Origin of the sequence: Streptomyces sp. NPDC102467, assembly GCF_044765445.1 — a bacterium.
In the GTDB taxonomy this organism is placed as follows: Bacteria; Actinomycetota; Actinomycetes; order Streptomycetales; family Streptomycetaceae; genus Streptomyces.
Genome location: NZ_JBIWKA010000008.1, coordinates 283891 through 341291, shown reverse-complemented (window position 1 = coordinate 341291; position 57401 = coordinate 283891). Strand labels below are relative to the sequence as shown.

The 57401-nt window shown below is 69.2% G+C and carries 50 protein-coding genes, 3 tRNA genes and 1 pseudogene; 21 read left to right on the top strand and 33 right to left on the bottom strand.

The window, feature by feature from the left end; all coding sequences use genetic code 11:
- Window positions 1-253: 253 nt before the first annotated feature.
- The 4 genes and pseudogenes from ACIREE_RS19235 to pdhA all read right to left on the bottom strand — a co-directional run.
- Window positions 254-1189, bottom strand: a pseudogene (locus ACIREE_RS19235) (DUF6457 domain-containing protein); the annotation flags it as partial.
- 83 nt (window positions 1190-1272) lie between these two features.
- On the bottom strand, window positions 1273-2922 hold the full coding sequence (locus ACIREE_RS19230; RefSeq protein WP_404153061.1) for a dihydrolipoamide acetyltransferase family protein: 1650 nt from the start codon (window positions 2920-2922) through the stop codon (window positions 1273-1275).
- Between the two features lie 13 nt (window positions 2923-2935).
- Entirely contained in the window at window positions 2936-3946 is a 1011-nt protein-coding gene (locus ACIREE_RS19225; protein ID WP_404153058.1) for an alpha-ketoacid dehydrogenase subunit beta, read from the bottom strand.
- Window positions 3943-5097, bottom strand: a complete 1155-nt coding sequence (gene pdhA, locus ACIREE_RS19220; RefSeq protein WP_404153055.1) for a pyruvate dehydrogenase (acetyl-transferring) E1 component subunit alpha — start codon at window positions 5095-5097, stop codon at window positions 3943-3945. The genes ACIREE_RS19225 and pdhA overlap by 4 nt, the downstream gene beginning before the upstream one ends.
- Window positions 5098-5271: 174 nt before the next feature.
- Between pdhA and ACIREE_RS19215 the strand changes: the two genes are divergently transcribed.
- Window positions 5272-5784 (top strand): Lrp/AsnC family transcriptional regulator, encoded by a 513-nt coding sequence (locus tag ACIREE_RS19215; protein WP_404153052.1) that lies wholly within the window; start codon window positions 5272-5274, stop codon window positions 5782-5784.
- 80 nt (window positions 5785-5864) lie between these two features.
- Here ACIREE_RS19215 and ACIREE_RS19210 read toward each other — a convergent pair whose 3' ends face one another.
- The gene (locus ACIREE_RS19210) at window positions 5865-6476 is read right to left on the bottom strand and encodes a TetR/AcrR family transcriptional regulator (protein WP_404153048.1); all 612 of its coding nucleotides are present in this window, start codon (window positions 6474-6476) and stop codon (window positions 5865-5867) included.
- On the bottom strand, window positions 6473-7981 hold the full coding sequence (locus ACIREE_RS19205; RefSeq protein ID WP_404153045.1) for a 3-hydroxyacyl-CoA dehydrogenase: 1509 nt from the start codon (window positions 7979-7981) through the stop codon (window positions 6473-6475). The genes ACIREE_RS19210 and ACIREE_RS19205 overlap by 4 nt, the downstream gene beginning before the upstream one ends.
- Window positions 7982-8194: 213 nt before the next feature.
- On the opposite strand from ACIREE_RS19205, the gene paaN reads away from it, so the two are divergent.
- Window positions 8195-9907 carry a phenylacetic acid degradation protein PaaN gene (gene paaN, locus ACIREE_RS19200; protein WP_404153042.1) on the top strand — a complete coding sequence of 571 codons (1713 nt, stop codon included), beginning with the start codon at window positions 8195-8197 and terminating at the stop codon, window positions 9905-9907.
- Between the two features lie 18 nt (window positions 9908-9925).
- Here the strand turns inward: paaN and ACIREE_RS19195 are convergent, their stop codons facing one another.
- Genes ACIREE_RS19195 through ACIREE_RS19185 form a run of 3 tightly spaced genes read right to left on the bottom strand, consistent with a single transcriptional unit; the run spans window position 9926 to window position 12844 of the window.
- On the bottom strand, window positions 9926-10726 hold the full coding sequence (locus tag ACIREE_RS19195) for a TrmH family RNA methyltransferase (protein WP_404153038.1): 801 nt from the start codon (window positions 10724-10726) through the stop codon (window positions 9926-9928).
- A 10-nt stretch (window positions 10727-10736) separates the two neighbouring features.
- Window positions 10737-11990, bottom strand: coding sequence for an HTTM domain-containing protein (locus tag ACIREE_RS19190; RefSeq protein ID WP_404153035.1), 1254 nt, complete (start codon window positions 11988-11990; stop codon window positions 10737-10739).
- Window positions 11987-12844 (bottom strand): DUF5819 family protein, encoded by an 858-nt coding sequence (locus ACIREE_RS19185; protein ID WP_404153032.1) that lies wholly within the window; start codon window positions 12842-12844, stop codon window positions 11987-11989. The genes ACIREE_RS19190 and ACIREE_RS19185 overlap by 4 nt, the downstream gene beginning before the upstream one ends.
- 287 nt (window positions 12845-13131) lie before the next feature.
- On the opposite strand from ACIREE_RS19185, the gene paaA reads away from it, so the two are divergent.
- From paaA to ACIREE_RS19155, 6 genes are all read left to right on the top strand, one after another.
- Window positions 13132-14130 carry a 1,2-phenylacetyl-CoA epoxidase subunit PaaA gene (gene paaA, locus ACIREE_RS19180; protein WP_404153030.1) on the top strand — a complete coding sequence of 333 codons (999 nt, stop codon included), beginning with the start codon at window positions 13132-13134 and terminating at the stop codon, window positions 14128-14130.
- On the top strand, window positions 14127-14444 hold the full coding sequence (paaB, locus tag ACIREE_RS19175) for a 1,2-phenylacetyl-CoA epoxidase subunit PaaB (protein ID WP_404153027.1): 318 nt from the start codon (window positions 14127-14129) through the stop codon (window positions 14442-14444). Before paaA ends, paaB begins: the two co-directional genes overlap by 4 nt.
- Window positions 14441-15175, top strand: coding sequence for a 1,2-phenylacetyl-CoA epoxidase subunit PaaC (gene paaC / locus ACIREE_RS19170; RefSeq protein WP_404153024.1), 735 nt, complete (start codon window positions 14441-14443; stop codon window positions 15173-15175). Before paaB ends, paaC begins: the two co-directional genes overlap by 4 nt.
- Window positions 15169-15735, top strand: a complete 567-nt coding sequence (paaD, locus tag ACIREE_RS19165) for a 1,2-phenylacetyl-CoA epoxidase subunit PaaD (RefSeq protein ID WP_404153022.1) — start codon at window positions 15169-15171, stop codon at window positions 15733-15735. The genes paaC and paaD overlap by 7 nt, the downstream gene beginning before the upstream one ends.
- A complete protein-coding gene (gene paaE / locus ACIREE_RS19160; protein ID WP_404153019.1) occupies window positions 15735-16853 on the top strand; it encodes a 1,2-phenylacetyl-CoA epoxidase subunit PaaE in 1119 nt (372 codons plus the stop codon). Before paaD ends, paaE begins: the two co-directional genes overlap by 1 nt.
- Window positions 16854-16983: 130 nt before the next feature.
- A complete protein-coding gene (locus ACIREE_RS19155) occupies window positions 16984-18138 on the top strand; it encodes an acyl-CoA dehydrogenase family protein (RefSeq protein ID WP_404153016.1) in 1155 nt (384 codons plus the stop codon).
- 33 nt (window positions 18139-18171) lie between these two features.
- On the opposite strand, the gene ACIREE_RS19150 is transcribed toward ACIREE_RS19155, so the two are convergent.
- From ACIREE_RS19150 to ACIREE_RS19135, 4 genes are all read right to left on the bottom strand, one after another.
- Window positions 18172-18519, bottom strand: coding sequence for a rhodanese-like domain-containing protein (locus ACIREE_RS19150; protein ID WP_404153013.1), 348 nt, complete (start codon window positions 18517-18519; stop codon window positions 18172-18174).
- Window positions 18520-18622: 103 nt separating this feature from the next.
- Window positions 18623-19450, bottom strand: coding sequence for a J domain-containing protein (locus ACIREE_RS19145; RefSeq protein WP_404153010.1), 828 nt, complete (start codon window positions 19448-19450; stop codon window positions 18623-18625).
- A gap of 421 nt (window positions 19451-19871) precedes the next feature.
- Window positions 19872-21305 carry a DUF2252 domain-containing protein gene (locus tag ACIREE_RS19140; protein ID WP_404153346.1) on the bottom strand — a complete coding sequence of 478 codons (1434 nt, stop codon included), beginning with the start codon at window positions 21303-21305 and terminating at the stop codon, window positions 19872-19874.
- Window positions 21306-21607: 302 nt separating this feature from the next.
- Window positions 21608-21928, bottom strand: a complete 321-nt coding sequence (locus ACIREE_RS19135) for a winged helix-turn-helix transcriptional regulator (RefSeq protein ID WP_404153007.1) — start codon at window positions 21926-21928, stop codon at window positions 21608-21610.
- A gap of 261 nt (window positions 21929-22189) precedes the next feature.
- Here ACIREE_RS19135 and ACIREE_RS19130 point away from each other — a divergent pair, with 261 nt between their 5' ends.
- Entirely contained in the window at window positions 22190-22843 is a 654-nt protein-coding gene (locus ACIREE_RS19130; RefSeq protein ID WP_404153004.1) for an FMN-dependent NADH-azoreductase, read from the top strand.
- A 145-nt stretch (window positions 22844-22988) separates the two neighbouring features.
- Here ACIREE_RS19130 and ACIREE_RS19125 read toward each other — a convergent pair.
- Window positions 22989-23072: transfer RNA gene (locus ACIREE_RS19125), tRNA-Leu, on the bottom strand.
- 435 nt (window positions 23073-23507) lie between these two features.
- Here ACIREE_RS19125 and ACIREE_RS19120 point away from each other — a divergent pair.
- From ACIREE_RS19120 to ACIREE_RS19090, 7 genes are all read left to right on the top strand, one after another.
- On the top strand, window positions 23508-24374 hold the full coding sequence (locus tag ACIREE_RS19120) for an FhaA domain-containing protein (protein WP_404153002.1): 867 nt from the start codon (window positions 23508-23510) through the stop codon (window positions 24372-24374).
- Window positions 24375-24384: 10 nt separating this feature from the next.
- Window positions 24385-24903, top strand: coding sequence for an FHA domain-containing protein (locus ACIREE_RS19115; RefSeq protein WP_404152999.1), 519 nt, complete (start codon window positions 24385-24387; stop codon window positions 24901-24903).
- A gap of 137 nt (window positions 24904-25040) precedes the next feature.
- Window positions 25041-26651: a Stp1/IreP family PP2C-type Ser/Thr phosphatase gene (locus ACIREE_RS19110; RefSeq protein ID WP_404152996.1), complete on the top strand. Its 1611-nt coding sequence runs from the start codon at window positions 25041-25043 to the stop codon at window positions 26649-26651.
- Between the two features lie 25 nt (window positions 26652-26676).
- Window positions 26677-28107: an FtsW/RodA/SpoVE family cell cycle protein gene (locus ACIREE_RS19105; RefSeq protein ID WP_404152993.1), complete on the top strand. Its 1431-nt coding sequence runs from the start codon at window positions 26677-26679 to the stop codon at window positions 28105-28107.
- Window positions 28104-29573, top strand: a complete 1470-nt coding sequence (locus ACIREE_RS19100; protein WP_404152991.1) for a peptidoglycan D,D-transpeptidase FtsI family protein — start codon at window positions 28104-28106, stop codon at window positions 29571-29573. Before ACIREE_RS19105 ends, ACIREE_RS19100 begins: the two co-directional genes overlap by 4 nt.
- 207 nt (window positions 29574-29780) lie before the next feature.
- Window positions 29781-31784, top strand: coding sequence for a Stk1 family PASTA domain-containing Ser/Thr kinase (gene pknB, locus ACIREE_RS19095; protein ID WP_404152989.1), 2004 nt, complete (start codon window positions 29781-29783; stop codon window positions 31782-31784).
- A gap of 210 nt (window positions 31785-31994) precedes the next feature.
- Window positions 31995-33065 (top strand): restriction endonuclease, encoded by a 1071-nt coding sequence (locus ACIREE_RS19090; protein WP_404152986.1) that lies wholly within the window; start codon window positions 31995-31997, stop codon window positions 33063-33065.
- Between the two features lie 95 nt (window positions 33066-33160).
- Here ACIREE_RS19090 and ACIREE_RS19085 read toward each other — a convergent pair whose 3' ends face one another.
- The 6 genes from ACIREE_RS19085 to ACIREE_RS19060 all read right to left on the bottom strand — a co-directional run bounded on the left by ACIREE_RS19085 (window position 33161) and on the right by ACIREE_RS19060 (window position 37650).
- On the bottom strand, window positions 33161-33895 hold the full coding sequence (locus ACIREE_RS19085) for a class E sortase (protein ID WP_404152983.1): 735 nt from the start codon (window positions 33893-33895) through the stop codon (window positions 33161-33163).
- A gap of 48 nt (window positions 33896-33943) precedes the next feature.
- On the bottom strand, window positions 33944-35176 hold the full coding sequence (locus tag ACIREE_RS19080) for a class E sortase (RefSeq protein WP_404152980.1): 1233 nt from the start codon (window positions 35174-35176) through the stop codon (window positions 33944-33946).
- Window positions 35173-35799 carry an aminodeoxychorismate/anthranilate synthase component II gene (locus tag ACIREE_RS19075; RefSeq protein WP_404153344.1) on the bottom strand — a complete coding sequence of 209 codons (627 nt, stop codon included), beginning with the start codon at window positions 35797-35799 and terminating at the stop codon, window positions 35173-35175. Before ACIREE_RS19075 ends, ACIREE_RS19080 begins: the two co-directional genes overlap by 4 nt.
- 71 nt (window positions 35800-35870) lie before the next feature.
- The gene (locus tag ACIREE_RS19070) at window positions 35871-36032 is read right to left on the bottom strand and encodes a hypothetical protein (RefSeq protein WP_404152977.1); all 162 of its coding nucleotides are present in this window, start codon (window positions 36030-36032) and stop codon (window positions 35871-35873) included.
- A 73-nt stretch (window positions 36033-36105) separates the two neighbouring features.
- Window positions 36106-36807: a class E sortase gene (locus tag ACIREE_RS19065; RefSeq protein ID WP_404153341.1), complete on the bottom strand. Its 702-nt coding sequence runs from the start codon at window positions 36805-36807 to the stop codon at window positions 36106-36108.
- Window positions 36808-36870: 63 nt separating this feature from the next.
- On the bottom strand, window positions 36871-37650 hold the full coding sequence (locus ACIREE_RS19060; RefSeq protein ID WP_404152974.1) for a DUF881 domain-containing protein: 780 nt from the start codon (window positions 37648-37650) through the stop codon (window positions 36871-36873).
- A 153-nt stretch (window positions 37651-37803) separates the two neighbouring features.
- On the opposite strand from ACIREE_RS19060, the gene crgA reads away from it, so the two are divergent.
- A complete protein-coding gene (gene crgA / locus ACIREE_RS19055) occupies window positions 37804-38061 on the top strand; it encodes a cell division protein CrgA (RefSeq protein ID WP_324774600.1) in 258 nt (85 codons plus the stop codon).
- A 269-nt stretch (window positions 38062-38330) separates the two neighbouring features.
- Here the strand turns inward: crgA and ACIREE_RS19050 are convergent, their stop codons facing one another.
- Entirely contained in the window at window positions 38331-39227 is an 897-nt protein-coding gene (locus tag ACIREE_RS19050) for a rhomboid family intramembrane serine protease (RefSeq protein WP_404152971.1), read from the bottom strand.
- Window positions 39228-39383: 156 nt separating this feature from the next.
- The gene (locus ACIREE_RS19045) at window positions 39384-39911 is read right to left on the bottom strand and encodes a peptidylprolyl isomerase (protein WP_404152969.1); all 528 of its coding nucleotides are present in this window, start codon (window positions 39909-39911) and stop codon (window positions 39384-39386) included.
- Between the two features lie 264 nt (window positions 39912-40175).
- Between ACIREE_RS19045 and ACIREE_RS19040 the strand changes: the two genes are divergently transcribed.
- Complete coding sequence (locus tag ACIREE_RS19040; protein WP_404153338.1) at window positions 40176-40871, top strand: DUF5324 family protein; 696 nt, start codon at window positions 40176-40178, stop codon at window positions 40869-40871.
- Between the two features lie 79 nt (window positions 40872-40950).
- Here the strand turns inward: ACIREE_RS19040 and ACIREE_RS19035 are convergent.
- Window positions 40951-41023, bottom strand: a tRNA-Ala gene (locus ACIREE_RS19035).
- A 184-nt stretch (window positions 41024-41207) separates the two neighbouring features.
- On the opposite strand from ACIREE_RS19035, the gene ACIREE_RS19030 reads away from it, so the two are divergent.
- Window positions 41208-41756: a DNA-binding protein gene (locus ACIREE_RS19030; protein ID WP_404152966.1), complete on the top strand. Its 549-nt coding sequence runs from the start codon at window positions 41208-41210 to the stop codon at window positions 41754-41756.
- Window positions 41757-41894: 138 nt separating this feature from the next.
- Window positions 41895-43586, top strand: a complete 1692-nt coding sequence (locus tag ACIREE_RS19025; protein ID WP_404153336.1) for a protein kinase — start codon at window positions 41895-41897, stop codon at window positions 43584-43586.
- 565 nt (window positions 43587-44151) lie between these two features.
- On the opposite strand, the gene ACIREE_RS19020 is transcribed toward ACIREE_RS19025, so the two are convergent.
- Together ACIREE_RS19020 and ACIREE_RS19015 are read right to left on the bottom strand one after the other, a co-directional pair.
- Window positions 44152-45615 carry a hypothetical protein gene (locus ACIREE_RS19020; RefSeq protein WP_404152963.1) on the bottom strand — a complete coding sequence of 488 codons (1464 nt, stop codon included), beginning with the start codon at window positions 45613-45615 and terminating at the stop codon, window positions 44152-44154.
- A gap of 215 nt (window positions 45616-45830) precedes the next feature.
- On the bottom strand, window positions 45831-45959 hold the full coding sequence (locus ACIREE_RS19015) for a DLW-39 family protein (protein ID WP_003999697.1): 129 nt from the start codon (window positions 45957-45959) through the stop codon (window positions 45831-45833).
- Between the two features lie 330 nt (window positions 45960-46289).
- On the opposite strand from ACIREE_RS19015, the gene ACIREE_RS19010 reads away from it, so the two are divergent.
- Window positions 46290-46655 (top strand): DUF6344 domain-containing protein, encoded by a 366-nt coding sequence (locus ACIREE_RS19010; RefSeq protein ID WP_404152960.1) that lies wholly within the window; start codon window positions 46290-46292, stop codon window positions 46653-46655.
- A 607-nt stretch (window positions 46656-47262) separates the two neighbouring features.
- Here the strand turns inward: ACIREE_RS19010 and ACIREE_RS19005 are convergent.
- The 8 genes from ACIREE_RS19005 to dnaN form a co-directional block, all read right to left on the bottom strand.
- Window positions 47263-47336: transfer RNA gene (locus ACIREE_RS19005), tRNA-Ile, on the bottom strand.
- A gap of 145 nt (window positions 47337-47481) precedes the next feature.
- Complete coding sequence (locus ACIREE_RS19000) at window positions 47482-48153, bottom strand: DUF3566 domain-containing protein (RefSeq protein ID WP_404152957.1); 672 nt, start codon at window positions 48151-48153, stop codon at window positions 47482-47484.
- Window positions 48154-48171: 18 nt separating this feature from the next.
- Complete coding sequence (gyrA, locus tag ACIREE_RS18995; RefSeq protein ID WP_404152954.1) at window positions 48172-50784, bottom strand: DNA gyrase subunit A; 2613 nt, start codon at window positions 50782-50784, stop codon at window positions 48172-48174.
- A gap of 42 nt (window positions 50785-50826) precedes the next feature.
- Complete coding sequence (gyrB, locus tag ACIREE_RS18990; RefSeq protein ID WP_404152951.1) at window positions 50827-52899, bottom strand: DNA topoisomerase (ATP-hydrolyzing) subunit B; 2073 nt, start codon at window positions 52897-52899, stop codon at window positions 50827-50829.
- Between the two features lie 275 nt (window positions 52900-53174).
- The gene (locus ACIREE_RS18985; RefSeq protein WP_404152948.1) at window positions 53175-53762 is read right to left on the bottom strand and encodes a DUF721 domain-containing protein; all 588 of its coding nucleotides are present in this window, start codon (window positions 53760-53762) and stop codon (window positions 53175-53177) included.
- Window positions 53759-54883 carry a DNA replication/repair protein RecF gene (recF, locus tag ACIREE_RS18980; RefSeq protein WP_404152946.1) on the bottom strand — a complete coding sequence of 375 codons (1125 nt, stop codon included), beginning with the start codon at window positions 54881-54883 and terminating at the stop codon, window positions 53759-53761. The genes ACIREE_RS18985 and recF overlap by 4 nt, the downstream gene beginning before the upstream one ends.
- Before the next feature lie 96 nt (window positions 54884-54979).
- Window positions 54980-55855 (bottom strand): phosphogluconate dehydrogenase (NAD(+)-dependent, decarboxylating), encoded by an 876-nt coding sequence (gnd, locus tag ACIREE_RS18975; RefSeq protein WP_404152943.1) that lies wholly within the window; start codon window positions 55853-55855, stop codon window positions 54980-54982.
- 186 nt (window positions 55856-56041) lie between these two features.
- Entirely contained in the window at window positions 56042-57172 is a 1131-nt protein-coding gene (dnaN, locus tag ACIREE_RS18970) for a DNA polymerase III subunit beta (protein WP_404152940.1), read from the bottom strand.
- Between the last annotated feature and the right edge of the window lie 229 nt (window positions 57173-57401).

Sequence of the window (57401 nt, the reverse complement as noted above, 5' to 3'; positions counted from 1 at the left end):
GCTTGGCCTCGCCTGGCTTGGCCTCGCCCGGCTGGGCGCCAGCCGACTTGGTGTCGCCCGGCACGGCGGTTCCTGGGGTGGCGGCGCTCGGGGCGTCGCCACTTGGCTGGGCGTCACTCGGCTTGGCCTCGCCTGGCTTGGCCTCGCCCGGCTGGGCGCCAGCCGACTTGGTGTCGCCCGGCACGGCGGTTCCTGGGGTGGCGGCGCTCGGGGCGACGCCGCTCGGCTGGGCGTCGCCCGGCACGGCATCGCCCGGGGTGGCGCCGTCCGACGCGGCGCCACCCGCCTTCGACTCGGCTTCGGCCTCCTGCGCCCACCTGTTGGCGAGCGCGGCGGCCTTCGCCGCGGCGGCGGCGACCGCTTCGGGGCCGCCGCCCGCCCGCGCCGCCGCGTATCCGACGAGGAACGTCGTCAGGGGTGCCGCGGGGCGGGCGACCCCGTGCGCGGCATCGCGGGCGAGGTCGAGCAGTACGCCGGTGTCGACGTCCAGGTCGAGACCCAGTTCGTCCTTGGCTGCGGAGATCCATTCATCCAACACGTGACCATGCTCCCTGATCCGTGACCTGGCGGCGGCGATGTCGTCCCAGGTGTCGCAGTCGAAGGACGCGACGGGGTCGGTGATCCGGACGAGGTTCAGGTTCCGGACGAGCAGCCGCAGCGGCAGCCCGGTGAGCGCCCCGTGCTCGGAGCGCAGGGCGGCCAGCACCCGCCGCAGGGCGGCTCCCCGGTACACGGCGACGAGCGGCTGATCGCGTCCGTCGCCGTCGGTGAGCAACGCGCCCTCGGTGCCCGGCGCGTCGAGCGCGCCGAGCAGCAGGCGGACGGTGCACTCCCCCAGGAACGGCAGATCGGCGGAGAGCACGACAACACGCTCCGCCTCTGGGGGCCCCTCCCTCACCGCCGACGGGTCGAGAGCACTGATTCCCGCGTCCAGCGCGGCGAGCGGCCCGCCGCCCGCCGGTTCCTCGCGCGCCCAGGTGACGGGGCGCACGGTGGGCCGCGGCTCGGCGACGACGACCGTGGCCCGGGACTCGGCGCAGGCGGCGAGGACCCGGTCGAGCAGCGCGCGGCCGCCGACCCGCACGCCGGGCTTGTCCGCACCGCCGAGCCGCCGCGCGGCGCCTCCGGCGAGGACGACGGCGTCGAACGCGGGAGCGTCGTGGCGGGGCCCGGCGGCTGCGGTCGTCATGCCCCGAGTATGGGCGTACGGGCGATCATTGCCACCCCCGCGGCGCCGGGCCAGGGAGGTCGGATCCTGGGATCAGACCTGCGTCAGAGCGTGCGCAGCAGCACCGCCGGCTGCTCCACGCAGTCCGCGACATAGCGCAGGAAGCCGCCTGCCGTGCCGCCGTCGCACACCCGGTGGTCGAAGGTGAGCGAGAGCTGGACGACCTGGCGCACCGCCAGCTCCCCGTCGTGCACCCAGGGCTTGGGAGTGATCCGGCCGACGCCGAGCATGGCCGCCTCGGGGTGGTTGATGATCGGCGTGGATCCGTCGACCCCGAACACCCCGTAATTGTTCAACGTGAAGGTGCCTCCGGTGAGTTCCCCGGGTGTCAGCGTCCCGGCGCGCGCCGCCTCGGTGAGCCGCCCGAACTCGGCGCTCAGCGACTCGGCTCCCCGCGCCTGGGCATCCCTGACGACCGGCACGACGAGCCCGCGCTCGGTCTGCGCGGCGAAACCGAGGTGCACCTCGTCGAGGCGCACGATCTCGCGGCGCTCCATGTCGACCGTGGCGTTCAGCTCCGGGTAGCGGGCGAGGGCCGCCGTGCAGATACGGGCGAGCAGTGCCAGCACGGAGATCTTCGGCCCGGCGGACGGGCCCGTCGCGGAATTCATCGCCACGCGCGCGTGCATGAGTTCCGTGGCGTCGGCGTCCACCCAGCAGGTCGCGTCGGGTATCTCACGACGACTACGGGAAAGCTTGTCGGCGACGAGGCCGCGGATGCCGCGCAAGGGGGTCCGGTGACCCTGCGGGACGGATGCGGAGGCGGATGCCGGGGCGGCCGTTTCGGCGCGCACCTCCAAGGCACGCTCCACGTCCGCCCGCAGGATGAGTCCCTCGGGCCCTGACCCGATCAACTCCCGCAGGTCCAGCCCATGTTCCCGCGCCAGCTTGCGAACGAGCGGGGAGACAACGGCCACGGGCCCAAGACCGTACACGGACGCCGCACTCGCGGCCGCCGAGCCGGACACCCCACTCGCAGCCCCCGAACCGGCCACCCGCCTCGCAACCCCCGGGCTGGACCCCGGCCTCGCAACCACCGAGCCGGACACCCCACTCGCAGCCCCCGAGCCGGACCCCGCACTCGCGGCCGCCGTGCTGGACCCCGGGCCCGCAGCCACCGAGCCGGACCCCCCACTCGCAGCCCCCGAACCGGCCACCCGCCTCGCAGCCACCGAGCCGGCCCCCTGGCTCACCGCCCCCGGGCCCGTGGTCACCGCGCTCGCGGACGCCGACCTCGCGGACGCCGACCTCGCATCCGCCCCGCGCACAGCCACCTGCTCGCCCCCGTCGCCCCGCCTCCCGTCCCCCGCGGCGGTCCCGCTCCGGACACGCCTTCGGCGGGCCGGTGGCGCCGCCGTCCCGTATCCCACCAGCACATTCCCCGAGCCCTCGGACCGCTCCGGCCCGGCGGCACCCGGCGTAGACTCCGCGGTTCCCGCGCCCTCCGCGACATCGACCGCCACCGTCAACAGAGGCGACCCGACCGGAAGTTCGGTCCCTTCGTCTCCGAAGCGGGCCGTGACGACGCCGCCGTACGGGCACGGCACCTCGACCATCGCCTTGGCGGTCTCCACCTCGACGACGGGCTGGTCGACGGCGACCACGTCACCGACCGAGACCAGCCATCGCACGATCTCCGCCTCGGTGAGCCCCTCGCCGAGGTCGGGCAGCTTGAACTCCAGAACCTGCGCCATCAGCCCGATCCCCTCACTGGTCCCATTGGAGCCGCGCGACAGCGTCCAACACCCGGTCCACACCCGGCAGGTGGTGGCGCTCCAGCATCGGCGGCGGATACGGAATGTCGAACCCGGCGACCCGCAGCACGGGCGCCTCCAGGTGGTGGAAGCAGCGCTCGCTCACCCGCGCGGCGATCTCCCCACCGGGCCCGCCGAAGCCGCCCGACTCGTGCACGACGACCGCGCGCCCGGTACGGCGCACGGACGCGGCGACCGTCGCGTCGTCGAACGGCACCAGCGAACGCAGATCGACCACTTCGAGGTCCCAGCCCTCCGCGCGGGCCGCCTCGGCCGCCTCCAGGCAGACGGGCACGGACGGTCCGTACGTGATGAGCGTGGCACTGGCCCCCGGGCGGCGGATCACTGCCGTGCCTATGGGCTCAACGTCCACCGGTTGCTCAGGGTTCCAGGACTCCTTCGCCCAGTAGAGCCGCTTGGGCTCCAGGAACACCACCGGGTCGTCGGAGGCGATCGACTGCCGCAGCAGCCCGTACGCGTCGGCGACGGTGGCGGGAGTGACGACGGTCAGGCCCGGGGTCGCCATGTAGTACGCCTCGGAGGAGTCGCTGTGGTGCTCCACGCCCCCGATGCCGCCCCCGTAGGGCACGCGCACGGTGATGGGCAGCGGCATGGCACCGCGCGTGCGGTTGCGCATCCGAGCGACATGCGAGATCAGCTGCTCGAAGGCGGGGTACGCGAACGCGTCGAACTGCATCTCCACAACGGGCCGCAACCCGTACATCGCCATGCCCACGGCGGTGCCGAGGATGCCGGCCTCCGCGAGCGGCGTGTCCGTGCAGCGGTCCTCGCCGAACTCCTTGGCGAGCCCGTCGGTGACACGGAAAACACCGCCGAGCGTGCCCACGTCCTCGCCCATGACGTGCACGGACGGGTCCTCGGCCATGGCGTCGCGCAGCGCGCGCCCGAGCGCCTGCGCCATGGTGGCCGGTTTCGTGACCTTCTTGTCGGCGACCGTGGTCATGGCCGGCCCCCTTCGGACGCCTCCGCCTCGGCTTCGAGCTCGGCCCGCAACTGCTCGGCCTGCTCGCGCAACTGGGGGGTCTGTTCGGCATAGACATCGGTGAACAGGTCCATCGGGTCGAGCGCCGGGTCCTGGTTCATACGCTCACGCAAGGCGGCCGCCATCTTCTCGGCGTCGTCGCGCACGGCCTGGATGCCGGCCTCGTCGATCAGGCCGCGCTCCGTCAGCTCCCGTTCCAGGAGCAGCACCGGGTCGTGCCCGCGCCACGCCTCGACCTCGGCGTCACCGCGGTAGCGGGTCGCGTCATCGGCGTTCGTGTGTGCGTCCATCCGGTAGGTGACGGCTTCGATCAGCGTCGGGCCACCGCCCCCACGCGCGCGGGTCACGGCGTCGGAGAGCACCTCGTGCATCGCCACCGCGTCGTTCCCGTCGACCAGACGGCCCGGCATCCCGTACCCGACGGCCTTGTGTGCCAGGGACGGCGCCGCGGTCTGCTTGGCCAGCGGCACGGAGATCGCGTACCCGTTGTTCTGTACGAGGAAGACGACCGGCGCGCGCCATACGGCCGCGAAGTTCAGCGCTTCGTGGAAGTCGCCCTCGCTCGTCCCACCGTCGCCGACCATGGCGAGCGCCACCACGTCGTCGCCCTTGAGGCGTGCCGCGTGTGCGAGGCCCACAGCATGCGGCAACTGGGTCGCGAGCGGGGTGCACAGGGGCGCGATGCGGTGCTCGCGCGGGTCGTACCCCGTGTGCCGGTCGCCGCGCAGCAGGGTCAGTGCCTGGACGGGGTCCAGGCCCCGGGCGACGGCGGCGAGGGTGTCGCGGTAGCTGGGGAAGAGCCAGTCCCGCTCCTCGAGGGCGAGCGCCGCGGCGACCTCGGAGGCCTCCTGGCCGGTGGTCGAGGGGTAGACGGCGAGGCGGCCCTGCTTGGTCAGGGCGGTCGCCTGCGCGTTGTACCGGCGGCCGCGCACCACTTCCGCGTACAGGCGGCGCAACAGCTCCGGGTCGGCCTGCGCGGCGGCGCCGGTGCCCAGGACCCGGTAGGGCTCCGCGTCGGGCAGCAGCGGCGCGGGGTCCGTGCGGGGCTGCCAGGCGGGCGGCGGGGTGGGTGCGCCGGCGCGGTGGGCGCCCCGCTGCTCCGTGACCGTCATGACGGCACCTCCTCGTGGGAGCGGCTGGAAGGACGCGTCGGGTGTGATGCGCCTCACCTACCGATTGTTCGGTCGTCGGCGCATTTTGGCTACAGGCCCCTCCAGGCTGTGGACAAACGGTTCTCCACAGCCTGTGATGAACGCAGTACGTCCATGGTAGGGAGGCGGGGGCAGATGGCATCTGAACAAATGGCCGACGGCTCTGGTGGCCGGAATTCCCACGGCCCCGATCCCTCGGTCCGGCCGCTGGACGCCATCGACCGCGACATTCTGCAGATGCTGCAGAGGGACGGCCGGGCGTCGATACGGTCCGTCGCCGAGCGCGTCCATGTGTCACGGGCGAACGCCTACGCCCGCATCAACCGCCTCATCGAGGACGGCGTGATCCGTGGTTTCGGGGCTCGCGTCAACCATGAGAGAGCCGGGCAGGGCGCGTCCGCGTACATCACGCTCAAGATCGTCCAGAATTCCTGGCGCACGGTCCGCGACCAGTTGCGCCGGATGCCGGAGGCCTCGCACATCGCGCTGGTCAGTGGCGGTTTCGACGTCCTGATCCTGGTGCACACCCAGGACAACCGCGCGCTGCGCGAGCTGGTCCTCACCAAGCTCCAGGCCATCCCCGAAGTGCTCGGCACAAGGACGCTGCTCGTCTTCGAGGAGGAGGACCTGGAGCCGGACAGCCCCTGACAGGCTCTGGGGCCGACCTGCGGGGCGTTTCAGCCCTCCTGGCGCTTCAGTCCTCCTGGCGTTTCAGCCCTCCTGGTGCTTCAGTCCTCTTGGCGCTTCAGCCCGCCGAAGACCAACTCCACGACGGCGTCGGCCACTTCCCGGTCCCGCAGACCGCCCCCGTCGGGGCGGTACCACTCCACGACGGAGTTGATCATCCCGAAGACGAGCCGCGTGGCGAGACGCACCTGTATGTCGCCCCGTACGTCCCCGTCGGCGGCGGCCGCCTTCAGGAGCGCGGCGACCTGGTGGTCGAAGTCTCTGCGCCGCTCCATGGCCCAGCGCTCGGTGTCGGTGTTTCCGCGCACGCGCAACAGGAGCGTCACATAGGGCAGTTCACCGGTCAGCACCTCCACCATGCGCCGCGTGACGTACTCCAAGCGTTCCACGGCACGTCCCACGCGCGCGGGTTCCTCGCCGAGGATTCCGAAGAGGCCGTCGAGCGCGCGGCTCACGGCGCGGCGCAGCAGCTCCTCCTTGCTCGTCACATGGTGGTAGATCGAGGACTTGGAGATACCGGCCGCTTTGGAGAGGTGCTCCATGGACGTGCCGTCGTAGCCGCGCTCGTTGAAGACCGCGACCGCGACCGCGAGCAGAGTGTCGGGCGTGTAGGTGTCGCGTCGTGCGCCGGGGTCACGTCGTGCCGTGGTCATGCGGAGCCCTCCCGCTTCTCTGGGGCGTACGAATGGCGGTAGAGGGCCAGGGACGGCACGTAGCGTCCCGAGGGGTCGCGCAGGTGCAGGTCGTCGAGGAGCGCGTACGCCCAGTTCTTGCCGAGCCTGCGGCTCCATTCGATGGGCCCGAGCGGGTAGTTGACGCCGAGCCGCATGGCGGTGTCGACGTCCTCCTCGGTGGCCACGCCCTTGGCGACGGCATCGTGTGCCAGGTCGATGATGCGGGCCACCGTACGGGCGACGATCATGCCGGGCACGTCGCCGATGACGCTGACGTCCTTGCCGAGCGCCTGGAAGAGGCCGATGGCCTCCCTCAGGGTGCGCTGGTTCGCGTCCTGGGCGGTGGCGAGCGCGATACGGGTGGCGCTCCGGTAGTCGTACGCGAGGTCGAAGTAGACGACGTCCCGGTACTCGATGGAGGTCTGCCCGTCCGCGAGGGCGAGTTGCCCGCCGCTGGGCAGCACCAGGCGGGTGCCGTTGTCCTCGTCCTCCTCGCGCACCTCGATGCCCGTCTCACGGATGAGGCCGAGCAGCTCGCGCGCGGGGCCGAGCTCGCCTTCCGCGACTACATAGGCGGGCCTTTCGGCGGGCGCGGCCGTGTGCGGTTCGGGCCGCTCCTCCTCGTCCCCGTACGCGTACCAGCCCTGGCCCGCCTTCCGGCCCAGGTGGCCAGCCTCGACCAGGCGCCGCTGGGCCAGCGAGGGCCGGAACTTCACGTCCTGGAAGAAGCCCTCCCACACGGAGCGGGTGACGGCCTCGTTGACGTCCTGGCCGATGAGGTCGGTCAGTTCGAAGGCGCCCATCTTGAAGCCGCCGCTCTCGCGCAGCACGGCGTCGATGGTGGCCGGATCGGCGCCCTGGTCCTCGTAGACGGTGAACGCCTCCGCGTAGAAGGGGCGAGCGATGCGGTTGACCAGGAAGCCGGGGGTGTCGGCGCAGGCCACCGGTGTCTTGCCCCAGGCGCGGGCGGTCTCGTACGCGCGCGTGGCGGCGGTGACGTCGGTGGCGGAGCCGGAGACGACCTCCACCAGCGGCAGCAGCGGCGCGGGGTTGAAGAAGTGCAGGCCCACGAAGCGGCCGGGCAGCCGCAGCGCCCCGCCGATCGCCGTCACCGACAGGGACGAGGTGTTCGTGGCGAGCAGACAGTCGTCCGCGACGACGTCCTCGAGGTCGCACAACAGCTGCTGTTTGACGTCCAGTTGCTCCAGGACGGCTTCGATGACGAGGGCGGCGTCCGCGAGCTCGTCGAGCGTCTGGGCGGGCGCGAGGCGCGCACCTGCGGCCTCGCGATCCTCGGCGCTCATGCGCCCCTTCTCGACGAGTCGGTCGAGCCGCGCGGCGATCGACTCGGCGGCAGCCCCGGCCCGCCCGGGCACGGCGTCGTACAACCGGACGGGGTGCCCCGCGACCAGGGCCACCTGGGCGATGCCCTGGCCCATGGTGCCGGTGCCGACCACGCCCACGAGGCGGTCATCTGCTGTCATGCGCGCGATCCTTCCGCATGCAGCCACGTTTCAGGGCGCCGGGGCCCTTTGGGCCGGTTTTCCACAGGTTTCACGCAGCCTCTTGTCCCGACCGATCGTTCGGTTACTCTAACTCTCACTGTTAGTTCATGCCCAGTCCTGCCCAGCCCTGCCCCGTCCCGCCCAGCTCGCCGGCTCGACGAGGAGCCGCAGCCCAGGAGGAGTTGGTCCGCCATGGCCGCCGCCGAACTCACCGCGCACGATTTGACCGCCAAGCACCGGCCGACCCTCGACCAGGCGCTGGAAGCGATCCGCACGCGCGCGTACTGGTCCCCGCACCCCGAGCACCCCAAGGCCTACGGGGAGCACGGAAGCCTGAGCGCCGCCGAGGGCAAGGCCGCCTTCGACGCACTGCTCGGCACCCGGCTCGACCTCGGTCAGGCGGGCACGGACGGCTTCGTGGGTGGTGAAGTCTCTCCGTACGGAATCGAGTTGGGGGTCACCTACCCGCACGCCGACGTCGACGTGCTGCTGCCGGCCATGCGCGCGGGCATGCGCGCATGGCGTGACGCGGGCGCCGAGGTGCGCGCGGCGGTGTGCCTGGAGATCCTGGCCCGGATCACCGCGCGCACGCACGAGTTCGCGCACGCCGTCATGCACACCAGCGGCCAGGCATTCATGATGGCGTTCCAGGCAGGCGGCCCGCACGCGCAGGACCGCGGCCTCGAAGCGGTGGCGTACGCGTACGCGGAGCAGGTGCGCACCCCGGACGCGGCGCAGTGGTCCAAGCCGCAGGGCAAGCGCGACCCCCTGGTCCTGGACAAGGAGTTCACCCCGGTCGCCCGCGGCATCGCGCTGCTGATCGGCTGCAACACGTTCCCTACGTGGAACGGGTATCCGGGCCTGTTCGCCTCCCTGGCGACGGGCAACCCGGTCCTGGTGAAGCCCCACCCGCGCGCGGTGCTCCCCCTCGCGCTCACCGTGCAGGTGGCCCGGGATGTCCTGGCCGAGGCGGGTTTCGCGCCGGACCTGGTGGCGCTCGCGGCCGAGCGGGACGGCGAGGGCATCGCCAAGACCCTGGCCGTACGGCCCGAGATCAAGATCATCGATTACACCGGTTCGACGGCCTTCGGCGACTGGCTGGAGACCCACGCCCGCCAGGCGCAGGTCTACACGGAGAAGGCCGGCGTCAACACCGTCGTGATCGACGGGACCGGCAACTACAAGGGCATGCTGGCGAACCTGGCGTTCTCCCTGTCCCTGTACAGCGGCCAGATGTGCACGACCCCGCAGAACCTGCTGGTGCCGCGCGAAGGCATCACCACCGACCAGGGCCCCAAGTCGTACGACGAGGTCGTCGCGGACCTGGCGCGGTCGGTCGACGGCCTGCTCGGCGACGACGCCCGGGCCAACGGGCTGCTGGGCGCCCTGGTGAACCCGGACGTGAAGTCCCGCCTGGAGGCGGCCCCCGGCCTCGGTGACGTCGCGCTGCCCTCGCGGGAGGTCGGCAACCCCGAGTTCCCGGACGCCGTCGTGCGCACCCCGGTGATCGTCAAGCTGGACGGAGCGCGCAAGTACTGGGAAGGGCCCGACACCGAGGCCGCCTACATGAGCGAGTGCTTCGGCCCGGTCTCCTTCGCCGTCGCCGTCGACTCCACGCAGGACGCGGTGGAGCTGCTGCGGCGCACGGTGCGCGAGAAGGGCGCGATGACCGTCGGCGCGTACACCACCTCCGAAGAGGTGGCCGGAGCCGTCGAGGAGGTCTGCCTGGAGGAGTGCGCGCAACTCTCGCTCAACCTCACGGGCGGCGTGTACGTGAACCAGACGGCGGCATTCTCCGATTTCCACGGCTCGGGCGGCAACCCGGCGGCGAACGCGGCCCTGTGCGACGGTGCCTTCGTGGCGAACCGCTTCCGGGTGGTGGAAGTGCGTCGGGAAGCCGTCTGAGAGCCCGGTCGCAAGGCTCTATGGCGCGTTCGTGCTGTGCGCGCTCCAGTGGAAGAGCGTCATGCCGACGCTGGTGGCCAGGTTGTAGCTGGAGACCTGGGCCCGCATCGGCAGGGCCACCAACTGGTCGGCGCGTTCGCGCAGTTCGGGCGAGAGACCATTGCGCTCGGATCCGAAGGCGAGCAGCCCGTCGTCGGGCAGCTTCAGGCCGCGGATGTCCGCGCCCTCGGGGTCGAGCGCGTACAGCGGCCCGCCGGGCAGCTCGTCGACCGCGAGCCGTTCCACGGCGGTCGCGAAGTGCAGCCCGGCCCCGCCCCGTACGACGATGGGGTGCCAGGGGTCGAGGCTGCCCGTCGTGACGACTCCGGTGGCGCCGTACCCGGCGGCCAGGCGGATGACGGCGCCCGCGTTGCCGAGGTTGCGCGGATTGTCGAGGATCACGACAGGTGTAGTGCGCCCTGTACGCCCGAGAGCGGCCACGTTGTCGGTGCGGGCCGGGCGTCCGGCGAGGGCGGCGACGCCGGTCGGGTGCAGCCGCGGCACCAGCGCGCTCAGCACCGGCCGGTCCACTTCCACGAGGAGCGCGTCCAGGGCCCGTACGACATCGGGGGCGAGGTCGTCGGCCAGGGCGAGGGTGGCCGCCCGGTCCACGGCGAGCGCGACGGGCACGTCGGCGCCGAAGCGTAGGGCGTGCTTGAGGGCGTGGAAGCCGTCGAGCAGCACCGCCGCGTCGGCCCGGCGCCGCCAGGCACCCACGGCGCCTTCGGGCCCGTCGTCCCGCTTGCCGTCAGCGCCACTGCCCGTGCTCGTCCCGCTCATGCCAGGAAGCCTACGTGCGGGCCGTAGGCGTCGGCGCCGCCGGCGACTCGACGTCCTGCGCCGTACGCGGGCCGGGTACCTCCGCGTCCCGTGAACCGGCGAAAACGCGGCCACGCGCGCGTGCCGCCCAGCCGCCGAGGCGAAAAAGGAAGGACGTCGGCAGGAACACCGCGTCCGCCGCGATCATCGCGAGCGAGAAGAAGGGCAAGCCGAGCACGATGGCGATGACCGCGTGCTCCAGCATCATGAACACCAACAGGACGTTCTTCAGACGCCGGTTGAAGACGGTGAACGGGAAAGCGACCTGCACGGCGACCGTCCCGTACGTCACCAACAGCACCATCGGCCCGAACGCCGTCAGTAGATCGCCGAGGGCGGGCCAGGGCGAGAAATAATCCAGATGCAACGGGTAGTAGACCGCGGTGCCGTCCTGCCAGCGGCTGCCCTGGATCTTGTACCAGCCCGCGGTCGCATAGATCAGACATGCCTCGACCATGATCACCAGAAGGGCCGCGTTGTGCACGAGGTTGGCGACGACGTCGCACAGCAGGCGCGCATCACCGGGCTCGGCACGCCGGTCGACGTACCACCACACTCCCTGGGCGGCCCACAGCCCCCAGAAGAGCGTCAGCCAGCCGCCGCTCGCATCGCCCGTGAACGTGACGGCGGAGAGCGCCAGCCCCACGACCCACCACAGAACGATCCCGCCACGGTCCTCGGGCGTCGGCCCCCCGGGAGACTTTTGCGCGGCACGCGCGCGTGCGGCACGCCGCGCGTCCAGCGACCACACCTGCCCGCAGCGGGTGAAGACCAGGTAGATCGACATGAGGTGGATGACGTTGTCGCCGCCGTCCCCCACGAAGATGCTGCGGTTCTGCAGCGACAGCACACCGATCATGAACAGCACCGACATGGCGCGGCTGTGCCAGCCCAGCACCAGCAGCACGGACGCCAGCACGGCCACCACGTAGACGAGCTCGAACCATGCCTGGCTGTCGGACCACATCAGCACGGTGAAGGCGTGATTGTCCGCGATGAGCTGCTGCGCCAGGCCCCAGCCCCACGGCCCGTCAGGTCCGTAGAGCTCCTGCCGGTGCGGGAACTCGCGCAGCAGGAACAGCAGCCAGGTCGCGGCGAATCCGATACGGATCACAGCGCTCTGGTAGCGGCCCAGCGGGGAGGCGGTGAGGCGCTGGAGACCGGTGCTCACCGTCTTCTCGAGACGGCCCGGCATACGGCCCGACCGCTCTTCGCCACGGCTCATCGGGCACCGCCGGTCGTGCCCGCGCCCCGCAGATGCGTGCCACTGCCGAGCGACCCGTCCCGCGATGTCACCGTCCACCAGGACACCTGCCGGTAGACCGGCTTCTGACTCACCTTCTCGACACTCCACTTCGGAGGCTCGACCACGGTCGACTGCGAGCGGACCTGGACGCGCTCGACGACGTCCCCCTTGCCGGCCACGTCGAGCCGGTCGAGGCGCAGGACGAGGACGCGCCGCAGGTACTGCTCGGAGAGCGTGCCACGCAAGCCCGTCGGCCGGTTCTGGGCGTCGTGCGTGGACATGTAGATGTCCCAGGCGCGGCGCAGTTCGTTCTGCTGGGTGTGGCTGGGCACCAGGTTCCCGTCGATGGCCGCGCCGTCCTGCGCGGACAGGTCGTACCAGCGGGTGGTGCGCGCCTCGCCGCCGGACGCGCGGACCTCGGCCCGGACCTGGACCGCGACGTTCTGCTGGAGCGGGTTCGGGGCGAACAGCTTCCAGTTCTGCTCGAACTCCGGATAGATCCACGATTCGACCGCGGTGCCGTGCTGCTTGGACACGGTGTTCGGCGGCGCGACATGCAGGAACACCATGAGTATGTGGATGCCGACGACGACGGTGACGCCCGCGAGTGCCAGCGCCGCGACTACCTGATAGCCGGGGGAGAGCGCCACGATCCCCCGCCGCTCCGGCGGCCCGGTCACGTCGGACGACTCCGGCACGTCCGACGGTTCCGGCCCGCCGGACGACCCGCCCGCCCCGGTCGGCGGAGTGTCCGGTGGGATGGGTGGTGCGGAAGTCGACCCCTGTGACGTGCGCCGCGCGGCCTCGTCCGCGGCGCCTGCTTCCGTCTCCATCGGTGTTCCCCGTTCCCCGGTTCCGTGGTTCCCCCGGCCCGTCTCGCCCGGCCGCCTGGGGGCGAACCGATTCCGCGCCATCCCGCCCGGCGGGTGCGACGCACCGGAACGGTACTGGGGAGCGGCCGCTCAGCACAGCCGCCCCAGGTTATCCACAGGCTCGGCGGCTCAGGGTTGACACCTCACGGCGGCACGTCCCACCATTGAATCCGACGAACCGAACGATCGGTCGGGAGCCAGTGCGGGCCCGGACGACATCGGGCACCCAAGGTCGAGGGGGACCGGGAATGGCGACAGCAGCCCCGCACCACCAGGCAGCCGGCACGGACGCGGACCGCACCGCCGGATTCCAGGCCGCGTTCGACGCCGCCGTGGCGGCGGACGAGCGCATCGAGCCCCGCGACTGGATGCCCGACGCCTATCGGGCGACGCTCGTACGCCAGATAGCGCAGCACGCCCACTCCGAGATCATCGGCATGCAGCCGGAGGCCAACTGGATCACCCGCGCACCCTCCCTGCGCCGCAAAGCGATCCTCATGGCCAAGGTGCAGGACGAGGCAGGCCACGGGCTGTACCTCTACAGCGCGGCGGAAACCCTCGGCACAGGCCGCGACGAGCTGCTCGACAAGCTGCACAGCGGCCGCCAGAAATACTCCTCGATCTTCAACTACCCGACGCTGACCTGGGCCGACGTAGGAGCGATCGGCTGGCTGGTGGACGGCGCCGCGATCACGAACCAAGTACCGCTGTGCCGCTGCTCCTACGGCCCCTACGCCCGCGCGATGGTCCGCGTCTGCAAAGAGGAGTCCTTCCACCAGCGCCAGGGATACGAACTGCTGCTCGCCCTCAGCCGGGGCACCGAAGCCCAGCACGCCATGGCCCAGGACTCCGTGGACCGCTGGTGGTGGCCGTCCCTGATGATGTTCGGCCCGCCCGACGACGAGTCAGCGCACTCGGCACAGTCCATGGAGTGGAAGATCAAACGGCACTCGAACGACGAACTGCGCCAGCGCTTCGTCGACATCTGCGTCCCACAATCCGCATCCCTCGGACTGACGCTCCCCGACCCGGAGTTGAAGTGGAACGAGGAGCGGGGACAGCACGACTTCGGCCCGATCGACTGGCCCGAGTTCCACGAAGTCCTCAAGGGCAACGGGCCGTGCAACGAACAGCGCATCACCCAGCGCAGGCACGCCCACGACGAGGGCGCCTGGGTACGCGAGGCCGCCGCGGCGCACGCGGCCAAGCACGCCACGGCAGCGACCTCGGAAGGCAGGGCGGCATGAGCGGCACCCCGACCCCGAAGGCGGGCGGCGGCGCCCCCGACTGGCCCCTGTGGGAGGTCTTCGTGCGCTCCCGCCGCGGCCTCTCCCACACACACGCCGGCAGCCTGCACGCCCCGGACGCGGAGCTGGCCCTGCGCAACGCGCGGGATCTCTACACGCGCCGCGGCGAGGGCATCTCCCTGTGGGTCGTGCCGTCCGCGGCGATCACCGCCTCCTCCCCGGACGAGAAGGACCCGTTCTTCGAGCCGGCCGCCGACAAGCCGTACCGGCACCCGACGTTCTACGAGATCCCGGAGGGGGTGAAGCACCTGTGACCACCGACCGCGAAGCACTCGGCCCCACCGGCACCGCCGCGCTCGCCCTCGGCGACGACGCCCTGGTTCTCTCGCACCGCCTCGGCCAGTGGGCAGGCCACGCCCCGGTCCTGGAGGAAGAGGTCGCCCTGGCGAACATCGCCCTCGACCTGCTCGGCCAGGCCCGCCTCCTGCTCGCCATGGTCGGCGACGAGGACGAGCTGGCGTATCTGCGCGAGGAGCGTGCCTTCCGCAACCTCCAGCTGGTCGAGCAGCCGAACGGCGACTTCGCCCACACCATCGCCCGCCAGCTCTACTTCTCCTCCTACCAGCAGCTCATGTACGCGCAACTGGCCGACGCAGACAGCGAATTCGCCCCGCTGGCCGCGAAAGCAGTCAAAGAAGTCGTCTACCACCAGGACCACGCCCGGCAGTGGACGCTGCGCCTCGGCGACGGCACCCAGGAAAGTCACGCGCGCATGCAGCGGGCGGTCGACGCGCTGTGGCGCTTCACCGGCGAAATGTTCCAGCCCGTCCCCGGCCTGGACATCAACTGGCCGCAGACACAGACCGATTGGACGTCCACCGTGAGCGGCGTCCTGCTCCAGGCCACCCTGAGCGTGCCCGACACCCCCCAAGCCGGAGCCTGGCGCGCCGGAGCAGGGCGCCAGGGCCTGCACACCGAGCCGTTCGGCCCGATGCTCGCCGAGATGCAGCACCTGCACCGCAGCCACCCGGGGGCGTCATGGTGACCCTCGCCCACGACCAGGAAACACCCCTCGAAGCGGAGTTGCGGCAACTGGCCGGCTCCGTGCCCGACCCCGAGCTGCCCGTACTGACCCTGGAGGAGCTGGGCGTACTGCGCGCCGTGCACACACGCGGCCCCGGCCGCGTCGAGGTCGAGCTGAGCCCCACATACACCGGCTGCCCCGCGATCGAGGCCATGGCGAGCGACATCGAGCGCGTCCTGCACGAGCACGGCATCCCCGACGTCACCGTCCACACCGTGCTCGCGCCCGCCTGGTCCACGGACGACATCACTCCAGAAGGCCGCCGCAAGCTCGCGGAGTTCGGCATAGCCCCGCCCCGCAGCACCCGCCCACCCACAGGCCAGGCCACCGGTTCGGTCACCGTCGCCCTCGGCCCGACCCGGCACCTGCCCGACCCGGCCCGGGACGCCGCCCCTCTCGCCTGCCCGCACTGCGGAGCGACCGACACCGAGCTGCTCAGCCGCTTCTCCTCCACCGCCTGCAAGGCGCTGCGCCGCTGCCTGTCGTGCCGCGAGCCCTTCGACCACTTCAAGGAGTTGTGATGGCTCAAGGAGCGGGCCGAGGACCAGCCGGAGAGACGACCGCCGGGACGGCGAGAGCCCGCTTCCACCGGCTCCGCGTCACAGCCGTCGACCGGCTCACCGACGACGCGGTGGCTCTCACCTTCACCGTGCCCACGGAACTGCGCGAGGCATTCCGGCACGCACCGGGCCAGCACCTCGCCCTGCGCCGCACCGCGGACGGCGCGGAGATCCGCCGTACGTACTCCATCTGCTCCACGGCCCCGGCCGACGAGGCACCCAGGGCGCTACGGGTCGGAGTACGCCTCGTCGACGGCGGCGCCTTCTCGACGTACGCGCACAAGGAGATCGCCGTCGGCGACGAGCTGGAGGTGATGACCCCGGCCGGGCGGTTCACCCTCGACCCGGCACCCGGGCACTACGCCGCGGTGGTCGGCGGCAGCGGCATCACCCCGGTCCTGTCCATCGCCGGCACGCTCCTGGAGCGGGCACCCCAGGCCCGGTTCTGCCTGATCCGCAGCGACCGCACCACCGCCTCGACGATGTTCCTCGAAGAGGTCGCCGACCTGAAGGACCGCTACCCCGACCGGTTCCAGCTGGTCACCGTACTCTCCCGGGAAAAACAACAGGCAGGCCTGGCCTCGGGCCGCCTCGACCAGGACCGGATCGCGGCGCTGCTTCCCGCACTGCTCCCGGTCGACGCGGTGGCGGGATGGTTCCTGTGCGGGCCGTACGGACTGGTGCAGGGCGCCGAGCGGGCGCTGCGCGGGCTGGGCGTGCGGCGCGAGCGCATCCACGAAGAGATCTTCCATGTGGACGACGGGCCCGCGCCTGCCCGCGCGGCGGCGGCTCCGTCACCCGCGCACAGCATGGTGACCGCACAGCTCGACGGCCGCTCCGGTACCTGGCCGGTCGAGGACGGCGAATCCCTCCTGGAAACAGTGCTGCGCAACCGGCCGGACGCGCCCTACGCCTGCAAGGGCGGCGTATGCGGAACGTGCCGTGCCTTCCTCGTCTCAGGGTCGATCCGGATGGACCGCAACTTCGCGCTGGAGCCCGAGGAGACCGAGGCGGGCTACGTTCTGGCCTGTCAGTCCCATCCCTCCACGGAGAAGGTGGAGTTGGACTTCGACCGCTGAGAGCCCGCGAACCACCGCACCCCGCATCCCCGCGCCCGGCACCGGCCTGTTCCCTTCTCGTAGAACCTGTTCTATCTTGACGGCCCGTCAGATCGCGGCGCCCAGGACGAACCGATCGGGAGGACAGCCGGTGGACTTCACCTTCTCCGAGGAGCAGCAGGCGGCCGTCGAGGCGGCAAAAGCGGTGTTCACACCGGTCGCCCCCGACGGGGTACCCAGCCCGGCGCTCACCGCCGGCGCCGTGGCCGACGACTTCGACCGCGCCCTGTGGGCCAAGGTCGCCGACGCCGACCTGCTGAGCCTGCTGATCGCACCGGAGCACGGCGGCGCGGGCCTGGACGCCATCGCGCTCTGCCTCGTACTGCGCGAGGCGTCAAAGGTCCTGGCCCGGGTGCCGCTGCTCGAACACAGCGCGGCCGCCGCGGCCGTAGGGGCCTACGGCGGCGAGGAGTTGAAGCAGGAAATCCTGCCCGGCGCGGGGCGCGGCGAGCTTGTCCTCACCGTCGCCTCCGCAGGCCGTACCGGACACGACGCGGCCGACCTCGCCGTCACCGCCCGGCGCGATCCCGACGCGGCCGACGGCGGCTGGCTCCTGGACGGCACCCAGACAGCGGTCCCCTGGGCGTTGAACGCGGACCGGATCATCGTGCCCGCCCACACCCCCGCGGGAGCCACCGTGCTCGCGCTACTGCCGGGACCGGCAACCGACCTGCCGGGTCGCACCCTCGCCGAGCAGTTCTCCACCACCGGGGAGCGCCTCGCCGAGCTCCGCCTCGACGGCGCCCGCGTCACACCGCACGACGTCATCGAGGACCCGGCCGCCTGGCCCCTGCTGCACGACCTGCTCGCCACCGGCACCTGCGCGCTCGCGCTCGGCCTGGGCGAGGGCGTCCTCAAGATGACCAGCGACTACGCGAGCAAGCGCGAACAGTTCGGGCACCCCATCGCCACGTTCCAGGCCGTCGCCGTGCAGGCCGCCGACCGCTACATCGACCTGCGCGCGATGGAAGCCACCCTGTGGCAGGCCGCCTGGCGACTGAGCAGCGGAGCCACCGGCCTGCTCCCCGTCGCCGGGGACGTGGCGGTCGCCAAGACCTGGGCGTCCGACGGCGTACGGCGCATCGTGCAGACCGCCCAGCACCTGCACGGCGGCTTCGGCGCGGACACGGAGTATCCGCTGCACCGCTACCACGCCTGGGCGAAACACCTGGAGCTCTCGCTCGGCCCGGCCGCCGCCCACGAAGAGATACTCGGCGACCTCCTCGCCGCCCACCCACTGGGCTGACCCGCAAGAAGGCAGATCAGGCAGAGAAACAGCTCAGAGCACGGAGCCCGGCTGCCCGTTGTCGTCCACGACGGGCCGGCCTGCCGCCTCCCACGCCTGCATGCCACCGGCCACGTTCACCGCGTCGACGCCCTGCTGCAGCAGATACTGCGTCACCTGAGCGGAACGCCCGCCGACCCGGCAGACCACGCTGACCCGGCCGTCCTGCGGCGACGCCTCCGTCAACTCGCCGTAACGGGCGACGAATTCGCTCATCGGGATGTGCAACGCCCCCGCGGCGTGACCCGCCTGCCACTCGTCATCCTCGCGGACGTCGAGGAGGAAATCATCCGCCTTGAGCTCGTCGACACCGACCGTGGGCACACCAGAACCGAAAACCATGCCCCCGACGCTACCCGACCGCACCCCGCACCCCGCCCGCCCACCGAAGGCCGGGCAGCGGTCAGGACGCAGTCAGTCCACTCAGTCCGCAGTGAGGACGCGGTCAGGACGCGGTCAGCCGCTCCAGCTCGGACTCCCGCTCGGAAACCTGCGCGAGCAACTGCTCGGCAATATCGTCGAGCAGCGCGTCCGGGTCCTCCGGCGCCATCCGCAGCATCGCGCCGATCGCGCTCTCCTCCAGCTCCTGCGCCACTGCGGCCAGCAACTCCTTGCGCTGCGCCAGCCACTCAAGGCGCGCGTACAACTCCTCGCTCGGCGTCGACTCCCGCTCGGGCGGCACAGGACCCGCCGCCCACTCCTCGGCCAGCTCCCGCAACAGGGCCTCGTCACCGCGCCCGTACGCCGCGTTCACCCTCGCGATGAACTCGTCGCGCCGGCCCCGCTCCTCGTCGTCCTGCGCGAGATCCGGGTGGGCCTTGCGGACCAGCTCCCGGTAGAGCTTGCGAGCCTCATCGCTGGGCCGTACCCGCTGCGGCGGCCGCACCGTCTGCTCGGTCAGCATCGCGGCGGCCTCCGGGAACAGTCCGTCCCCGTCCATCCACCCGTGGAACAGCTCCTCGACGCCCGGCATCGGCATCACCCGCGCCCGCGCCTCATCGGCCTTGCGCCGGTCCTCCGGATCACCGGAACGCGTCGCCGTCGCCTCCGCGATCAACGCCTCCAGCTCGTCGAGCCGCGTGTACATCGGCCCGAGCTTCTGGTGGTGGAGCCGCGAAAAGTTCTCCACCTCGACCCGGAACGTCTCCACCGCGATCTCGAACTCGATCAGCGCCTGCTCAGCAGCGCGCACCGCCCGCTCGAGCCGCGCCTCGGGCCGCTCCCGAGACTGCTCCTCCGGTTGCTCTGCCACATCGGTCTCCGGGGTCGTCACCCGTCCAGCCTAGGGCACGCGCTCCCCACCCCCCTCGAACCGAAAGCACCCGAAAGCGACCTGAAGCGGAACCGGCGACCTCCCGGCCCGGGGCCGCCCTCCACCTGTACAAGCGGCGCAGGTCACCGATCTCACGCCCCGATCCCGCACACCGCCCTCACGCCCCATCCACCCCGACGCCCAGATCTCGCACCCCGACCGCACACGCCCGACGTACCGATCTCACGCCCCGCCCCCGCACACCGACCTCACGCCCCCATCCACCCCGATGCCCGGGCCTCACACGCCGACCTCACACTCTGCCCCCCCCCCACACCCCGAACTTCCACCCCGACCTCACACTCTGCCCCCCACCCCGAACTCCCACCCCGACCTCACACTCCGACCCCCCACCCCGACCTCACGCGCCGCCCGCCCGACCTCACACCCCGGTCTCCGCCGCGACCCGCCCCTCCCGCACAGCCCGCACCAGCTCCCCGTGATCGGCCTCTGTCCGGTCCGCGTAGGCCATCGCGAAGGACGCGACGGACTCGTCCAGCTCCTCGTTCTTCCCGCAGTACCCAGAGATCAGCCGCGGGTCAGCGCTGTGGGCGTGAGCGCGGGCGAGCAGCGCGCCGGTCATCCGCGCGTAGTCGTCCACCTGGTCGGCGGCGAGCGCGGCCGGGTCGACGCTGCCCTTACGGTTCCTGAACTGCCGCACCTGGAAAGGCCGTTCGTCCACCGTGGTCCAACCCAGCAGATTGTCGCTGACCACCTGCATCCGCTTCTGTCCGAGCACCACACGCCGCCCCTCGTGCTCGACGGCGGCCGCCTCGAACCCGACCGTGGCCAGATGCGGCAGCAGCGCGGACGGCCGCGCCTCCTTCACCTGCAGGACGAGCGGCTCACCCCGGTGGTCGAGCAGCAGCACCACGTACGACCGGGTCCCCACGCTGCCGGTGCCGACGACACGGAACGCCACGTCGTGGATCGCGTACCGCGCGAGCAGGGGCAGCCGGTCCTGCGACAGGGTCTCCAGATACGCGCCGAGCGAGGCGGCGACGGTCTCCGCCTCCGCGTCGGATATCCCGCGCAGGACCGGTGGCGCGTCCACGAACCGCCGCCCGCCGCCCTCGACCACCTCCGTGGACCTGGCGGCGAACCGCCCGCTGGTGTTGTTCCGCGCCTTCTCCGAGACCCGCTCCAAGGTGCCGAGCAGGTCATGGGCGTCGGCGTGCGAGACGAGTTCCTCGTCCGCGATCGCGTTCCACGCGTCGAGCGCGGGCAGTTTGGCGAGCAGCCGCATCGTGCGCCGGTAGGCGCCCGCCGCGTCGTGTGCCGCACTCCGGCAGATGTCCTCGTCCGCCCCGGCCTCCCGGCCGGCGAGCACGAGCGAGGCGGCGAGCCGTTTGACGTCCCATTCCCAGGGGCCGTGCGCGGTCTCGTCGAAGTCGTTCAGGTCGATGACGAGGCCACCGCGCGCATCTGCGTACAGCCCGAAGTTGGCGGCATGGGCGTCGCCGCATATCTGGGCGCCGATGCCGGTCAGCGGTGTGCGCGCCAGGTCGTGCGCCATCAGGCCCGCGGATCCGCGCAGGAAGGCGAAGGGGGTCGCGGTCATGCGTCCGACGCGGATCGGGGTCAGCTCGGCGATACGCCCGTGGTTGGACTGTTCAACGGCCTCGACGGCATCCGGCCGGTCCGCACTCAAGTCGAGTTCGGCGTGCGAGGACCGCGGCACCTGCTCGCGCAGCGCCTTGCCGACCGCCTTCGGCGACTGCCCCGAGCCCTCCGAGCCGGCCCGCCCAGCGAACCCGGCCACCCGCGGCAACCGCCGCACTCCCCGCACCCCGCCCTGCCACGCCACCGTCACCATCGCATTCACCCCTCCACCCACCCCTGCATCCACCACCGCGTCATCCACCACCGCGTCGCCGACTCCGCGTTCGCCGACTCCGCGTTCGCCGACTCCGCGTTCGCCGCGTTCACCCATGCCGACCGCCTCCCCCATCCCCTACGGGACCGCATACGCCCTACTCACCGCTGCAATCCGTCACGACCGTACCGCCGCCCGGAAAACCCCGTCAGAGCCTGTGGAAAACCCGCCGACTGTGGAAAACCCCGCACCAAAACCGGGCACGACCCGCACCCGGCCCACCCCCCAGCCCCGCCCCCGCTCTACGTCCGGAACTCCCCCGGACACGTCCCGCCCTCGCCCCCCAGATACTTCTCGGCCCACGTCCCGAGTTCCGACAGCGCGGGCTCCAGCGCCGAACCCGCCGTCGTGAGCCGGTACGAGACGCGCAGCGGGGGCCCCTCGTCGACCCGGCGCACGACGAGGCCGGCCCCGCCCAGCTCAGTGAGTCGGTCGGAGAGCATGCGTTCGCTGATCCCGGGGATGGCCCTGCGCAGATCCGCGAAGTGCACCGGCCCGTGCATCAGGACGGCCACGATCAGCCCGGTCCAGCGCTTGCCCAGCAGCCCGAAGACGCGCGTCATCCCGATGTCGACCCCGGCACACGCCTGAGGCTCCCCAACGACACCGACCCCGACCCTGGCACCCGCACCCGCACCCGCACCCGCACCGACGCCAACTCCCGCGCCCGCGCAACCCGTACTGCCCGCCCCGCCCGTCTCTTCCCCGTTACCCGCCATGCGCCCAGAGTACTGCTTTCTCGTATGGGGATGAAAAAAAGTAAGTCCCTGTGCTATTACTAGTTACGTATTGAACTACACCCCGACCCCAGTGGAAGAAACACCATGGCCACACTGCTGCACCTCGACTCGTCCGTCTTCTCCGGCCCCGCCTCGGCCTCGCGCACCGTCACGGACGCGTTCCGCCAGGCCTGGCAGGAGCAGCACCCCGACGGCACGGTCGTCTACCGCGACCTGACCGCGGAGCCGGTGCCCCACATCTCCGCCGACGCCCACATCGCCGGCTTCCTGGATCCGGCCACGCACACGGTCGAGCAGTCCGCCGCCTTCACCGCGCGCGTGCGGCTCATAGAGGAGCTGGAGCAGGCGGACGCCATCCTGATCGGCGCCCCGATGTACAACTTCGCGATCCCGTCGACGCTGAAGGCCTGGCTGGACAACGTGATCCTGATCGGCCGCACCGCCGGCGTAGAGACGCCGTCCGCCCAGGGCACTCCGGTCACAGTCGTCGCCAGCCGCGGCGGCTCCTACGCGCCGGGCACCCCGCGCGCGGGCATGGAGTACGTGCAGAACTACCTGGAAGCGACACTGCGCGACACCCTCGGCCTGGACCTCGACTTCATCGTCCCTGAGCTGACCATGGCCCCGAGCAACCCGGCCATGGCCGAGCTGGTCCCGCTCTACGAGGCCTCCCGCGAGCAGGCGCTCCAGTCCGCCGCCGCGAAGGGCAAGGAGCTCGCCTCGCGCTTCGCCGCGTGAAGGTGACATAACCCACAGGGCGCCGCAGGCCACCGGCCCGCGGCGCCTTCGCATCGCCCCGCCCGGACGGACACGCGACCGCCGACCACCCGGCAGGGCAACGCAAAAGCCCCGCAGGTCCGAAGACCTACGGGGCTTTCAACTGTGCGCGAGGGGGGAGTTGAACCCCCACGCCCTTTCGGGCACTGGAACCTGAATCCAGCGCGTCTGCCTATTCCGCCACCCGCGCATTGGGTGTGTCCTCCGGCTCCTTCGCCCTTTCGGGGTGGGCGCCTTCCGACATCCAGAAGATTAGCACGCTGCAGAGGGTGGATTCACATCCGTTTCCGTAGGCCCCGGGCGGGCACGAGACACGGCGAACCGCGCCGGACCTCGCCGTACTCCGGTCCGCACTCCAGCCACTTCGCCCGGGCTCACCAGGACTCCGGCCGCTCCACAGCCGCGTACGGGACACTGTCCTGAGGCCACCTCTACGATCCTTCATAGAAGGGCTGTGAGCGTCGACACTCATCGACTGGGCGGACAGGGGGAACCAGCCGATTTCCCGACGCGTGGATACGATCAGTAAGCAGTACCGAGATGGCGGCCCGCAGGGCAGCACGAGCGGGCACGGCAGCCAAGGCAACATCGGCAAGCAGGGCGGCTACGAAGGAGGAGGTGCCCCATGGGAGTCCTGAAGAAGTTCGAGCAGCGGCTCGAGGGTCTGGTCAACGGCACCTTCGCCAAGGTCTTCAAGTCCGAGGTGCAACCCGTCGAGATCGCGGGCGCACTGCAGCGCGAGTGCGACAACAACGCGACGATCTGGAACCGCGAGCGGACCGTCGTCCCCAATGACTTCATCGTGGAGCTGAGCGCGCCGGACTACGAGCGCCTGAGCCCCTACTCCGGACAACTCGGCGACGAACTGTCCGGCATGGTGCGCGACTACGCGAAGCAGCAGCGCTACTCCTTCATGGGCCCCATCAAGGTGCACCTGGAGAAGGCGGAGGACCTGGACACGGGTCTGTACCGGGTACGCAGCCGCACCCTCGCGTCGTCCACCAGTCAGGCCCAGCCCGACCGCCCCACCGCGGCCCGCCCCAACCAGGCGCCCGGTGGCTACGGCAGCCCGCAGCAGCACGCCGCCGCCCCGCCGATGCCGTCCGCACCGCCGCCCGGCCGCCCGACAGCGTCCCCTGCATCACCGGCACCGGCCCAGGGCCCGGCAGCAGCGGCCCAGCGCCCCGGCGCGGGCCCCCTGCCCGGTACCCGCGTACGCCACTGGATCGAGATCAACGGCAGCCGCCACCAGATCTCCCGGCCGACCCTCGTGCTCGGCCGCTCCACCGAGGCGGACGTACGGATTGACGACCCCGGCGTCTCGCGCCGGCACTGCGAGATCCGGACCGGCACGCCCTCGACGATCCAGGATCTCGGGTCCACCAACGGCATCGTGGTGGACGGACAGCACACCACCCGCGCTACGCTCCGCGACGGCTCGCGGATCGTCGTGGGCCAAACCACCATCGTTTATCGGCAAGCCGAAGGGTGAAGCGGGGGCAATGTCAGAGCTGACCCTGACGGTCATGCGGCTGGGTTTCCTAGCCGTACTGTGGCTGTTCGTGATCGTGGCCGTCCAGGTCATCCGCAGCGACCTGTTCGGTACGCGCGTCACACAGCGCGGCGCGCGCCGCGACAGCGCGCGCCCACAACAAACGGCGCGGCAGCCCGCCGCGCCACCAACGCCCCAGCGCCAGCAGCAGGGCGGCGCCCGGCAGCGCCGTGGCGCGCCCTCCAAGCTGGTCGTCTCCGAAGGCACCCTCACGGGTACGACGGTGGCCCTGCAGGGGCAGACGATCACGCTCGGCCGCGCACACGACAGCACGATCGTCCTGGACGACGACTACGCGTCCAGCAGGCACGCCAGGATCTATCCGGACCGGGACGGCCAATGGATCGTCGAGGACCTCGGGTCCACCAACGGCACGTACCTCGACCGGACCCGTCTCACGACTCCCACGCCGGTCCCGCTGGGCGCACCGATCCGCATCGGCAAAACCGTCATCGAGCTGCGGAAGTAGTGCTACATCATGAATGAGCGCGAGCGGAGCGAGCGAGCCGACGCGGCGGTCCACGAACAGGGCACCGGCGCGCTCCCGACCGGAGGGTGGGCACCGTGCGGATGTACCCGGAGTCAGAATCAACGGGGCAGGTGCGCATGAGTCTGTCACTGCGCTTCGCCGCCGGATCGCACAAAGGCATGATCCGCGAGGGCAACGAGGACTCCGGTTACGCCGGTCCACGGCTGCTCGCGATCGCCGACGGCATGGGGGGCCAGGCCGCCGGCGAGGTGGCCTCCTCCGAGGTGATCTCCACCATCGTCGCGCTCGACGACGACGTGCCGGGTTCCGACATCCTGACCTCGCTGGGCACCGCCGTGCAGCGGGCCAACGACCAGCTCCGCATGATGGTCGAGGAGGACCCCCAGCTCGAAGGCATGGGGACCACCCTCACCGCCCTCCTGTGGACCGGGCAGCGGCTCGGCCTCGTACACGTCGGCGACTCGCGCGCGTACCTGCTGCGCGACGGCGTGCTCACGCAGATCACCCAGGACCACACGTGGGTACAGCGCCTCGTCGACGAGGGCCGCATCACCGAAGAGGAAGCCACCACGCACCCGCAGCGTTCGCTGCTGATGCGCGCGCTGGGCAGCGGCGACCACGTCGAACCCGACCTCTCCATCCGTGAGGTGCGGGCCGGCGACCGGTACCTGATCTGCTCCGACGGCCTGTCCGGCGTCGTCTCCCACCAGACGATGGAGGAGACGCTCGCCAGCTACCAGGGCCCGCAGGAGACGGTCCAGGACCTGATCCAGCTGGCGCTGCGCGGCGGCGGCCCCGACAACGTCACCGTGATCGTCGCGGACGTCCTCGACATCGACAGCGGCGACACCCTCGCCGGCCAGATGTCCGACGCCCCGGTCATCGTGGGCGCCGTCGCCGAGAACCAGCACCAGCTGCACGACGGCGGCGCCATGGAGACCCCCGCGGGCCGCGCCTCCAACCTGGGCCGCCCCGTACCCGGCCAGGCCGGGGGCGGCGGTGGCGGCGAGTTCGGCCCACCCGGCAGCGGCGACACCGACGGCTACGCACCCGAGGGGGGCTTCGGCGCGTACTCCGACGAAGACTTCGTCAAGCCGCGCCGCGGCCGCAGGTGGCTCAAGAGATCGGTCTACATCGTGCTCGCCCTCGCCGTCATCGGCGGCGGCCTCTACGGCGGGTACCGCTGGACGCAGACCCAGTACTTCGTCGGTTCGAACGACACGCACGTGGCGCTCTACCGCGGCATCAACCAGGATCTCGCCTGGGTGAGCCTGTCCAAGGTCGAGAAGGACCACCCGGAGATCGAGCTCAAGTACCTGCCTCCGTACCAGAAGAAGCAGGTCGACGCGACGATCGCCGAAGGCGACCTGGCAGCCGCCCAGGACAAGATCGACGAGCTGTCCGCCCAGGCCGGCGCCTGCAAGAAGCAGGCCGAGCGGCAGCAGGCCGACAACAAGAACAACGCGAAGACCGGCGAGGGCGAAGCCGGCGGCACCACCACAGGCGCCACCACCACTGGCGGCACCACCACAGGCGCCACCACCACTGGCGGCACCACTACCGGCGGCACCGCGACCAAGACGTCGTACCGCACCGAAACACCCACGCCCAACCCGTCGAACTCGCCGTCCGGCAAGACGAAGTCACCGTCCTCTCCCACGCCCACCCCTGGCCCCACTCTTTCCGAGGAAGAGCAGCAGCTGGCCAAGGCGTGCGCACAGCAGTAGAAGCCGTTGGGGGCCACAGCACGCCATGAGTAGTAGTTCCACGACCCATACGTCGACCATCGGCGCGATCGGCGCACCCAGCCGCCGCAACACCGAGCTGGCGCTCCTCGCGTTCGCCGTGGTCATCCCCGTCTTCGCCTACGCCAACGTGGGCCTCGCCATCGACGGCACGCTCCCCGCCGGCCTGCTCGGCTACGGCCTCGGCCTCGGCCTGCTCGCCGGCGTCGCCCACATCGTCGTACGCAAATTCGCGGCGTACGCGGACCCGCTGCTCCTGCCGCTGGCGACGCTCCTCAACGGCCTCGGCCTCGTCATGATCTGGCGGCTCGACCAGTCGGAGCGGCTCCAACGCCTCGGCAAACTGGCCTACGGAGCCTTCAGCCCCTCGGCGCCCAAGCAACTGATGTACTCCGCCATCGGCATCGCCCTGTTCGTCGGCGTACTGATGCTGCTCAAGGACCACCGCATCCTGCAGCGCTACACGTACATCTCGATGGTCGGCTCCATCATCCTGCTGCTGCTCCCGCTCGTCCCCGGCCTCGGCATGAACGTGTTCGGCGCCAAGATCTGGATCCACGTCGGCAGCTTCTCCATCCAGCCCGGCGAATTCGCCAAGATCGTCATCGCGATCTTCTTCGCCGGCTACCTGATGGTGAAGCGCGACGCACTCGCCCTCGCCAGCCGCCGCTTCATGGGCCTGTACCTCCCCCGAGGACGTGACCTCGGCCCGATCATCGTCGTCTGGGCGATGTCGATCCTCATCCTCGTCTTCGAAACCGACCTCGGAACATCGCTGCTGTTCTTCGGCATGTTCGTCGTCATGCTGTACGTCGCCACCGAGCGCACCAGCTGGATCGTCTTCGGCCTCCTGATGTCCGCCGTCGGCGCGGTCACCGTCGCCACCTTCGAACCACACGTCCAAGAGCGCGTCGACGCCTGGCTGAACCCGTTCTCCGACGCGGTCATCCAGTCCACCGGCTCCGACCAGATCGCCCAGTCCCTGATGGCGTTCGGCTCCGGCGGCGTCCTCGGCACCGGCCTCGGCCAGGGCAACTCCGACCTGATCGGCTTCGCCGCCAACTCCGACTTCGTCCTCGCCACCTACGGCGAGGAAATGGGCCTGGCCGGCGTCATGGCCATCCTGCTCATCTACGGACTGATCGTCGAGCGCGGCGTACGCACCGCCCTCGCCGCCCGCGACCCCTTCGGCAAGCTGCTCGCGGTCGGCCTCGCCGGCGCCTTCGCCATCCAGGTGTTCGTCGTCGCCGGCGGCGTCATGGGCCTCATCCCGCTGACCGGTATGACCATGCCGTTCCTCGCCTACGGCGGATCCTCCGTCATCGCGAACTGGGCACTCATCGGCATCCTCATCCGCATCAGCGACACCGCCCGCCGCCCGGCGCCCTCGCCCGCACCCAGCCCCGACGCCGAGATGACCCAGGTGGTCCGACCGTGAACAAGCCCCTGCGCCGCATCGCGATCTTCTGCGGTCTGCTCGTCCTCGCCCTGCTGATCCGCGACAACTGGATCCAGTACGTCCAGGCGGACGCCCTGCAGACCAACGACAAGAACCGCCGCGTCACCATCGAGCGCTACGCCCAGCCGCGCGGCGACATCATCGTCGACGGCAAGCCCGTCACCGGCTCCAAGGCGACCTCCGGCACCGACCTGAAGTACAAGCGGACCTGGAAGGACGGGCCCATGTGGTCGCCCGTCACCGGCTACGCCTCACAGATCGTCGGCGCCACCCAGATCGAGTCCATCGAGGACGGCATCCTCACCGGCAACGACGACCGGCTCTTCTTCCGCCGCACCCTCGACATGATCACCGGCAAGAAGAAGGAGGGCGGCAACGTCACCACCACCCTCAACGCCAAGGCCCAGAAGGCCGCCTACGACGGCCTGAAGACCCGCGGCAAGGGTGCCGTCGCCGCCATCGAACCCTCCACCGGCAAGATCCTCGCGCTGGCCTCCACGCCGTCGTACGACCCCTCGGTCTTCGCCGGCAACTCCACCAAGGACAGCAAGACGTTCGGCAAGCTCGACAAGGACAAGGACAAGCCGCTCCTGAACCGGGCGCTGCGCGAGACGTACCCGCCGGGCTCCACGTTCAAGCTGGTCACGGCCGCGGCCGCACTGGAGAGCGGTAAGTACGACCCGGACAAGGCGACCGAGACACCGCTGCCGTGGACGATGCCGGGCACCACGCAGCCGCTGCCGAACGAGGGCAACATCCCTTGTAAGAACGCGACGCTGCGGGTCGCCCTCAAGGTCTCCTGCAACACCGTCTTCGGCAAGATCGGCTCCGACCTCGGCAACGACGAGATGGTCAAGGAAGCCGAGAAGTTCGGCTTCAACGAGCAGCAGTTCGTCCCGGTCCGCTCCAACGCGTCGAACTTCGACGACGACATGAACCAGTCGCAGACGGCCCTGTCCTCCATCGGCCAGTACAACACCGCCGCCACGCCGCTCCAGATGGCCATGGTCGCCTCCGCGATCGCCAACGACGGCAAGCTCATGGAGCCGTACATGGTCGACGAGCTGAAGGCCCCGAACCTCGACACGATCGAGAAGACGGAGCCGAAGGAGATGAGCCGGCCGCTCTCCGAGGTGAACGCGCAGAAGCTCCAGTCGATGATGGAGACGGTCGTCAACGACCCCGGCGGCACCGGCGGCAACGCCAAGCTCAACATGTCGGGCGTCACCGTCGGCGGCAAGACCGGTACCGCCCAGCACGGCGTCGACAACAGCGAGAACCCGTACGCCTGGTTCGTCTCGTACGCGAAAACGAGCTCGGGCTCGCCGGTCGCCGTGGCCGTGGTGGTCGAGGACAGCGCGGCCAGCCGTCAGGACATCTCCGGTGGTGGCCTCGCCGCCCCCATCGCGAAGGACGTCATGAAAGCCGTCCTCGACACCAAGTAGGAGACACGGGCCACAAGGAACTTCACCCTCCCTTGTGAGCCCGGTCACCCATTCTTCACATAGACGCACGTGGCGATACCGGTCCTGTCACGGGTCACGGTGGTGGCCAGGTCATGTCGGGCAAGCCGGGTACGGTATGCCCGGACAGCACACCGCCCGACCCCGCACGGGACGGTCGGGACCGACGGAGAGGGCTGGTAGGTAACCATGGAAGAGCCGCGTCGCCTCGGCGGCCGGTACGAGCTGGGCCATGTGCTCGGCCGTGGTGGCATGGCCGAGGTCTACCTCGCGCATGACTCCCGGCTCGGCCGCACCGTGGCGGTGAAGACGCTGCGGGTGGACCTCGCACGCGACCCGTCGTTCCAGGCCCGGTTCCGCCGGGAGGCCCAGTCGGCCGCCTCGCTCAACCATCCCGCGATCGTGGCGGTGTACGACACAGGCGAGGACTACGTCGACCAGGTCTCCATCCCGTACATCGTGATGGAGTACGTCGACGGCTCCACACTCCGTGAACTCCTGCACAGCGGCCGCAAGCTGCTGCCGGAGCGCGCCATGGAGATGACCGTCGGCATCCTCCAGGCCCTGGAGTACTCGCACCGGGCGGGCATCGTCCACCGCGACATCAAACCGGCCAACGTCATGCTGACCCGCACCGGCCAGGTGAAGGTCATGGACTTCGGCATCGCCCGCGCCATGGGCGACTCCGGCATGACGATGACGCAGACCGCCGCGGTCATCGGCACCGCCCAGTACCTCTCCCCGGAGCAGGCCAAGGGCGAACAGGTCGACGCCCGCTCCGACCTGTACTCGACGGGCTGCCTCCTCTACGAGCTCCTCACCGTCCGGCCGCCGTTCGTCGGTGACTCCCCGGTCGCCGTCGCCTACCAGCACGTACGCGAGGAAGCACAGGCCCCGAGCGTCTTCGACGGCGAGATCACGCCCGAGATGGACGCGATCGTCCTCAAGGCCCTCACCAAGGACCCCGACTACCGCTACCAGTCGGCCGACGAGATGCGCGCCGACATCGAGGCCTGCCTAGACGGCCGTCCCGTCGCCGCCACCGCCGCCATGGGCGCGGTCGGCTACGGCAGCCAGTCCGGCGACTACGGGGACCAGCAGACGGCGATGCTGCACCCGCAGAACGGCGCGGCGCCCACCTCGATGCTGCCCCCGGTCAACCCGGACGACGGCGGCTACGGCTACGACGACCGCCCCACCCGCCGCAAACAGGGCAAGAACCGCACGTCGACGATCCTGCTCGTCCTCGCGGGCATCCTCGTCCTGGTCGGAGCGATCCTGATCGGGAAGTACGTCTCCAGCGACAGCAGTTCCAGCAACGACAAGATCGACGTGCCGACCCTGACGGGCGAGACGTTCGAGGGCGCCAAGCAGAAAGCCGAGAACGTCGACCTCAAGGTCGTCCGCGGCGACAGCATGGCGTGCGACGACCAGCCCGCCAAGCACGTCTGCGAGCAGGACCCGAAGGACGGCCAGCTCGCCAAGAACGACACGATCACCGTCCGCATGTCGACAGGGGCGCCGAAGGTCGCGATCCCGGACGTGAAGGGCCTCTCCTACGACGAGGCCGTGTCGACGCTGAGCAACAAGGGCTTCACCAACATCACCAAGAAGACCGAGGAGTCCGAACGCACCGCGGGCAAGGTCATCAAGCAGGACCCCGAAGGCGACACCAAGATCGCAAAGGGCACCGCGATCACCCTGACCGTCGCCAAGGAGAAGGCGACCTCTCAGGTCCCCGACGTCTCCAGCGGTAAGAACCTCACCTGCGACCAGGCCACCTCCCAGCTCGAGGCCAACGGCCTCAAGGCCAGCTGCACCGAGGAGGAGAACGCCGGAGTCGAAGCAGGCAAGGTCTTCTCCCAGAACCTCGCCGCGGGAACCACGGCCGACCCGGGATCCACGGTCCAGCTGAAGGTCGCGAAGGCAGCCGCACAAAAGCCCGTCCCGAGCGTCATGGGCCAGACCGTCAAGGACGCCAAGAAGATCCTGCAGGACGCCGGCTTCACCAACATCCAGATCGCCGGCGGCAGCAACGGGGACGACAACGCCCGGGTCATGCAGCAGGACCCGGCCGCCAACACCCCGTCCGACCCGGCCAACACCACCGTCACCCTGACCACGATCGGTGGCGGCGGCGGCGGCAACAACGGCGGTGGCGGCGGCGGCTTCATCGGAGGCAACGACGGCTGACCCGTCACCCCCAGCTCACAACGGAGCCCCGATCCCTGACCCAGGGATCGGGGCTCCGCCCTTTGCCGAACCCGGACCAGCCGTACATACGCCCTTCATCCGAGAACATCTTCGTATGTCCTGACTCGTTGACCGGATACGGCGGAACACCGACAGCGCTCCACCAGCGCTGCCACTCCGCCACTCCCACCGACCGAAGGGACCCACCCGGTGATCAACGAGACCGTCCTACTGGAATCGAAAACCCTCCGCGACAGCGTGCGCGACCACACGACCGTCCTCGACAAGGTCAAAACCCTGTCACTGCTCCCGGACGACACACACGTGACGACCGCCATGGTGGCGGTCTACTTCGAAGTCGCCGAGACAGTGATCAACAACCTGCTCAGCCGCCACAGGAAAGAACTCGAATCCAACGGCCTCCACGTACTGCGCGGCCCTGACCTGCAGAAATATCAGAACCTCACCGTGAGTTTCTCATCCGCCGACTATCCACAGCGGCGCTCCAGCCTCGCCCTCTGGTCCCGCCGAGCCGTCCTCAACGTCGCCATGCTCCTGCGCGAGAGCGACGTGGCCCGCCGAGTCCGCACCTACCTCCTGGACATGGAGTACCTGGCCCGCACCCAACCAGCCGACACCCCGGCCACCCCTGCCCCCGACGACCTCAACGTCGTCGACGCCCATCTCGATCAACGCATCGACCAACGCATCGCCCACACCCTCGGCAAAACCGTCGTCCCCATGTTCAACGCACTGATCGAGACATCGAGCGAACACCGCAGGGAACTGCTCGCCCTGCGCGCCGGAGTCCAGCACGTCGAACGCCGCCTCCGCCAGCACCACGCCCGGCTGCGCCGCCTCGAAGGCCCCCTGGACGAGCTGCCCCTCACCAAGGCCATGGCCGCCATGGACGCCATGAACGGCCGCCAGTTCGAACACCACATCGCCATGCTGCTGCGCCGCGACGGCTGCACCGACGTCGTCGTGCAAGGCGGCCCAGGAGACCGGGGCATCGACATCACCGCGCTCACCCCCGACGGACGACGCATCGCCGTCCAGTGCAAGAGGTTCGCCCCCTACCTCTCCATCCACAGCCCCCACGTCCAGAAGTTCATCGGGGCGTCGAAGGTCCTGCGGCCCTCGGAGGTCGCCCTCTACGTGGCCACATGCCCCTTCACCCCAGAGGCCCTGAACATCGCCGACGACGGAGGCGTCACCCCCGTTCACCGCGGACTGCTGGACGAGTGGAGCACGGGCGCACCGCTTCAGATCCTCGGCTGAGCACACCGGCCACGTGCCGAAAACCCTGCCAAATGACCGGCCCCGACAGGGCCGGTCAGCTCACTTCAGGTCCGGTCACTTCAGCGCCGGCCAGGTCACTTCAGTTCAGCCGGCGGCGTCCGATCGCTGTCGACCTTCTCGACCCGCTCCAGCTCGCCCCACACCACATACCGGTACCGCGACGTGTAGACCGGCGTGCACGTCGTCAGCGTGATGTAGTGCCCGGCCTTCTTCTTGCCCGACTCCTTGGGGATCTGCCCCAGCACATCCACGTTGTACTTCGAGGTCTCCGGAAGAATGTCGTAGACCTTGTAGACGTACCACTTGTCCTTGGACTCGTAGACGATCGCGTCGCCCTTTTTGATCTTGTCGATGTTGTGGAACTTGGCACCGTGCCCGTCCCGGTGCGCGGCCAGCGAGAAGTTCCCCTCCTTGCCGGTGGTCGGCAGCGACGCCTTCACGGGATCCGTGTAGTAGCCGGCGACACCGTCGTTGAGGATCTTGGACGTCGTGCCCTTCTCGACCAGAACCTCGCCCTTGCTCATCGACGGCACGTGCAGGAACCCGATGCCGTCCTTCGTATCCAGAGCACCAGGACCGGTGTCCTGCGACCAATGGTCACGCACCTTGTCCCCCTGCCGGTGCGCGGCACGGTCGGCCATCACATTCGTCCACCACAGCGAATAGACGACGAACAAGCCGAGCAACAAGCCGACGGTGATGAGCAGTTCACCGAAAACACTCACAGCTGTCGCGATACGCCCGCGCCGGGGCGGAGGCGAGGCGGCCTTCGTGTCCGCCTCTTCCTCGTGGTCGGTCGTCGCTCCCACTGCCTATTGCCCCGTCCCTGTGCTGATGTGCCCCATGCCGCTGCCGGCTCAGCCGACGAGCGCGTCCGGCTTGCCCTTGCTGCGCGGCCGCTCCTCGACCATCTTGCCCCAGACGATCATTCGATACGTACTGGTGAATTCGGGAGTGCAGGTCGTCAGCGTGATGTAGCGACCCGCCTTCGTGAACCCGGAACCCGCGGGGACCGGATTGATCACCGACGTGTTCGACGGAGGCGTCTGCGGCAGCGCGCTCGCCATCTTGTACACGTAGTACTTGTCCTGCGTCTCGACCACGATCGGATCGCCCGGCTGAAGACGGTTGATGTACCGGAACGGCTCGCCGTGCGTATTGCGATGCCCCGCGAGCGCGAAATTACCCGTCTTCGCGTCCGGCATCGCGGTAGGAATGCTGTCCTCGCCGTAATGCCCGACCATGCCCTTGTCGAGCACCTTCGTCTTGCTGATGCCCTCCGCGATGGGCACGACGACGTCCAGCTTCGGTATGTAGAGAATCGCGAAACCCTGCCCGGGCTCGAACGAGTCCGGCTTGCCCTTACCGCTCGCCCAGTCGTCCTCGAGGTGATGCCGGGCGCTGCCCGCGAGACTGTGAGCCCGCACGTTCGACCACCACAGCTGGTAGGTCACGAACAGCAGCATCAACACCCCGATGCTGATGAACACTTCACCGATCGCCCGGCTCGCCACGACCCCGGCGGTGGGCTTGGCCGCCCGCGCCGCCCGCCGCGCCTCGACGCGCGTCAGCGGCTTCCCGTCGTCCTCTGCGGTGGCCTCCTGAGGCTCTCCCGCACGCCGTCTGCCGCCACCACCCTTCTTGGCGGCCTTTCTACGCGCGGCCCGGCCACCGGTAACAACGGGCGCGGTAACGCCAGGCGCCCCGGACGCCGTCTCCGGCTCACGCTCCGACACGGACTCAGGACCGGGCTCGGATTCCACTATTCGCCGAGTGTCGGCAGTCCGCAGAGCGACGGTCTCGTCGTCCCGCACGGCATTGCGCACGGTCGACGTCACCGGCTCCTGCGGCGTGACGGGAACGCCGCCGTACCAATCCTGCGCATACCCCTCGGGGTCGTACCACTCCGGCTCCGGCTCCAGCCGCTCCGCCTCCGGCCCCGCCCCCGACTCCTCCTGCTGCGCACCCTCCGCCCGGAACCACGGCGACGGGTGCTGCCCCGGCAGAGGGTCGTTCAGCGGATCGTCGAGGCGCCCGACGGCCTCCTCGAACCCGCCGGCGCCGCCCTGCTCGGGGCGCAGCGCGGTCACGCCGAGGCCCTGCCTACGACCGGCGCGAGCCCGGCCGACCGGCCCACCGCCCCCTTGTCCCCACACTCGGCGAGCCAGTTCGCGAGCATCAGATGCCCGTGCTCGGTAAGGACGGACTCCGGATGGAACTGGACGCCCTCCACGGGCAGTTCACGATGGCGCAGCCCCATCACGATGCCGTCCTCGGTCCGCGCCGTCACCTCGAGCTCGTCCGGTACGGTGCCGGGCTCCGCGGCCAGCGAGTGGTAGCGCGTCGCGATGAACGGGTCCGGCAGGCCCGCGAAGACACCCCCGCCCTCATGCCGTACGAGCGACGTCTTGCCGTGCAGCAGCTCCGGCGCCCGGCCCACCACACCGCCGTACGCGACCTGCATCGACTGCATCCCGAGGCAGACGCCGAAGACGGGCACACCGGTCGCCGCACAGTGCCGCACCATCTCGATGCAGACACCGGCCTGCTCGGGAGCGCCGGGCCCCGGACTGAGCAGCACCCCGTCGAACCCGTCCTGCGCGTGCGCCGTGCTCACCTCGTCGTTGCGCAGCACCTCGCACTCGGCACCCAGCTGATACAGGTACTGGACGAGATTGAAGACGAAGCTGTCGTAGTTGTCGACCACGAGAATGCGCGTCTTCCGCGCCTCTCGGGTACTACGCGCTTCTGGAGTACTCCGCGCTTCTCGGATCTCACGCGTGCTCACTGGCCGTCCACCGTCACATCGTTGAAGGGCAGCAGCGGCTCGGCCCACGGGAAGACGTACTGGAAGAGGACGTAAACAACAGCGAGGGCCAGCACGATCGCGATCGCCGCCCTCAGCCACGCGTTCCCCGGCAGATGCCGCCAGATCCAGCCGTACATGCCGGTCGCTCCCCTTTGACAGTCCCGCAACACCATCACCGCACGGCCTCAGCCGTCGCCGTACGGCACCAGACTAACGGCGCAAGGCCTCCGGTTTCCCAGCCTCCACAGGCTGAGTGGCATCCAAATGCGCCCAGACGATCAGCCGGTGGCTGTGCCCCCACTCCGGCTCGCACGTGGTGAGGGTCAGATAACGGCCCGGCTCGTCGTACCCGGACTTGCGCGGCACGGAATCGATGACCGCGACATCACTGGGCAGCGTCCTGTACGGCTTCGTATCGATCCGGTACGTGAACCAGGTCGTTCCGTCGGTCAGCACCACGGCGTCCCCCGGCCCCAGCTTCGGAAAGTCCTTGAACGGGTCACCGTACGTACGCCGATGCCCGGCGACCGCGAAATTCCCCTTCTGCCCCAGCTGAGCGGTACCCGCGTAATGCCCGAGCCCCCTCTTCAAGGTCCCGACCTTCGTGTCCTCGAGCACGGGCTTGTTCCACGTGAAACCAAGCCGCGGGATGTACATCACAGCGAACGGCTTGCCGTCCTTGTACGCGACCGGGCTCGGCGGCGAAGACTCCGCAGGCGCTCCGGAAACGGGTGAGGGCGACGCGGTGGCGACCGGCCGCTTGGCCCACTGGTTCTGAAGGTCGTCGATCTGATGATCCATCGCGCTGTCGGCCTTCACACCCGTCCAGAACAGCACGTACACCACAAACAGCACGATCACGGCGCCCACGGTGATGCACAGCTCACTCAGCGACCTGACGACGACTCGCACCGACACCGACGGCCTCCCCCGGCTCGGGTGTTTCGGGTGTTACCGCATGCGTCACTGCACGCGTTACTGCACCGGCTTCGCGTAGTGGAGATCCACTGTGCCCGAGTACGCGGGAAGAGTCACCGTCCCGTCGTCCTCGACTTTCCAGCCGAGCCCGTAAGCATTGACGTAGAGCATGTAGTTCTGGATCTCCGGGGAGACCGCGACGGCCTGCTTCAGCTTCTCCGGGTCGCCGATCGCGGTGATCTCGTACGGAGGCGAGTAGACGCGCCCCTGCAGGATCAGGGTATTGCCCACGCAGCGCACGGCGGAGGTGGAGATGAGGCGCTGGTCCATGACCTTGATGCCCTTGGCGCCCCCGTGCCACAGGGCGTTCACCACGGCCTGGAGGTCCTGCTGGTGGATGACCAGGTCGTTCGGCTGGGGCTCGGGGTAGCCGGGCAGCTTGGCCGTGGCGTTCGGCGGGGCGTCGTCGAGCGTGACGGAGACGGCCTCACCCTTGAGCTTCTTCGTCCCGGAGGCCGTCTCCAGACCGTTCAGCTTCTCGTCCTCGGCCTTCGTGGATCCGTCGTCCCGCTCGGCCAGCGCCTCGACATCGTCACGCACCCCGCTGTTGGCCTCTTCCAGCCCCTTGTTCTTGTGACTGCGCTCCTGAATCAGATCGGAGAGCTTCAGGAGTGAGGCATCCGTACGGATATTGGTGCCCTTGGCCGTATTGAAGCTGGTGAAGAAGATGAGCCCGGCGAGGGCGAAAACGCCCACGGTGAGCAGCCGCACGGGCCGGAAGCGCCCACGGGCGGGCCCGCTGTCAGGCTCTTTGTCAGGGTCGGCAGAATTGCTCAACGTACCCTTATCTCCTTAGACGCCGCGGAAGCACTACGCTAACGGACGCCCGGGGGAGCGCTCGGATTCCTCCAAAGTTCCCCTTGTACGCTGCTCCGGAGCCAGCCAACGTCCCCTGCGCGGCCACGCAGCGCATCGACAGGAGAGACCCTCGTGCCGAAGTCACGTATCCGCAAGAAGGCCGACTACACGCCGCCGCCGGCGTCCAAGCAGGCAGCCAATATCAAGCTGACCAACCGCGGCTGGGTGGCCCCGGTGATGCTCGCGATGTTCCTCATCGGGCTCGCTTGGATCGTGGTCTTCTACGTGACCGACGGTTCGATGCCGATCGACGCCCTCGGTAACTGGAACATTGTCGTGGGCTTCGGCTTCATCGCCGCAGGCTTCGGCGTCTCCACGCAGTGGAAGTAGCCCACCCGGCGCTCCAGGCTCTACCCCAAGCCATCCACTGAGTTATCCACAAGTTATCCACATGGGGAAAACATCGGACGATCTGTGGATAACCCAACGAGTGTTGACGCCGGTGTGACCGGCCAAGTGACCCTCGACCATCTGTTCGCCCCTTGTCCTTGCTGGGAAAACCCAGCTCAGAGACAAGGGGCACAGTTGTTCCCCACCGCATGCACAAGATCCGGCACCCGCTGTGGACAACGTCGGTCACCATGGGTGGGCGACCGGGCTCAAGTGAGCTCCGCGGTCCTGACCACGACGGTGACGAGCACGGCTACCATGACCAGCGCACAGGCTCCGTACTGCACCAACGCGCGGCGCTCGCTCGGGGCATGCACCATCGCGTACCCGACGATGAGCCCGCCGACGAGGCCACCGATGTGGGCCTGCCAGGCGATGTTGGCCCAGCTGAATGTGAAGATCAGGTTGATCACGAGCAGGGCGATGACCGGCCGCAGGTCGTAGTTGAGCCGCCGCATCAGGATGGCTGTCGCACCGAAGAGCCCGAAGATCGCGCCGGAGGCGCCGAGCGAGGGCTGGGCCGCGTCGGCGAGCAGATAGCTGAGGGCGCTGCCGGCGAGTCCGGAGACGATGTACAGGGAGAGGTAGCGGGCGCGGCCGAGCGCGGCCTCCAGCGGACCTCCGATCCACCACAGGCTCAGCATGTTGAACGCGATGTGGATGAAGCTGCCGTGCAGGAACATCGCGGTCAGCATCCGGTACCACTGGCCCTCGGCGACGCCCTGAGGATCGCTCAGCCCGGGCATCAGGGCCCGGCCGATCATCTCGAACCGGTAGGTGAACGGGTTCCCTACCGACAGCTGCACCAGAAACGCTGCGAGGCAGACCCCGATGAGGATCTTGGTGATCAGTCGCGGATCGGCGGTGACGGCGCCGCCCGCCATGGTCCGGGGCTGGGTGGCGCTCGGCGCATGCCCGGTGCCCGACCCGCCGCGCACACATTCCGGGCAGTGGAATCCGACCGAGGCGCTGACCATGCACTCCGGGCAGATGGGCCGCTCGCACCGGGTGCAGCGGATGCCGGTCTGCCGGTCCGGATGCCGGAAGCAGCCGGGGAGGTCCTGGGCGTCCTGCGGTTCTTGCGGGCTGCCGGGCGCCTGGTCCATGACGGTCGTCCCCTCGGATGAAGCGTTCTCGTACGGGGCGCCGGCGCCGTGCGGGCAACGTGGCGCCCCGCTCCCCGCCAGCCCCTCACCCCTCCTTACGGACGAGCGGGGCGAATTGGTTCCCTCTCGGGGCCCGACGGGACGCGATGGGACGTGTCAGCGAGTTTCCACGACGACCGATTCGATGATCACGTCGTTGACCGGGCGGTCGGTGCGCGGGTTCGTCTGCGTGGTCGCGATGGCGTCGACGACCTTCTGGCCGGCCTCGTCGACGACTTCGCCGAAGATCGTGTGCTTGCGGGTCAGCCAGTTCGTCGACGAGACGGTGATGAAGAACTGCGATCCGTTCGTCCCCGGGCCCGCGTTGGCCATGGCCAGCAGGTACGGCTTGGTGAAGGCCAGGTCGGGGTGGAACTCGTCCTCGAACTGGTAGCCGGGCCCGCCCGTTCCGTTGCCCAGCGGGTCGCCGGCCTGGATCATGAAGCCGCTGATCACGCGGTGGAAGATCGTGCCGTCGTAGAGCGGGGCCTTGGACTTCTCGCCGGTCTCCGGGTTGGTCCATTCACGCTCGCCCTTGGCGAGCTCCACGAAGTTCTTGACCGTCTTGGGCGCGTGGTTCGGCAGGAGCCTGACCTCGATATCGCCCTGGTTGGTCTTGAGGGTGGCGTACAGCTGCTCGGCCACGATCCGCCTTCCGTTGTCTTCTGTGCCCTGCCGATCCTCGCACGGCTCAGGTGGGCGTCAGAGGTTTCAGTCACCCAAAACCGGTCTACTCGTAACCGGAGAGGCGCGCCCCGCCACGATCCGTGGCATTGTCGTCGCCAGGCCTCTTACCGCTCTTTACCTAGTCCTAATAAGCCTTACCACCGCATTGACGCTTCTGGCAGGCATGATCCGCGAAAGGGTGGAAAGGTGAAATACCTGTACGCCACCGAGGAGGAGGATCCCGTGACCCGCATCGACAGCATGCGCGCCGCGACCGGCTCGGCGAAGGACAGCGTGCTGCACGCCGCGGACGTGGTGGCGCCCTACGCCGAGACGGCCAAGGACCGTGCGACGCAGTACGCGCACGAAGCGCGCGTCGTGCTCGGCCCCAAGGTCTCGCAGGCCGCCCAGCAGGCGCGCGCCCAGTACGGCGCCCACCTGGCTCCGCGTCTTGAGCAGGCACGCACTCATGTCCCGCCGAAGGTCGACCATGCCGCGCAGGAAGCGGCGACGCGCACTCGTCAGGCTGCCCGGCAGGCTGCCGAGTACTCGAAGCCGCGCATCGAGCACGCCGTGGCGGCTGCCCAGCCGGTGCGCGAGGAGGCGACGGCCCGCAGCGTCGCCGCTCTTGCCGCATTGCGCGGGCAGGTCTCCCCGAAGGAGATCCAGAAGCTCGTCCGCAAGCACGAGCGCCGGGCCCGCGCCGGTCGCCTCGCCAAGGGCCTGGCAGTGCTCGGCATCGTGGCGGGTGGCGCGTTCGTCGCGTGGAAGTGGTGGGACAAGCAGGCCAATCCGGACTGGCTGGTCGAACCCCCGGCTGCCACCGAGGTCCCGGTCACCGCACCGCTGACCTCCGTCGACGGCGGCCAGGACGTCCTCGACCCGGAGGTCCAGGCCAAGCAGGCCGAGGCGGAGGCGGACCCGGAGGAGCACCGCTGACCGCTGCGTGTCCTCACGTACGACGAAGCCCCTCCGGCCAGGGAAGACCTGGTCGGAGGGGCTTTGTGCTGCTTCGGTGTGGAGCCTAGGAGATTCGAACTCCTGACATCTGCCTTGCAAAGGCAGCGCTCTACCAACTGAGCTAAGGCCCCGAAAAGGGTGCGTGCCACCTGAGGAATCACGCCTCGGGCGAGCACCGCAGACAAGAGTACCGGGTCACCCCCCGGATCTCGCAAAAGGATTGGGGGTCCCGGCAAGCGACCACTCTCCGTAAGATGCCCCCACGTGCTTCACGGCAGCGAAGCAGCGTATTTGGGGAAGCGATGGGGAGACGCAATGGACGCCGCACAGCAGGAAGCTACCGCAAGAGCCCGGGAGCTCCAGCGGAGCTGGTACGGAGAGCCGCTGGGGGCGCTCTTCCGTCGGCTGATCGAGGATCTCGGCCTGAACCAGGCCCGCTTGGCGGGTGTGCTTGGGCTGTCCGCGCCCATGTTGTCCCAGCTGATGAGTGGTCAGCGAGCCAAGATCGGCAACCCCGCGGTGGTGCAGCGCGTGCAGCTTCTGCAGGATCTCGCGGGTCAGGTGTCCGACGGCAGTGTCAGTGCGGCCGAGGCCACCGAGCGGATGGATGAGATCAAGAAGTCGCAGGGCGGTTCGGTACTCACCAACACCGGTCAGACCGCGTCCGGTTCCGGCGCACCGACCGTGAAGCGTGTGGTGCGTGAGATCCAGTCGCTGCTGCGCTCGGTCTCTGCGGCCGGCGACATCATCGACGCCGCGGACTCTCTCGCCCCCACCCACCCGGAACTGGCAGAGTTCCTCCGGGTGTACGGCGCGGGGCGCACCTCCGACGCGGTCGCCCACTACCAGGCGCACCAGAGCTGACCCTGTCCGGGCGCAGTACTGGATCCGGCCTCGTGACCGCCACTGTCGGCGGTGGTCGCGGGGCGGGCCGGACATTCTTGCGCGATGTCCGTGGGGGCCTTCCGTATCGCGGGCCCGGGAGGGGAGCGACGCACGACCATGGGTGAGGTCTTCGCCGGCCGGTACGAACTGGCCGACCCGATCGGCCGCGGGGGAGTGGGCGCGGTATGGCGGGCCTGGGACCACCGGCGCCGCCGCTATGTGGCGGCCAAGGTCCTGCAGCAGAGCGATGCCCACACGCTGCTGCGCTTCGTGCGCGAACAGGCTGTGCGTATCGACCATCCGCACGTGCTGGCCCCGGCGAGTTGGGCCGCGGACGACGACAAGGTCCTGTTCACCATGGATCTGGTGGCAGGTGGCTCGCTGGCCCATCTGATCGGCGACTACGGTCCTCTGCCTCCGCCGTTCGTCTGTGTGCTGCTCGATCAGCTCCTCTCCGGGCTTGCCGCCGTGCATGCCGAGGGAGTGGTGCATCGGGACATCAAGCCTGCCAACGTCCTTCTTGAGGCCACTGGTACCGGTCTGCCGCATCTTCGTGTCTCCGATTTCGGCATCGCGATGCGCAAGGGCGAGCCGCGCCTCACGGAGACCAACTATGTGGTGGGCACGCCCGGTTACTTCGCGCCCGAGCAGGCGATGGGTGCCGAACCGGATTTCCCCGCGGATCTCTTCGCCGCGGGTCTCGTCGCGCTCTATCTCCTCGAGGGCGCCAAGCCTGATGCCAAGGTGCTGATCGAGCACTTCGCGGAACACGGCACGCCGGGTGCCCCGGTGGGCGTGCCCGGCCCGCTGTGGAGCGTTCTCGCGGGGCTGCTGCAGCCGGATCCCGAAGCCCGCTTCCGTACGGCGACCGGGGCGCGCAAGGCCCTTCTCGCGGCCGCGGAGCTGCTGCCGGAGCCGGGCCCCGACGACGAGCTGATCGAGGTCTTCGATCAACTCGGGCCGCTGCCTCCGGGGTTCGACTTGAGCGGCCCGGCCGTCCGGGGCCGCAGAGCCCGTCCGCTGCATGCCACCGCGACGACACCGGTCATGCCCGTGCCCGCCCACGATCACGCGCACGATCAAGGTCCCGATCAAGGTCCCGATCACGGCGTCGGGTCGCCGCCGTTCACGGAGAGGTCCACGGAGAGGTCCACGGAGTCTGCTCCTGGTTCCTCCGCCGGGTCGGCTGCGGAACCGTCCATCGCGTCGGCCATGGAACCGGACGTGGAGCCGTTCATGGGGTCGGTCGTAGATCCGTCCACCGGGTCGGCCTTGGAGCCACCCGCAGAGCCGCCCTTGGAGCCACCCGCAGAGCCGCCCTCGGAGCCGTCCCTCACCTCGATGTCGGAGACGGGTAGCTTCCACCTCCCACCTCCGGCTCCGAACCCGAACTCGAACCCGTCCCCAGCCCCGACTCCTGTCAGTGACGGGCTGCCGCCCCCGCCATCGGTGCCCCCGATGCCATCGGCCGACCCCTCCACCGCAGTTCCGCTGCCCGAGCCGCCGCGGCATCGGCCACCGGCCGCGGAGCCACCTCCTGATCTGGTGCTCGAACTGCGGCCCAGCCCTCATCTCCCGGTTCCTCATGTCCTCTCCCCATCCCCTCACCCGGCCCGAGCGGTGACCACCGTGGTCACGCATGAACAAGACCGTCACTCTCTGTACACCGCTCGCGGCCGAGAGGTTCCACATCGGGGCCGAAAAGTCTCCCGACGCCGCCCAGGACCGCCCCCGAAGGTGACGGTCCCGGTCCTGTTCATCGCCGTGCTCTGCTTCGCCGTGGGCATCTGGGCCCTGACACAGGTCTGATTTAGGCAGGACTCAGACCCGACCCGACCCGGCTCAGGCAGGACTCAGACCTGAACAGCCCGAGCTATTGGGTCCGGCCCGGTCGTCAGGACGCCCAGGAACCAAGGCCGCAACCAGATGGGTAAGCCGGAGAGGCGGCCCCGTCAATGAGGGCCGGCCGTGTATGGCAGGAGCTCAGAGATTCAGCCCGCGTAGAACGGGGTCAGCTCCCACGTGATGGGCTCGAAGCTGCCTGAGCCGATCCGGCGGCTATGCCGGAGAACGCCAGGACAGTGGCGCCGACCGCGCCGACAACTGCGGCCGTCTTGACGGAGGCGGGGACACCCTGCGATTCCGTCGCGCCGCCCCGGGCCGCAAGAACACGGGCCCGGGAAGGACGACGTAGGTGATACGCCTCGCACGCCGAACGGCCATGGGTTTTCGACCGCACAGAGCGCTGGTGCGCACCGGGGGTCCCCCGGGCATTTGCTACCCGATCACACCAGAAACCGCCGCCCCGGAAGTCACAGAGCCCTGTTATGGGCCGCTACCGAACCCCGGAAGAAGGCATTACCGAGGTCCGCGTTCACCCCGCGCGGCTCCTCACCCGTCGCACTGCCACCACCCGCCACACCCCGAGCCACAGCACCAACGCGGCCCCCGTCCCGATCCCGGCCACGCCCAGCAGCATCATGCCGCCGTTTCCCGGTGGGGAGGATGAGGAGGCGGCGGCGGAAGCGGACGAGCCCGGATCGGCCGCGCCGCTACCGGAGGAAGCCCCGCCGGTGGGCGTACCAGCGGACTCGGTGCCGCGCCCTCCCCCGGCGCCGTCGTCAGCCGTACCCGATTCGTCCCAGACAGCGCCGCCCTCCCCCTGCTCCGCGGCCTCCCGGTCCGCGGCCGTCACCTGGAAGTCCCCCGGATCCCGCACATAGTCGGGCGCCTGACGCTCATCGCCGTCGACGGTCACGCGGAGCGTCAGCCCCGACTCCTTGTCCCCGAACTTGCTCGCCATCGCCGGATTGAGGGTGACTTTGAGGTAGTACCAGCCGGCCAGCCGCATCGCCCCCTGGTCGCCGCGCATCAGATAGCGGTTCTCGTACGCCACGGGCGGCAGCGGATCGAACGTGGCGGACGTCGGGTCACCCGCGTACGACACCCCCTTCGCCACGACCGATGCCCGCGCCGGGTTGTACAGATCCATGTCCAGCGCGCCGCTCACGAGCCCTCGACGTGACCCGTCCCCCGCCGAGCTGCCCAACTCGGCGTCGAGAAAGAGCTGCTGTCCCCAGTCCACCGGAACTCGGTAGAAGTGGCTCTGGCCGGGCCGGATGTCGTCCTTCCACACTCCGGCCGACAATGCCACCGCGTCGTTGAAGCCGGTGCCTCCGGGACGCCGCGTGGCCTTCCCCGACGGTGGCTGCACAGAGGCGGAAGGCCAGGCTTTCGGACCTTCGCCGGGGGCCGCGGACACGAGTCCCGGCTCGGTGGCCACCCGCAGTTCGAGCCCCCATGTCTCATGCGTCGAGTCGGCGTCCGCCTTCCGCTCCACTACGACGTAGTACGTCCCCGCCGACTGACATCGCAGCCCGCCCGGCCGTACGAAACGCTCGGCGGCGGCCGCGACGGGCCGCGGGTAGGCACCGGAGCGGAACGTCGCACGCTCGGAGTCGCAGCGGTTGCCGGCGTGATCCTGAAGCGTCACGGTGATGCCGTCCGAGTAGGCCACCTTTACGTCGGGCGCAGTAGGCGGTACGGCGACCACCGACACATACGCGTTGGCGGCGCCGTCCAGCTCGACGCGGTAGTACGCGACGCCGCTCGCCCCGCTCCCGAGCGAACTCCGATACGTCCCGCCTGTACTGAGCCGCGGCGCGTCAGTGCTGTCCTGCGTCCCGCGAGTCTTCTGGGCGTCCTTGGCATAGACGTACGGGGCGGACTCGCCGGCCCCCACTGCAGCGCCGGGCAGTGCGAGTACCGCGCACAGCCCCGCGCCGGCAGCGACCGCCGATATCCCTGCGCCCCGCCATCCCTGCCCCGGCCTCCTCATGAGTCTCCCCATGGAGGGTCATCCTGCCTGTCCGGGCGGCGTACTGTCCGCCGGGCGCCGGAATCCCGCCTCTCATTCGCCGAAGCGCGAAGTGGCGTCGCATACGTGAATACCGTGGTCATGTGGCGCCCGCAAGGCGAGGCGTACGGGCCCGGGCAGCACAAAGCCCCGGCCGCTGTTGCGACCGGGGCCTGCGCAGAGACTGTTGGCGATACTCACGAACCCGTGGGCACGGAGTCGGTCGCCTCCGTCCACAGATCCTGCTCGGCGCGATCCGCCTGGATCTGGCGGTACACGAGGAGCCCGCCGATGGCGGCCAGTGCGACCAGGAGAAGCTTCTTCACCGCGCGACCTCGTCTTTCCTTGGCGTAGGGGACTTCTGGCGCCCGACTATACACACCGACCGATACCGATCGGTGACCTGGGATCCGCGGCCAACTCCCGCTCGGAACACAGCAGTAGAACCGGATGTCCCCGCTCCACAGATCACCCCCACCTCTCACCAAACAGTGAGATTTCGCCTCCTCAGTGGAGATACCAGGCCTCTTGCGCCCATCCGGGTGGTGTTCATCGGAAGATCGACGCGCCACGAGCGTCGGTCCCGCACTCCTGGTGCCGCATCCACATCATGAGGAAAGTACGCAAATCGCCCTACCTGAAAGTGAGGGACCACCATGACCAAGAACCGGGTCATGACGGTGTGGACCATCGTCATCTCTGCCTTCATCGCGCTCTTCTCGGCGCTCGGACTCGTCGCCCCGGCCGCCGCGGCCGCTCCCGTACAGCAGACGGAGGGAGTCCGCAGCTCGGCGGTGAGCGCCCCCGCCGCCACGTCGGCCCTTCCCTTCTGGACCTTCAAGCGGTCCCTGCCACCGACGATGAAGCAGCGCATCCGCGCCGAGGCCCACGGTTCCTCCCCCAGCTGCCGGCACCGCCCGCCGACCGACACCGAGCAGGCCGACAGTGATCAGGCTGGGCAGAGTGAGCAGAACGACAGGGACGCGGGACTGCGGACCGAAGCACTCACGGCAAAGCCGTAGTCGGAACCATCCGGAACCATCCGGATTATCTGTCCAGCCCGGCAGGCGGGACAGCATGCAAGAACAGCAGGAACAGTAAGAACAGCGGCACCGCAACACGGCACCATCTGTAGGACCCGCACCACCGCAGTAGGCCGTACGTAGTAAGCAGCTAGCAGTCGGCAGGTAATAGGCAGCAGGTAATACGCCCTGAGTGCGACGCAGCACAGCAACAACCAGGGCGCACAAGAAACAACGGGCGTACGAGCCCCAGCGCGACCACGGACTCCGCCCCACGGACCACGTCTCACGGGCCCCGTCCAAGGACGCAGCGTCTTGTACACGGCACGAACGCAGGAGCACGAACAGAGGGCGGCATCCTGACAGGCCGCCTATAAAGGCAGCAGGCGCCAACAGCAGGAGAACAGGCGCCGGCAGGCAGTAAGAACCACCGCAGAAAAACCGCACAGAGGCAGACGAGGCCCCAGCCATGACTTTCGGCTGAGAGGGCCCTTTCTGCATGCCCGGGCTCGGTTACGTACTCGACGCACTCGATGTACCTGACGAACGAGTCCTGTACGCACAGCAGAAGACCCCCAAGCGTTTCCACTTGAGGGTCCTCGTAATGTGGGGCTAACAGGATTTGAACCTGTGGCCTCATCCTTATCAGGGATGCGCTCTAACCAACTGAGCTATAGCCCCGCCGCGCTCTGCGGTGTGTGTCCCGCGCGCTGACCTCTGAAGATTAGCGCACCTGGGGGCCAGTCCCAAAATCGATAGTCCTGGCCCGCCGGGCATCAGCTCTGAGGCGGCCCTCAGGCCCCCGTACAGGCTGGAGGAGCGCCGCCTACTCGTCCTCGGCGAGCGTGAGCTCGATGCCGCCGACGAAGCCCGCGGAGAGGTTGTAGATGAACGCGCCGAGCGTCGCGAGCGCCGTCGCCAGGACGACGTCGATGACCGCGATGACCGTCGTGAACATCAGCACGCGCGGCAGCGAGAGGAACGACTGCAGGTCGAAGCCGTTGGACTCGTTCGAGCCCGTGGCCTCGGAGATCGTGCCGCCGACCGTGGAGAAGACGCCCATGGCGTCCATGACCATCCACAGCACGGCGGCCGCGATGATCGTGCAGATGCCGAGCGCGATGGACAGCAGGAAGCTGACCTTCATCACCGACCACGGGTCCGCCTTGGCCACGCGCAGGCGGGCCTTGCGCGTGCGCGGGGTGGTGCGTGCGCCGGTGCGCGGCCTGCGCACCGCTCCGGCCGGCGCGTTCTGATACGCCTCCGGCGGGTGGTACGGCTGGGCCTGCTGTTGCGGCTCCTGCCTCTCTCCGGGCAGCGGGCCGCCACCGTCCGCCGCGTACTGCTGGGTCTGCGGACCTCGGGTGTCCGTCACAGTTCCCCCCTGGGATCCATGAGACTCGTGCGAGTCCTTCGAGTCATGAGCGGGGCCACGGCCGCCCTCGGTTTCCGTACCGGTGGATGTTCCGGTAGAGCCTGCGCCCGTGGCTCCGCTCACGATGACTCTCTCCTCGCGCTACTCGGTCGGGGACTGCTCGCCCTCGTCCGTTACGACGACCGTCTCGTCCTGGGCCGATTCGTCCGTCACGGCGCCGTCCGCGTCCGCGGCGACAGCCTCGACTTCCTCGGCCTCACGTCCGGCTTCGGCGTTACGAGCGATGCCGACGACGGCATCGCGCTTGCCCAGGTTGATCAGTTGGACGCCCATGGTGTCACGGCCCGTCTCCCTGACCTCGTTGACTCGCGTACGAATCACACCGCCGGACAACGTGATGGCGAGGATCTCGTCGGTCTCCTCGACCACCAGCGCTCCGACCAGCGAGCCACGGTCCTCCACGATCTTGGCAGCCTTGATGCCAAGGCCGCCACGGCCCTGAACGCGGTACTCGTCGACGTTGGTCCGCTTTGCGTACCCACCGTCGGTGGCGGTGAAGACGAACGTACCGGGCCTGACGACATTCATCGAGAGCAGTTCGTCGCTCTCGCGGAAACTCATGCCCTTGACACCCGAAGTGGCACGTCCCATCGGACGCAATGCGTCGTCCGTGGCGGTGAACCGGATCGACTGCGCCTTCTTACTGATGAGCAGCAGGTCGTCCTCGGCCGAGACCAGTTCGGCGCCGATCAGCTCGTCGTCCGAACCGTCCGCCGTTTCGCGAAGGTTGATGGCGATGACGCCGCCGGAGCGCGGCGAGTCGTAGTCCTTGAGGGACGTCTTCTTTACAAGGCCCGCCTTGGTGGCGAGGACCAGGTAAGGCGCCGCATCGTAGTCGCGGATCGCGAGGATCTCGGCGATCGCTTCGTCCGGCTGGAAGGCGAGGAGGTTCGCCACGTGCTGCCCGCGCGCGTCGCGGCCGGCGTCCGGGAGTTCGTACGCCTTGGCGCGGTACACGCGGCCCTTGTTGGTGAAGAACAGCAGCCAGTGGTGCGTCGTCGACACGAAGAAGTGGTCGACGATGTCGTCTTCCTTGAGCTTCGTGCCGCGGACGCCCTTGCCGCCGCGCTTCTGGGAGCGGTAGTCGTGCGTCTTGGTGCGCTTGACGTACCCGCCGCGCGAGATCGTGACGACGATGTCCTCTTCGGCGATCAAGTCCTCCATGGACATGTCGCCGTCGAAGGGCACCAGCTGGGAGCGCCGGTCCTCGCCGAACTTGTCGACGATCTGCTGCAGTTCCTCGCTGATGATCTGGCGCTGCCGCTCGGGCGAGGCCAGGATCGCGTTGTACTCGTTGATCTTCTGCTGAAGGTCGTCGTGCTCGGAGACGATCTTCTGGCGCTCCAGGGCGGCGAGCCGGCGCAGCTGCATCTCGAGGATGGCGTTGGCCTGGATCTCGTCGATCTCGAGAAGGCCCATGAGGCCCTCTCGTGCGATGTCGACGGTCTGGCTGCGCCGGATGAGTGCGATGACCTCGTCGATGGCGTCCAGGGCCTTCAGGAGGCCACGCAGGATGTGTGCGCGCTCCTCGGCCTTGCGCAGGCGGTACTTGGTGCGCCGGACGATGACCTCGACCTGGTGGCTCACCCAGTGGCGGATGAACGCGTCGAGCGACAGCGTGCGGGGCACGCCGTCGACCAGTGCCAGCATGTTGGCGCCGAAGTTCGTCTGCAGGTCGGTGTGCTTGTAGAGATTGTTCAGCACGACCTTGGCGACGGCGTCCCGCTTCAGGACGATGACCAGGCGCTGTCCCGTACGGGAGCTCGTCTCGTCGCGGACGTCGGCGATGCCGCCGACCCGGCCGTCCTTCACGAGGTCGGCGATCTTCTGCGCGAGGTTGTCCGGATTCACCTGGTAGGGGAGTTCGGTGACCACCAGGCACTGGCGGTTCTGGATCTCCTCGACCTCGACGACCGCGCGCATCGTGATGGAGCCACGTCCGGTGCGGTACGCCTCCTCGATGCCCTTACGGCCCACTACAAGGGCGCCGGTCGGGAAATCGGGGCCCTTGATGCGCTCGATGAGGGCGTCCAGGAGTTCCTCGTGCGAGGCCTCCGGGTTCTCCAGGCACCACTGGGCGCCGGCCGCGACCTCGCGCAGGTTGTGCGGCGGGATGTTGGTGGCCATGCCGACCGCGATACCGGCCGAGCCGTTGATCAGCAGGTTCGGGAAGCGGGCCGGCAGGACGGTCGGCTCCTGGGAGCGGCCGTCGTAGTTGTCCGTGAAATCGACGGTGTCCTCGTCGATGTCGCGGACCATCTCCATGGACAGCGGCGCCATCTTGCACTCGGTGTATCGCATGGCGGCCGCGGGGTCGTTGCCCGGAGAACCGAAGTTTCCGTTGGAGTCCACCAACGGCATGCGCATCGACCACGGCTGTGCGAGGCGGACGAGGGCGTCGTAGATCGAGGAGTCGCCGTGGGGGTGGTAGTTACCCATGACGTCACCGACGACGCGGGCGCACTTGTAGAAGCCCTTCTCGGGCCGGTAGCCGCCGTCGTACATGGCGTACAGGACGCGGCGGTGGACGGGCTTGAGTCCGTCGCGTACGTCGGGCAGTGCGCGGGACACGATGACGGACATCGCGTAGTCGAGGTAGGAGCGCTGCATCTCCGTCTCGAGCCCGACGGGCTCGATCCGCATCGCGATGTCGGTGCCCTCTTCAGGGGTGCTCGGAGTGTTCTCGTCGGCCATTGCTGGTGAAGATCCTTTCTGCGGCGGTCAGCTGAGACCGACTCAGATGTCGAGGAAGCGGACGTCCTTGGCGTTGCGCTGGATGAACGAGCGGCGTGCCTCGACGTCCTCGCCCATGAGGACGGAGAACAGGTCGTCGGCCTGGGCGGCGTCGTCCAGGGTGACCTGGCCGAGCACGCGGTGCTCCTGGTCCATCGTGGTGATGCGCAGCTCCTCGGCGTTCATCTCGCCGAGGCCCTTGAACCGCTGGACCGAGTCGTCGCGGATGCGCTTGCCGTTCTGGCGGCCCAGCTCGATCAGGGCGTCGCGCTCGCGGTCCGAGTACGCATACTCGAAGTCCTCGCGGCCCCACTTGATCTTGTAGAGGGGCGGGCGGGACAGGAACACGTGCCCGGCCTCGACCAGCGGCCGCATGAAGCGGAACAGGAAGGTCAGCAGCAGGGTGTTGATGTGCTGGCCGTCGACGTCGGCGTCCGCCATCAAAATGATCTTGTGGTAGCGGAGCTTCTCGATGTCGAAGTCCTCGTGGACTCCGGTGCCGAAGGCGGAGATCAGTGCCTGGATCTCCTGGTTCTGCAGGATCTTGTCGATCCGCGCCTTCTCGACATTGAGGATCTTGCCTCGGATCGGGAGGATCGCCTGGTACTGCGGGTTACGGCCGGACTTGGCCGAGCCGCCGGCGGAGTCACCCTCGACGATGAAGATCTCGCACTTGGTGGGGTCGTTCGACTGGCAGTCGGAGAGCTTGCCCGGAAGGGACGCGGACTCCAGCAGACCCTTGCGCCGGGTCAGGTCGCGCGCCTTGCGGGCCGCCACGCGCGCGGTGGCCGCCTGGATGGACTTGCGGATGATGTCCGAGGCCTCGACCGGGTTCCGGTCGAGCCAGTCCGTGAGGTGCTCGTGCACGACCTTCTGGACGAAGGTCTTCGCCTCGGTGTTACCCAGCTTGGTCTTGGTCTGTCCCTCGAACTGCGGCTCGCCCAGCTTGATCGAGAGGATGGCGGTCAGACCCTCGCGGATGTCGTCACCCGTGAGGTTGTCGTCCTTCTCGCGCAGCAGCTTCTTGTCGCGCGCGTAACGGTTGATGAGACCGGTCAGCGCGGCGCGGAAGCCCTCCTCGTGGGTGCCGCCCTCGTGCGTGTGGATCGTGTTCGCGAAGGAGTAGACGCCCTCGCTGTAGCTGGTGTTCCACTGCATCGCGACCTCGACGGAAAGGAGCCTCTCCTTGTCCTCGGCCTCGATGTCGATCACGGAGGGGTGGACGACCTCGCCCTTACGGGAGTTGAGGTACTTCACGAAGTCGACGATGCCGCCTTCGTAGTGGTACGTCACCGAGCGCGCCTCATCGACGTCGGAGGCGTCCGCGGTGTCGGCACCCACGACGGCCTTGGCCGAGTCGCGCTCGTCCGTGAGCTTGATCGTCAGGCCCTTGTTGAGGAAGGCCATCTCCTGGAAGCGCCGCGACAGCGTTTCGAAGGAGTACTCGGTGGTCTCGAAGATGTCGCCGTCGGCCCAGAAGGTGACCGTGGTGCCGGTCTCATCGGTGGCCTCGTGCTTGGCGAGCGGCGCGGTCGGAACGCCCGCCTTGTAGTCCTGCGTCCAGCGGTGGCCTTCGGTCCTGATGTCGACGGAGACCTTGGTGGACAGCGCGTTCACCACGGAGACGCCCACGCCGTGCAGACCACCGGAGACGGCGTAGCCGCCGCCGCCGAACTTGCCGCCCGCGTGCAGGACGGTCAGTACGACCTCGACGGCCGGCTTTCCCTCGGACGGGATGATGCCGACCGGGATGCCACGACCGTTGTCGATGACGCGAACGCCACCGTCGGGAAGGATCGTGACGTCGATCGTGTCCGCGTGGCCGGCCAGGGCCTCGTCGACGGAGTTGTCCACAACCTCCTGCACCATGTGATGCAGGCCACGCTCACCGGTCGAGCCGATGTACATGCCGGGTCGCTTGCGGACCGCGTCCAACCCTTCGAGGACCGTGATCGCGCTCGCGTCGTATGAGGCCTCTGTTGCCCCTACGAGCGCGTGCGCGCCGGCCTCGGTGGACGGGATGTTCTCGTTGGGGTTGCCGGAATCGGCCACGAAGCGCCCTTTCTGGCACAGCACAAGCCAAGCTCCCGGTTGGTGGCCGGTGCGGCTGCGGCGTGTTGGTTCGGTAAGCCCTAGTCAGCGTTGCTCGGTGCGTCCCACAAGTGGGGCGGGATTAGCTTCCAGTCTACCGGTAGCGCCGACAGTGATGGGGGTTTGGCGGTACCTGAGTCCTCATGTGCCGCCCTCAACCGGTCTCGGCCGACTCCCCATATGCGGAGCAGGGCTCCAGGAGGCTCACAGCGGCACTCAGCGCTTCGGGGTGTCAACCCCCAGCTACCGGGGGCGCGACGTCACCCGTAGGTGTCGTTGTGACCCGTGCTTCCAGGGGCGCGCAAGGGGCCGTAGCGACGGGGGCCACCACCGGGATTCTTGATGTCGATGCGCCGCACCGTGCCGTGTCCGAGGTCCTCGTTGAGGCGCTTGACCAGCTGCGGGGCCAACATGCGCACCTGCGTCGCCCAGGCCGTCGAATCGCACTGCACCACCAGGACGCGCTCGTCCTCGTCATACTTTTGCGGCTCACAGTGCTTGGCGAGATCCTCACCGACGATTTGCGGCCAGCGGCCCATGACACCGCCGACGGCGGCCGGCGTCTCCCAGCCGCGCTCGGTGATCAGCCGGTTGATGGCGGGGCCGAGCCCCATCGGATCCCGCCCGTCCGCCCGGGCCCCCGACCTCAGCCCGCCGCCGCGCCGGACCTGCTTCTTCTGCTGCGCGGCGGCACCACGCGCGCGTGCGGCCTCTTTCGCCGCTCGTAGGGCGACGCGGGCAAGGTCGACACCAGAAGGCTGAGGGTCCGCTTCGGGGTCCTGCGGCTTCCCGGGATCGCCGGGAACTCCAGTGCCTCCGGGCCCACCGGGAAGTGCACCGTCGCTCATAGCCGCTCCACCGCTCCGTCGGAGACGGCGTATCGCGTACCGGCAAGCACACCCGGCACGTCGTCATCGACCGCGGCCGTCACCAGCACCTGCTCCCCGGGCGCCACGAGCTCCGCGAGACGCTCCCTGCGGCGCGCGTCCAGCTCCGCGAAGACATCGTCGAGGACAAGCACCGGCTCGTTCCCCTCGGCCTTAAGAAGGTCGTACGAGGCCAGCCGCAGAGCCAGCGCGTACGACCAGGACTCGCCATGGCTCGCGTACCCCTTGGCGGGCATCTGGCCCAGCTTGAGGAGCAGTTCGTCACGGTGTGGGCCGACCAGAGTGACCCCGCGCTCGATCTCCTGCTTGCGCGCTCCTTCGAGTGCGGCCAGAAGCTGCTCGGCCAGCTCCTCGCGCGCGTGCCCGATGATTTCCGGCGAGGACGGCTTGTAATCGAGGGCGACCGGTCCACCGCCGGGAGCCAGCTGCTCGTACGCCTTGTCGGTCAGCGGCTGTAGCGTCGCGATCAGGTCGAGTCGCTGTGCGAGCAGTTCCGCTCCCGCGCGCGCGAGGTGCTGATCCCACACGTCGAGCGTGGAAAGGTCCATGGAACGGCCGCCGTGCCGCCGCGCGAGCGCCGCCGACTTCAGGAGCGTATTGCGCTGCTTCAGGACACGGTCGTAGTCGGAACGTACGCCTGCCATGCGCGGCGAGCGGGCGGTGATCAACTCGTCGAGGAAGCGACGGCGCTCGCCCGGGTCGCCCTTGATCAGTGCGAGATCCTCGGGGGCGAACAGCACGGTCCGTACGATGCCCAGCACGTCACGGGGCCTGACCTGCGACGACCTATTGATGCGTGCGCGGTTGGCCTTGCCGGGGTTCAGCTCGAGCTCAATGAGCTGCTGCCGCTCGCCCTGGCGCACCTGGGCCCGGATGACGGCCCGCTCGGCGCCCATCCTGACGAGTGGGGCGTCCGAGGAGACCCGGTGACTGCCCAGGCTGGCGAGATAGCCGACGGCCTCGACGAGGTTCGTCTTGCCCTGCCCGTTCGGACCCACGAACGCGGTGACGCCCGGGTCGAGAGGGACCTCGGCCCGCGCGTACGAGCGGAAGTCCGCCAGCGACAAATGCGTAACGTGCATGGTCGTGGGCCGACCTCCCCCAGAGTTCGCTTACCGCCGCGGATCCGCTGTGGATCCACAGCGGACCGGTTGGCTGTGGACTGGTTGCGCTGTGGACTAGTTCTTCTCGACGGCGTGGCCGCCGAACTGGTTGCGCAGTGCCGCGATCATCTTCATCTGCGGCGAGTCGTCCTGCCGCGAGGCGAAGCGCGCGAAGAGCGACGCGGTGATCGCCGGCAGCGGGACGGCGTTGTCGATGGCGGCCTCCACAGTCCAGCGGCCTTCACCGGAGTCCTGTGCGTAACCGCGCAGCTTGTTCAGGTGCTCGTCCTCGTCGAGGGCGTTGACCGCCAGGTCGAGCAGCCAGGAACGGATGACCGTGCCCTCCTGCCACGAGCGGAAGACCTCGCGCACGTCGGTCACCGAGTCCACGGCCTCCAGGAGCTCCCAGCCCTCGGCGTAGGCCTGCATCATCGCGTACTCGATGCCGTTGTGGACCATCTTCGCGAAGTGGCCCGCGCCGACCTTGCCCGCGTGCACGGAGCCGAAGTCGCCCTCCGGCTTGAGGGCGTCGAAGACCGGCTGAACCTTGGCGACGTCCTCGGCGGTGCCGCCGTACATCAACGCGTAGCCGTTCTCCAGGCCCCAGACGCCGCCGGAGACACCGCAGTCGACGAAGCCGATGCCTTTCACGCCCAGCTCGACGGCGTGCTTCTCGTCGTCGGTCCACCGGGAGTTGCCGCCGTCGACGACGACGTCACCGGGCTGCAGGTACTCGGCCAGCTCGTCGATCGTGGACTGGGTCGCCGCACCCGCGGGCACCATCACCCACACCACGCGCGGGCCCTCGAGCCTGCCCACAAGTTCTTCGAGGCTGTGGACATCCGCGAGGTCCGGATTGCGGTCGTAGCCGATGACGGTGTGGCCTGCGCGGCGGATGCGCTCGCGCATGTTGCCGCCCATCTTGCCGAGGCCGACGAGACCGAGCTCCATCAGTGGTTCCTTACGTTGCGACAGGGCGTGAGGGGCGCGTGACGGCACCTGATCGTGCGTCCGCACCTGTGCCCGAGCCTAAACCTGGGGGTACCACCCACGCCTTTCGGGCGAAGGGGAGCTCATGCACACCTGTGGACATAGCCGCTCAGACCAGATACCTGAGCGGCCTCGTCCTTCGGCGACTCAGCCCGACAGCCGCACCGGCATGATCAGGTACTTGTACGCGTCGTCCGCCTCGGCGTCCACGGCCGGCTTGCCACTGAGCAGCGCGGGCTTGGTGGACGTCGTGAACGACAGCTGGGCGACCGGCGAGTCGATCGCGCTGAGGCCGTCCAGCAGGAACGTCGGGTTGAAGGCGATCGAGATGTCATCGCCCTCCAGCTGTGCGTCGACCCTCTCCACAGCCTGTGCGTCGTCGCTGGAGCCGGCCTCCAGGATGAGCACACCCTGCTCGAAGCTGAGCCGCACCGGAGTGTTGCGCTCGGCGACCAGGGCCACACGCTTGACGGCCTCTACGAAGGGGGCGGTCTCGATGACGGCCACGGAGTTGAACTCCGTCGGGAACAGGGTGCGGTACTTCGGCAGGTCGCCTTCAAGAAGGCGCGTGGTGGTGCGGCGGCCCGCACCTTCGAAACCGATGAGTCCCTCGCCCGCACCCGAGCCGGACAGGGCCAGGGTGACCGTGTCGCCGCTCGTGAGCGCCTTGGCGGTGTCCAGGAGCGTCTTGGCGGGCACCAGGGCGACCGCGGAGGCCTCCGGGTCCTCCGGCTTCCACAGGAACTCGCGGACCGCGAAGCGGTAGCGGTCGGTGGACGCCAGTGTCACCGTCTCGCCCTCGATCTCGATGCGCACACCGGTGAGGACGGGCAGCGTGTCGTCACGGCCGGCGGCGATGGCCACCTGCTGCGCGGCAGACGCGAAGACCTCACCGGGGACGGTGCCCGTGGCGGTCGGCATCTGCGGCAGCGACGGGTACTCCTCCACAGGAAGGGTGTGGAGTGTGAACCGCGAGGAGCCGCAGACCACGGTCGCTCGTACACCGTCTGTGGAGATCTCCACCGGACGGTTGGGCAGGGCGCGGCAGATGTCGGCGAGGAGGCGGCCGGAGACGAGCACCGTGCCCTCTTCGTCGATCTCCGCGTCCACGGATACGCGTGCCGAGACCTCGTAGTCGAAGCTCGACAGGCTGAGTGCGCCTTCCTCGGCCTTCAGGAGAAGGCCCGCGAGGACTGGCGCAGGCGGTCGTGCCGGAAGGCTGCGCGCCGCCCAGGCCACCGCCTCCGCGAGTACGTCGCGTTCCACCCGGATCTTCACCGTAAGCCGCCTCCTGCTTATTGCTGGCTGCTCTCGCCCTGCGTTGGTCATCGGTCTCGTCGTCAGACGTGGTGTCGCTCAGCCCACCGATGGGGAGAACACCGGGGACCAGTCTGACGCACCGCACTGACAGTCGGTGCCTGTCGGGGTCAAGTCGTACCGAGCGGCTGTCGGGCCGCCGAGAGCAAGTTGTGCACAGCCCCCACTTCGATGCGGATTTCCAGCTCTC

Bases quoted from the DNA above. Each gene is read 5' to 3' on its own strand.
- ACIREE_RS19230 (WP_404153061.1), bottom strand. From the start codon at position 2,922: ATGGCGCAGGTTCTGGAGTTCAAGCTGCCCGACCTCGGCGAGGGGCTC.
- ACIREE_RS19225 (WP_404153058.1), bottom strand. From the start codon at position 3,946: ATGACCACGGTCGCCGACAAGAAGGTCACGAAACCGGCCACCATGGCG.
- pdhA (WP_404153055.1), bottom strand. From the start codon at position 5,097: ATGACGGTCACGGAGCAGCGGGGCGCCCACCGCGCCGGCGCACCCACC.
- ACIREE_RS19215 (WP_404153052.1), top strand. From the start codon at position 5,272: ATGGCATCTGAACAAATGGCCGACGGCTCTGGTGGCCGGAATTCCCAC.
- ACIREE_RS19210 (WP_404153048.1), bottom strand. From the start codon at position 6,476: ATGACCACGGCACGACGTGACCCCGGCGCACGACGCGACACCTACACG.
- ACIREE_RS19205 (WP_404153045.1), bottom strand. From the start codon at position 7,981: ATGACAGCAGATGACCGCCTCGTGGGCGTGGTCGGCACCGGCACCATG.
- paaN (WP_404153042.1), top strand. From the start codon at position 8,195: ATGGCCGCCGCCGAACTCACCGCGCACGATTTGACCGCCAAGCACCGG.
- ACIREE_RS19195 (WP_404153038.1), bottom strand. From the start codon at position 10,726: ATGAGCGGGACGAGCACGGGCAGTGGCGCTGACGGCAAGCGGGACGAC.
- ACIREE_RS19190 (WP_404153035.1), bottom strand. From the start codon at position 11,990: ATGAGCCGTGGCGAAGAGCGGTCGGGCCGTATGCCGGGCCGTCTCGAG.
- ACIREE_RS19185 (WP_404153032.1), bottom strand. From the start codon at position 12,844: ATGGAGACGGAAGCAGGCGCCGCGGACGAGGCCGCGCGGCGCACGTCA.
- paaA (WP_404153030.1), top strand. From the start codon at position 13,132: ATGGCGACAGCAGCCCCGCACCACCAGGCAGCCGGCACGGACGCGGAC.
- paaB (WP_404153027.1), top strand. From the start codon at position 14,127: ATGAGCGGCACCCCGACCCCGAAGGCGGGCGGCGGCGCCCCCGACTGG.
- paaD (WP_404153022.1), top strand. From the start codon at position 15,169: ATGGTGACCCTCGCCCACGACCAGGAAACACCCCTCGAAGCGGAGTTG.
- paaE (WP_404153019.1), top strand. From the start codon at position 15,735: ATGGCTCAAGGAGCGGGCCGAGGACCAGCCGGAGAGACGACCGCCGGG.
- ACIREE_RS19150 (WP_404153013.1), bottom strand. From the start codon at position 18,519: ATGGTTTTCGGTTCTGGTGTGCCCACGGTCGGTGTCGACGAGCTCAAG.
- ACIREE_RS19140 (WP_404153346.1), bottom strand. From the start codon at position 21,305: ATGGTGACGGTGGCGTGGCAGGGCGGGGTGCGGGGAGTGCGGCGGTTG.
- ACIREE_RS19135 (WP_404153007.1), bottom strand. From the start codon at position 21,928: ATGACGCGCGTCTTCGGGCTGCTGGGCAAGCGCTGGACCGGGCTGATC.
- ACIREE_RS19130 (WP_404153004.1), top strand. From the start codon at position 22,190: ATGGCCACACTGCTGCACCTCGACTCGTCCGTCTTCTCCGGCCCCGCC.
- ACIREE_RS19120 (WP_404153002.1), top strand. From the start codon at position 23,508: ATGGGAGTCCTGAAGAAGTTCGAGCAGCGGCTCGAGGGTCTGGTCAAC.
- ACIREE_RS19115 (WP_404152999.1), top strand. From the start codon at position 24,385: ATGTCAGAGCTGACCCTGACGGTCATGCGGCTGGGTTTCCTAGCCGTA.
- ACIREE_RS19110 (WP_404152996.1), top strand. From the start codon at position 25,041: ATGAGTCTGTCACTGCGCTTCGCCGCCGGATCGCACAAAGGCATGATC.
- ACIREE_RS19105 (WP_404152993.1), top strand. From the start codon at position 26,677: ATGAGTAGTAGTTCCACGACCCATACGTCGACCATCGGCGCGATCGGC.
- pknB (WP_404152989.1), top strand. From the start codon at position 29,781: ATGGAAGAGCCGCGTCGCCTCGGCGGCCGGTACGAGCTGGGCCATGTG.
- ACIREE_RS19070 (WP_404152977.1), bottom strand. From the start codon at position 36,032: ATGTACGGCTGGATCTGGCGGCATCTGCCGGGGAACGCGTGGCTGAGG.
- ACIREE_RS19050 (WP_404152971.1), bottom strand. From the start codon at position 39,227: ATGGACCAGGCGCCCGGCAGCCCGCAAGAACCGCAGGACGCCCAGGAC.
- ACIREE_RS19030 (WP_404152966.1), top strand. From the start codon at position 41,208: ATGGACGCCGCACAGCAGGAAGCTACCGCAAGAGCCCGGGAGCTCCAG.
- ACIREE_RS19025 (WP_404153336.1), top strand. From the start codon at position 41,895: ATGGGTGAGGTCTTCGCCGGCCGGTACGAACTGGCCGACCCGATCGGC.
- ACIREE_RS19020 (WP_404152963.1), bottom strand. From the start codon at position 45,615: ATGAGGAGGCCGGGGCAGGGATGGCGGGGCGCAGGGATATCGGCGGTC.
- ACIREE_RS19010 (WP_404152960.1), top strand. From the start codon at position 46,290: ATGACCAAGAACCGGGTCATGACGGTGTGGACCATCGTCATCTCTGCC.
- gyrA (WP_404152954.1), bottom strand. From the start codon at position 50,784: ATGGCCGACGAGAACACTCCGAGCACCCCTGAAGAGGGCACCGACATC.
- ACIREE_RS18985 (WP_404152948.1), bottom strand. From the start codon at position 53,762: ATGAGCGACGGTGCACTTCCCGGTGGGCCCGGAGGCACTGGAGTTCCC.
- recF (WP_404152946.1), bottom strand. From the start codon at position 54,883: ATGCACGTTACGCATTTGTCGCTGGCGGACTTCCGCTCGTACGCGCGG.
- gnd (WP_404152943.1), bottom strand. From the start codon at position 55,855: ATGGAGCTCGGTCTCGTCGGCCTCGGCAAGATGGGCGGCAACATGCGC.